This window comes from Paraburkholderia tropica, from assembly GCF_014171495.1.
In the GTDB taxonomy this organism is placed as follows: Bacteria; Pseudomonadota; Gammaproteobacteria; order Burkholderiales; family Burkholderiaceae; genus Paraburkholderia; species Paraburkholderia tropica.
Genome location: NZ_CP049138.1, coordinates 345563 through 403233, shown reverse-complemented (window position 1 = coordinate 403233; position 57671 = coordinate 345563). Strand labels below are relative to the sequence as shown.

Below are 57671 nucleotides of genomic sequence, written 5' to 3'. Positions count from 1 at the left end.
GCTTGCAGATGGAGCTGGAAATCGCAAAAAAAGCGGCGGTAGGTTCAATAGATCGTTGCAACACCTTCCTATTAATATCGAATGAGGGAGGGTTGACGAATGGCACAGATGGGAAGGCCGGGGTTGTCGCCGGAAGGCAAGTCAGAGGTTTGGCGACGGTGGCGGGCAGGTGAATCGTTCCTTGGCATCGGGAAGGCGCTAGGCAAGCCCGCAAGCCCGCAGGCTCGATCTACGGCGTGATCCGACTATGCGGAGGGTACACCCCTGCTGCTCGTAAGCGGTCGTTGCGGGCATTGACTTTGAGTGAACGTGAAGAGATCTCGCGCGGCGTCTCGGCTGGACTTTCAATTCGAGCGATTGCCGGCCAATTGAACCGCGCGCCTTCCATGATTTCCCGTGAGATTGCACGTAACGGCGGAACAGGCCACTATCGAGCTCTGGAAGCGGATGAGCGAGCCTCGCAGGCTGCTCTGCGACCCAAACGCTGCCTTCTGGAACAGAACCGGCGCTTGCGCTATGCGGTCGAGCGTAAGCTTTGCCGCGAATGGTCTCCAGAGCAAGTGAGCGGTTGGCTTAAGAACCGGTATGCCGATGACGAGGCGATGCGCGTGTCTCACGAGACGATCTTTCGCAGCCTGTTTGTGCAAGCGCGCGGCGTTCTGAAGAAGGAGCTGCAGTATCACTTGCGGACTCAACGGAAGATGCGTCACTCACGCTTCTCCAGCACGAAGGGCGCTCGCAATAAGATTGCTGACGCGGTTTCGATTCACGAGCGACCACCTGAAGCAGCCGACCGTGCGGTACCTGGTCACTGGGAAGGAGATCTTGTCAGTGGCGCCAACAATACTCATGTCGCCACTTTGGTCGAGCGGCGCTCGAGGTTCACCATCATCGTCAAGGTAAAGGGAAAGGACATTGTGAGCGTTGTGGCGGGCCTGAAGCGCGAGGTCAAGCGGTTGCCGCAGCATCTACGCAGATCGCTCACGTGGGACCGAGGCATGGAGTTGGCGAACCACAAAGACTTCACGATCGCCACGGATGTGAAGGTCTACTTCTGCGACCCGCGAAGTCCTTGGCAACGTGGTACCAACGAAAACACGAACCGACTCCTGCGTCAGTATTTGCCCCACGGTACGCAACTTGATCAATACTCGCAGGCGCAGCTGAACAAAATCGCAGCACGGCTCAATGAAAGGCCCAGAAAGACGTTGGGCTTCATGTCTCCGGCCGATAAACTACGCGTGGCTGTTGCAGCGACTCATTGAACCTACCGCGGCGTTCTTCGCGAAGGACCTCCTGTGAAGTTCGCCTGGATTGACACACAGTGCCGGCAATTCCCGCTTGCGGCGCTGTGCGAGGTCCTTTGCGTGAGCGTGAACGGCTATCGTGCGTGGAAGCGCGGCGGCACGCCCGAGCGTCAGCGGCTGACCGATGCGCAGTTGCTCACGTTGATTCGGACGATTCACGCCGAGGTCAAAGGCGCCTACGGCTCGCCGCGCATGACCGAAGAGGTTCGCTCTCGAGGCTTGCCAGCCAGCAAGGCACGGGTCGAGCGATTGATGAGCGCCAACGGTATTCGGGCCCGCCACAAGCGCCGTTACCGCGTGACAACCGATTCCCGGCACAAACTGCCGGTCGCGCCGAACGTATTGAACCGTAACGTCACGCCGGTCGAGCCCAATCAGGTGTTCACCTCGGACATCACGTACATCTGGACCGACGAATTGGGTAGCCACGTTTCCTTGCGGAAACGCGGCCCCCGAAGAACCGTACGTGCGAGCTTTCCCCGCATACGGCTCGAGCACAGCATGAAACGTCGCAATGACGCCGGTCTCGCCCACTGCACGAGCCCTTCGCAAGCATCCCATTGTTGATTCGCCTCATCGCTGAGATGAAGGGCGCTGAACCGTAGTGATACCGGTCTCTCACAAGCTTCCCCTCGATGAATCTCAAACGTGGACCTGCGACAACTGCACCACGCGGAAGTCTGCACCTTTTCAGGCCAAGGCAAAGTTTGAACCCCTATCCGGGCGATTACAGCCCGGCATTCGCTTTTTCCGCGTTCTCATACCCGCTTGTCCAACAGCTTCCCTTGCGAGTCACCTGCCATAGCCAGCACATCGACGTAGGCGGACAATCGGGCTTACCACGTTCCCGTTCCTGCCGACCCGCAACACGGGCGCAACCTCACCCCGCGGCGTGCCTGTCCGTTTAGCGCCCGTCTTTTCCCCGGCAGCGTTGCGACGACGTACTCCTACAACCCAAAGGAGCATCCAGCTGCGTGCCTTTTGGCTCGGGCCTGCAAGCCGCTTCGGCCCGTCATACATGACGAGGTTTATCAACGGTTCACATCTGTTGCGCATGCGGAACTTGCCTGGTCTCCACGCCGCAGTGCGGCTTGCAGCGTCATCACCACTGTCGCCACTGGTGACGTCTCTCGACGAGTACGTTGTCCCTGGAGCTTCGCACACGACCGTTACCAGTCACGCACGTCTAGGTAGGCAACTGCTGGTCGTACAGCAGGTCACGGCACGGCGAGCCGCGCGTGACAAGACAGAAACAGACTTTGCCATCCACTACATTGCCGATTTACGTCCGGCGGACGGCGACACGTGTCGCACAGGTTGGCTGTACCTGGCCGTCACGCTGGACCTGTTCAATCGGGAGGTCGTGGGCTGGTCCGTCAAGCCGCGCATGACGACGGAACTCGTGACCGACGCGCTGACGATGGCATGGTTCCGCCGCCGGCCCGCGCCCGGCGCGCTGCATCATTCGGATAGAGGCAGTCAATACGCGAGCCACGACTTCCAGTGCAAACTGAATACGTACGGCATGCGCTGCTCGATGAGCCGCAAAGGCAGTTGCTGGGATAACGCGCCGACGGAAAGCTTCTTCAACAGCCTGAAGAACGAGCGCGTGCATGGCACGAGGTATCGCACGTACCGCGAAGCCGTCGCGGACTTGTTCGAATACATCGAAGTGTTTTATAACCGTAGTCGTCGTCATTCATCGCTCGGCTTCATGTCGCCAACCCAGTTCATGCAAGACTGGCTTGTGGCTCAGCGGACAAGGGATGCGGCTGCATAACCCGGGGCCTCTGGAAGGCGAAAAACCGAGGGAACCTCACTGGGGGAAGGAGTACCCTCTTGGGAATCAGTAAGCGAGGAGACAAGAATTTGCGACGCTTGCTGGTGCAATGTGCAAGAGCGTATATGCGACGACTGGACCGACGCAGCGGGTCAATGGCGGATTGGGTGCGGGGCATGCTCACACGACGGCACTCGAACGTCGTGGCCTGTGCGCTTGCGAACAAGCTGGCGCGTACTGCATGGGCGCTCGCAACGCATCACCATGTTCAACGTGCATGGCGTAATCGTGTTCCCCTGACTCGTGACTCCGTGCCAACAGTGAATTTTGTTCTAGCGACATGCCCACCTGGTTTTGCGACGACTGAAGTTTGATGACGTGAACGGCAATCCGACCCGACGAATAACCTGAAAACAGGATAGGCCCCAAGGCCGATTAATTTCTTAGGATCGTTGGGTGCGACTCTCATCGTGGCGCGAGGAAGTTTCCTCATTAAAGACGCCGAATAGATTCGAGCAGGCCAACCACAAAATCAAGTCAGGGTTGCAAAAACGGAGGGGACCATAGATCCTGTTTGTACGGAGGATTGCATGTCAGAGAAGTCAGTGCCGAAGCGGCAATACACGAACGAGTTCAAGGGTGAGGCTATCCGGCTTGCCGAAACAGTCGGGCAGCATGAAGCTGCGCGCAGGCTCGGGGTGCCAGTGGCGACGTTAGGGAACTGGAGCCGGCGTAGCCGCGGTTCCGAAGGGGGTGTCGAGACGAGTAGTCGTGATGTGAGCGCTGTACGTGTTACGCGTCCGATCAGCGAGCTGGAGGCAGAGAACAGCCGGCTGCGCAAGGAGCTCGCCAGTGCGAAACTCGATATCGGGCCAATTAAGGAGCTCATTGCCGTCAAAATACACTGATCGAAAGGTTCAGGCCAACCAAAGCTACGCTGGCGAAAGATAACGCGGCAATTGCCGAAGCCAAGCGCCATGTCCACGGCAACCGGGAATAAAACCGAAGAAAAATCGCCGCAAAGAGACACGCCAACGTCAGGCTGACGAAAATTGAGCCAGCAAAATTCCTCACTTTACGTCTTTACTTCGAATTTCTTTCGATCTTCGGCGTATCTAATCCAGTTAGGCGGTTTCCCTCGACCTGACCATTCCTTCCCAGAGCGTGGATCCCGATACTTTGCAGGACGTGCCGTGTCCTTTCGCCCTTTCGCGGCGCCTCCAAGTGTGCCGCCAGAAAGGTCGTGCAGATCAACGTGGTAGTCGGCAATTTTCCGTAGTATCTCTGCTATAACCGCAATCCGCTCCTGCGATCTTCTTCGAGCAATTTCTGCGTCCAGTTGCTCACGTTGCGCGAGCAGTTCCTTGTATGTGGCCACCGCTGTTCCAATAGTTAAGCTATTGCAGAAGTTCGACTTCGTCTTGCTGCAATCACCTGTCGGGACGTACTCCACGTTGTGAACTTTACAGCGTGAGCTTGCCACGCCTAACGAATGTTCCAAAAAAAGCCCGGCCGAACGCCGGGCATATAATATGGAACAACTCGGTACAACTAAGGTCCCGTTCATTCTACGACCTCCAACAACGGAAAGCAATGCGGGATGGCATTATTAATTTATGACGATAAAATTGACCGCGTATATTCTGTAAGAAATAGGGGTGATTTTCGTAATTTTTGAGCCGGAAACGGAATCCGGAGATACTCGACATTCATAATAGGGCCGAGTCGAAATTCCGCTAAGGAAACACTGATCAATTCTGCTCGACGAGCATCGCTGACGAGGCCGAGGACGTTGCAGATAGAGGCTCACGGAACGGTCCCACGATCATGAAGTGGCAGATCGGTTTTGCAGAAGCAGAAAGCCTGGGCAAGAAGCGAGTGACCAGGCGTCTGCGCTTGCTGTCGGCGATCGGGGGCGCCCGCCGGCCGGGCTGGAGCCGATGCTGCGGATCTACTTTCTTCAACAGTGGTACGGCTTGTCAGACGAAGGCCTTGAGGAAGCGCTGTACGACAGTATCGCGATGCGCGCGTTCGCGGGCACCGACCTGGCGCGCGAGAACGTACCCGATGCCACCACGCTGCTGAAGTTCCGACGCCTGCTGGTGGAGCGCGAGCTGACGCGAACTTCGAGGCACCGCCGTCGACGAAGAATGTTGAGAAAAGCCGTGATCCGGAGATGCACCAGACGAAGAAGGGCAACGAGTGGCACTTTGGCATGAAGGCCCATGCCGGCGTCGACGCCGACTCGGGTCTGGTGCACAGCGTGGTCACGACGGCGGCCAACGAGTCGGATGTATCGCAGGCCCACGCCCTGCTGCACGGGCACGAGCTCGAAGCGTTCGGCGATGCGGGCTATACCGGTGTGGACAGGCGCGATGAGATGAAGGGCAAGACGGTGAAGTGGCAGGTGGCGCTCAAGCGCGGCAAGATCAAGGCGATGTCCGAGGGCGCGCTGAAAGATCTGGTGATGGCGGCTGAGCGGACCAAAGCGCAGATTCGCGCGCGGGTCGAGCACCCGTTCCATGTCGTCAAGAACTGTTCCGGCATCGTAAAGTGCGCTACAGGGTGCTGGCCAGGAACACGGCGCAGCTGTTCAGCCTGTTCGCGCTGGCGAACCTGGTGGTGGCGCGTCAGCGGCTGTGGCCATGTCATGGGAACAGTCCGTCTGGCGGGTGAAGAATGCAGGAAGTCGGCCGCGCGGGCACCCAGAATCTGCCTTGACGGCCTTCCCATTCTAGAAAACGCGAGCCGCATACGCCAAACCAACGGCGATCGGCTCATTGATCAGCGTTTCCCTAAAAGGCTGGCCGATAGAATGCATGAGCAACCTGTCGACGCGGCCCTGCGCCAGCCAATATCGCTGTATCTGCCACGGGAAGCATGGCCTGCTTTACTGTGGCTATAAACTTGGCGTAGCAAGCGCTGACCCGGTCACTTGGGCGCGATCGGCAAGCTGGCGCAACCGTGCTTCCAACTCGCGCAAGGCGGCGGGGATATGTTCGTCGCCCTGCTGCCCGTTCATACGGTGAATTTCCGCTTCGAGTTGACTCAACAGGGCGTCTATTCGCTCACTACGCACCTCACGCTCGATCTCACTTGGCGACCGTAACCCAGTTCGTACTTCTCGCTGAAAACCCATCACTCCTCCTTGCCATTGAGATTTTGCTTCTCCAGCCCGACGGCGACGCCGAGACGAATCGTCAATTCTCCCGAAATGGAAAACTTTTGGCCTTGAGGTAGTCGACGAACTTTTGATCGACAGACAAGAATCTGACCTCATCAAAGTCCGAGTATGGCCTTATTTCTCCGGGAATATACAACGGCGGTCCTTGGACCAACGTGTTGATCGAACTACCGATTTGCCCGGGGGTACGGACGATGTCCTTGCACCATAAGCGATGCTCCTCAAGGAGAGCAAGTCTGTGTTCCGCCGAGATCTGTATGTTTGGCAAGATTTCTCCTTGTTTGAAGTGCAATCGGAGAGAGCGTTGCAGCGAGTGGTAGTGCACGACGCCGGTGAACGGCAACTATAGAGGCGAAGCGGTCCTTGGAAAGTCCGATCGGATGGCTGGTGGACCGGCCGCTCGTGGCCGCCTACTGCCGGATGCGGTCGCCCTAATGCGCTCCACAAGGGAGACTCGATTGCGAGCGGCCCATCGCCATTGATCTTCGAAGATTTCACGATGTCATGGTGACGAAGGTAAGCACCCGGGGAAGGCATCTTGACGGGGGCAATCGCTCAAACGATCAAGCAGCGGTCGGCGTCCAGCGATGAGGAAGCAGTTGCGCTATGTCGGCGGCACGGTGTGCCGGCAAGCGCGTCAACACGTCCTTCAGGTAGGCCAGCGGGTCGTGTCCGTTCAGTTGTGCAGAGCGGATCAATGTCATGATCGCGGCCGCGCGTTTTCCGGCACGCAGCGATCCTGCGAACAACCAGTTCGACCTCCCTAGGGCCCACGGCCGTATTTGATTCTCGACCCAGTTGTTATCGGCTGGCACATGCCCATCGTCCAGATAGCGCGTGAGCGCTTCCCAACGTTTGAGGCTGTAGTCAAGGGCTGAGGCGATCCCGGATCCGTCCGGCACACGCTGCCGTTGCGTGAGCAGCCATGCATGGAATTCGTCGGCGATGGGGCGAGCACGCTCCTGACGCACAAGACGTCTTCTATCGGGTTCGAGTTGTGCAGCGTCGCGTTCTACTTCGTACAACGCACCGAAGTATCGCAGCGCGGGCTCGGCAAGCTCGCCCTGGTGCTTGACGTGTAAGTCGAAGAATTTACGCCGGGCATGCGCCAGGCATCCGATCTCTGTGATTCCACTTCTGAAGCTGGACTTGTAGCCCCCGTAGTCGTCGCACGTCAGCTTGCCGCGCCACTCGCCCAGGAATGCGCGAGCATGTTCGCCAGCGCGACTCTCGGCGAAGTCATAGATCACCGCCTTCATATCGGAGAACTGCGTGGTGCTGTACGCCGACAGATAGGCTCGATGGGTCTTGCCCTTTCCCGGCGCAAGCATCTGTACCGGCGTCTCGTCGGCATGCAGTACTGCCTGCTGCAACACTTCTTCGCGAAGTGCATCGACCAGGGGATGCAGGCGCACGCCACACGCGCCACCCCAGGCGCCGAGCGTGGATTGCGCGATCGCCAGACCCGCCCGCGCAAAGATGCGCTCCTGTCGATACAACGGCAGGTGATCGCTGTACTTGGCGACCAGCACCTGGGCCAGCAGACCAGTGGTCGGGATGCCCTTGTCGATCACGTGCGACGGCATCGCAGCCTGCACCAGCGTCTCGCATGCCTTGCACGCCCATTTACCCCGGATGTGCCGCTCAACCGTGAACACGCCGGGCGTGTAATCCAGCTTCTCGCTGATGTCCTCGCCGATGCGAACGCGCTCGCAGCCGCACGTACAGATTGTGCTGTCCGGTTCGTGATGAATGTCGGTACGTGGCAGCTCGGGAGGAAGCGGTTCACGCTTTGGCTGTTGCCGCGGTGTCCCTGCGCCTGCCTGCTCGCCGGACTTCAGCCCCTGCAGCTCGAGCCCGATTGCCGCCAGATCCGCGTCGAGCGCTTCCTCGAGCAGGCTCAGTTGCTCCTTGTTGAGTTGCTCACTGCGCCTGCCGAACTGCTGCCGCTTGATGACCGAGAGTTCGTGCGTAAGCTGGTCGATACGCGTTTGCCGGTACTGCAACTCTCTTTCTTTTTCGGCGATCTCGGCCATCAGCTTCGCGTTCAGTTCGCGGATCTGTTGGGTACTGAGGGCGTCGAGATCGGCGGGGATGTCCATGGCGACCAGTCTGCCAGAGCGGGGCGCGATGCAGCAAGGGAAACAGTTTACGTACTTACGGGGCTCAAACCACCGTGATCGCGTGATCTGGCGCGAGAGTGCGCCACGGCAGTCCCATTACCAGAGCCTGAAGCTGTTCAGGGCTCAGCCCCAAGCTCACCGCCTGCTCGCCGTTTGTCCAGACGAAGCGCCCCTTGTTCAGCCGCCGTGCGGCAAGCCATATGCCCAGGCCATCGTAGACCAGCACCTTCATTCGCGTCGAGTGACGGTTGGCAAACAGGTAGGCATGATGGGGCCTTGCCGCGCCAAACACCTTGACCACGCGTGCGAGCAGCGTATCGACACCGGCGCGCATGTCGACCGGCTCCGTCGCAAGCCAGATGGCATCGATGCGAATCAACGCAACCACCCCTGCAGCCACGTTGCGCAGTCGCTTGCGGCCGACAGCGGCCAGCGCACCGTGATCGCCGTCGCGCCCTTGCGCACCTCGATCTCGATGTGCGTCGCTGCAACACCGTTCTGCATCTGCAGCGGCACAAATTCCTGGGGCGAGACGTTCAATTCTTGTCGGGCCGCTTCAGCGGCATCGCGTTCCTCCTGTGCTGCGACCCAACTGCGCAGCAGGTTGGCGTTCAGCCGGTAATGCAGTGCCACGGCCGCAATCGACACGTTCGGCTGCATTGCCGCCCGAATGACCGTCTCCTTGAATTCCTTGCTATGCCGTCGGCGCCGTGTCGGCTGCACCACATCATGGACAACCTCGACTTCGTCCATCATGTACACCTGTCCATTTAAAATTTGAATGGACATGATCGTCGGGCGGCGCGACTTGCCGATCAGGATGACTTCACCGGGTGCTTACTGACGAAGCGCTAGACAACGCCATCGAAGGCAGGCGCATTTCCGCAGTGGCCGATTTCCTGCGTGTTAGACACTGGACTGGAAATGACGGTTAGCGACTGGGCCGCACTTTTTTGGCAATGCAGGCCGAGTGTTTGCCGCCGTGACTGGCCGCTCTCGGACGCCACGGCAGGCGCTAGCCGGCCGAGGCCGTGTAAAAACGCGCAGAACTGCCGATCGATGACGTCCAGTTGAGCGCGCAGTTGCTCGCTGCCGAGATGCAGGCAGATGACGTGAACGTGTTTTATTGGCAAAGCGCCGGCGCGCGCGTTCACGCGCCCGCCATCATTGAGCGGCGATTACTTATCGGGCCGGTACAAGATTCACCTCTGGAGTGCGACAAGTTTCATTTCGTCGGGCGTGTCTGCAACCGGGTGTGGCTCGGCGGAAAAATCTCCAAGAAATGTTTGGATATCTTTCTCGCCTAGCGGGCGAGATATCAGATAGCCTTGAGCATAGTCACATCCCAGTTCCTTCAGTCGCTGTAACTGTTCGTGGGTCTCTACGCCTTCGGCGATCACCTCCAGGCGCATATGCCGGCTTAGCGTCAGGGTGGCATTGACGATTGCCGCAGCTGTCGTGTCGCTGTTCATCCCCTGAATGAACGACCTGTCGATCTTGATCCGGTCGAACGGGAACGTACGCAGGTAACTCAGGCTCGCGTGGCCGGTACCAAAGTCATCGAGCGCCAGTCGAATCCCGATGTCTTTCAGTTCGCGCATTACACCGAGCACGATTTCGTCATTCTCCAGCAGGGCCGATTCCGTGACTTCGATGCAGCATCGTTCTGCGCTGACGCCGGTTGTCCGAAGCTGGTCGCGAATCCGCTGAGGCAGTGAGCTGTCCTTGAATTCGTATGCTGGGCAGTTGATCGAGACGAAGATGTCCTGCGGCCACGCTGCGGCCGCCTGCAACGGCGAGCGTCTGACCATGCGTGCGACGGGCAGGAGAATGCCCGCCGATTCGGCGATCGGGATAAACACGTCGGGAGGCACCACGCCCCGGGAGGCGCTCTTCCACCGCATCAACGCCTCGAATCCTGCAATACGGTTTGTCTCGAGTGCGAGGATGGGCTGATAGTCCATATAAAGCGCATCGGTGCCGATCGCCGCGCGCAGTTCCTGTTCGATCAGCATCGAGTCCTGTATCTGCCGGTCCAGCGCCGGATCGAACCAGCGCAGGTTTCCGAGCCCCGCCGCCCTCGCGCGTACCATTGCTGCGCTCGCCTCCTGCTGGGCTGCCTGCAGATCCTGGACTCCGCCAGATATTCCCACCGATACGCCAAAGAGCAGATCACGCCCGGTTGAACGGTGGGGCTGGGATAGGGTCCACAGTAGCTTGCGCGCCAGGTATTCTGGGTCTTCATCGTACTGGGCGACACAGAACTCCCCTGCGCCGAGATGCGCCGCGAGACAGCGTGGCCCGGCCGACTCACCCAGTCTTGAGGCAACCTCGGAGAGGATCTGGTCTGCCGTCGAATTGCCGAGTGCGTGGGCGATCTCCTGAAACCGGTCGATTCCGATCATGAGCAGGGCGCGCGGGCGGGCAACGCTGTCGCGTTGTACCAACTGCTTCTCGAGTCCGGCGCGATTGTAAAGTTTCGTTGATGGATCCAGACTCAGGTTGCTGATCAGCCGTTCTCTTGCCGCCGCCGCGATCAGGGTTTTTCTGTGCGTGAGGCACTGCTGTCTGACCCACAGCGCAAACAGTGTGACGGTGGCGATCAGAGCGATTGCAGTCGACAAGAAAACGGTGGTTGCAAACTGCCGTCGGCTTTCGAAGACGCTGTCAACGGACTTGATCGATGTGAACACGAGTGGTGAATCCCGGGATGCCACGACGGCGACAAGCCAGCCGCGCCCCTCTGGGTCACTGATTTCGAAGCTGTTCCCGCCTTCAGAGCTTTCCTCATTCCACCGCGGGCGCACCCAGGCGGGAATCTGTGCGGTGTCGGAAGGCAACGCGAACAGGGTTTCCCCGTCAGGGTTGGAGGCAATGACGGTAGCGCCTTCAGCATCAATTGCCTGAAATGAACGCTTGATATCGTCAGTCGAGAGGAAAGCTAGCGCTCCCCCCAGGATGCGACCGTCGGCGGCGCGCGCCGAGCGACCCACCCCGAAGCTTTTCATGTCGATGGCCGAAGGCGCGCCGGGGCCAAAGACAAACGAACGCGATGGTGGTGTGTGAAGTGCCGCATTCCATATCGGACGACGGGGATTGGCCGGTATGACCGGGATGGTCCTGAATCGCGAGGAAATTGTCCAGTGTCCCTGCGAATCAAGGATGCTCAGGCTGATCACGGAGGACAGCGTTGCTGTCTGACGGATAAGGGTCTCGCGAAAATCAACAATTACTGCAGGCGAATGAAGATCCTGCTGCAACAGGTCAAGCGCGACAAGGCGCTGGGCATTAGCGGCCAGAGCGGCTTCGGTTGTCTGGAGAGCACGGTCAATCGATGCTGCGCTGCCCGCCAGCATTGCCACCATGCGATGTCTCTCCCGCTGAAGTGCATTATCGCGGTCATGCAGGACGAGCAGCGTGACAGACGCCACGATGGCCGAGACCATAATGCACATGACTATGCAACTGCACATTGGCCGCCACGTTCGCAGTGTGGGGTGGGCTGATGTCTCCAATTCGTGGGCACGGCGCAGACGAGTCACTGGTTTTGGGGCCACGCGGAGCGCTCTCCATGCTGCCGAAAGTCGGTTCACAAACTGTTGTCCCATTCAACTGACCGAAAGATTTATCGGCGAGGTTTCAGTTGTCATCATCGGATGACGTCCGTGGGCAAAGTGTGCGGCTGCAGGGCGCACACTATGCCGGATGGTTAATGTATACGGCATCTGCCGTAGCCGTCTTTATCCCTGCGCGCAAATTGGGGGGCTTCCGTCTGTATTTCAGTGCAGGTGCGCGTGCAGAAGGGCGGCGCGCTGGCCGATTGGGCGGAGAACAACGGAGTACGGAAAAAACGACCGTACCGATTGAAAGTAAGCGGTAATTTCGCCCGCATTTCGCGGGAGGGCATTGTCAAGTTGGCGGCTGTGGGCAACTGTGCGTCACGCGCGTAGTTATCCTTAACAGATAACGGTCTCGCTTGCGGCGGAAAGAGTCCAAGCGCGCCATGTGCCGAGGCGTTCTTGAAGTATGGCACGATGACGTGCAGCGTTCATCTGATGCCTTGGAAGCGCGAAGTGCTGACGGAGCGGGCCGAAGCATGAAAGAAAAGCCTGCGTGCGACGCGCATCGCGAAAGCCACACATCTGGCGTTCGCGCCTACGGGTTGGCTGGTGGCTGTTCTCGGCGCGGTTATTTACCCGTGCGGCCGCTTTGACGAACACGTGCTTCACCCGAGCAAGCTCAGGGATATCAGCCTTCGCCGCCGGATAGCTGCGCAACTGGTCGGTGACGATCTTGCGCGGCACCGGGTTTGAACGCAGCACCCTCAGGAAGAAGCGCTTTGCCGCAACCTTGTCGCGCCGCTTCTGCACCAGCACGTCCAGTTCAGCACCATGCTCGTCAACCGCTCGCCACAACAGATACGGCTCGCCGCGTAGCGTCACGAACATCTCGTCTAAATGCCAGGTGTTGGCTGGCTTGCGCCGCGCCGCCTTGGCGCACTTAGCGAATCCAGCGCCGAACTTGTCGCACCAGCAACGGATGGTTTCGTATGTGACCACGACGCCACGCTCGAGCAACAACTCTTCGATGTCGCGCAGGCTCAGGCTGAACCGGAAGTACCAGCGAACGGCGCAGCTGATGACGATAGCGGGGAAGCGGTGGCCGTGATAAAGCGATTTCGTCTTCTTCATCGCTTCATTCTACTGCCACACCTCCAGCAACCTGACAGTGCCCTTCGGAACTCTCGCTGGCGGTAACCCATGCGGGCGTGTGTGTCGAATAGACGTCGCCGGGTTCGAGAAACGCCAGTGTCAGTTCGCGCTGGTCGTTCATTAGATGAACGCGGATGCGGCCGCTACGCACGATGAAAATCTGATTGTCGAGCTGCGACGGCATGCTGAGCATCTGACCGCGCCGCAACTTGCGCCGAACGGCTTTCGAGAGCAGCAGCCGTCCTTGCTCGCTGTCGAGCATGCGTGTGAATGGATCGGCGTGAGTGGACATGAGGCATCCTCCGTCGAACTGTCGATACGGCAGCGAGGCGTGGCGAAAGATGGCGTTCGCGCGCACCGGAATCTCGAACAGGCGAGCGTGAGCGTCACGCCTCCCTGCATTGCCCGATATACGCGAATAGCAGGAGCGAACGCCAACACGAGCCATGCAATAATCGGGCCACCCAAAGAGACCCATATGGCGGCATCGACCTACGCTTCTGCGCGAGCGTCAATAGTCGAGTTCGAGCGAGGCCATGAAGATGCGCTGAGTGCCAAGGTAAGCCGTGTTCGCTCCGGGGCTGCCGACGATATTTCCGTCGGGCCCTCACCCCCGGACCGTTGTCGCTCACTTCGAAGCGCAGACGCTCGCCGCCGTCCGATCTAGTGTGTCGTCCTGTGACTTTGACGTAGCCGCCAGGGGGGGCGTGCCGCAGCGCGTTCACGATGAGATTGTCGAGCGCGCGCGCCATCTGGGTCGTGTCGAATACGGGCCGTAGCCCTGCGACCTCGACGTTCAGGTCGATCTGGCGATTTTGCGCATGGGGCTCGTGGGGGACTTTCAAATTGCCCAGCCAGTAGTTCAAATCGACCTCGCGAAGCTGAAGCGTAACGGGTTGCGTCAGGGCGAGCAGACTCGTCACCTGGGATTCGATACTTCCCCCCTGCTCGATGATGGTCTTCAAAGCAGCTTCACGTCGCGCGTCGTCACCCGCGAGCGCATTCTCGGCTTTGAGGCGCATGGCGCCAGCGGGATTTCGAATCTCATGCGCAATCTGCGCGGCCATCTTCCCGAGGGCGCTAAAGCGCTCGGCGGGATCGACATATCGGTTGAGCGCCTCAACGATCTGGTCCAGATCGCGTTCACCGAGCCGCGTGATCCGCTTGCCCTGCTCGAACTCGCCGTCTTCCGCGAGGGCCGTTTCGAGACAAGTCAGATTACGCTTCCAGCGCCTGAGTGCGAGGGCGAGCACGAACGCCAACAAGACGATGAAGATAAGAAAACCGGACAGGATCGTCGCGGCGCGCTCGCCGTACGGCCCGAGTTGCGACCGCGCGCGGGTCAGCGTCCAGGCGAGCAGGTCTCTATGGTGTGGCACGGGACAGGCGACCGCCACCACGGCGTCGGCACCGCTCGACACGTCATCAACCTTTGTTTTACCGGTCGCCGCCGCGGTCTTCAGCATACGCAGAATGAGTGGCGTCTCGGCTTCGGGGATGTCGCGTTTGACGCCGCTGCCCTCGTAGGTCGGAAGCGCGTCACACGCACAGCAAGCAGTTACCCCAATGTGTTCACCGCCATGTTCACCTTGCTGCCTTTTTTACGCTTGTACCCGTAGAGACTGCGCGTGGACCGCTCTCGCACGTCGACTGCAACGTACGGCCATCAAGGATGACCGCACTGGGCTGCCCCCGGCGATTCCGCCCCCCGGATAATCGAACGCAGATCGTTGGCCATGTCACCCGCGCCTGTCCTGCTATTGGGCAGCGGGCCTTCCGTTCTTGTGCTCTTGAAATTTCGTCTTCCTGGACTATGTTAACCATCGCGAACGTATGTTCCTTGAGGACCGAGAGGAGAAAGACGATGAATCCCGATCCGAAGAGGTGGAACCCCTTCAAGTTTTTTCGCCTGTCAGGGCGTAAGCCTGATGCACAGTCACCAGACAACACCAACGCAGGGGATAGCGGCCAGCGCAACTCATTGCCCGATCTTATGAAGCTGCTCTCGCGCGAGCAGTGGCGCGCAGTCGAAGACTTTTTTCTTGATCCGACGTTGGCTCGCGGAGTGCTTGACCGATGGTTCGGAGATTTTAGCTCGGCGCGTTTCCAGCCACGTATCGACGTGGTTGATGAGGGACCAGTCCTGCGCGTCACGGTAGAACTACCCGGTATTGATCGGAGCGACGTAAAAGTGAGCGTTGTGGATGGTGTGATAATAATTCGAGGAGAAAAAAAGCAGGATATACGCGACGAAGAAAACGGGTGCTACCGGCTGGAACGTTCCCACGGACGGTTTGAGCGCACGGTTCCCATGCCGGAATATGCAGATCCAGAACGCGCGCTCGCGAGGTATGACAACGGCATACTCACGTTGACGGTGCCAAAATGCGAACCGCTGAGGTCCTCGGGCCGTCAGGTGGAGATCGAGATCGGTTAGCTCGGCCGTTTCGTAGCCGGTGTGGTCAGCCCGGTGGAAAAGCGCCTCGCATCAAGCCACGCTGCGCGCGACGTAGCAGTCGTCCCTGTCCGCCGTCCGACCCACAGCCTTGTGCCAGGCTCATGCTGCCGAACGGCCTGATTGATTGGGGCAGGACGGTAGGATCGGCCATCCCCAGGCATAAATGGCACACGCCAGTTCGGGCAGGACATGGACGGCAGTCAGCGCGTGTGGCGCGCGCGGGTATCAATGCCGACGCGCATCAGGTCGGGCGTTCCGACGCATGTCGCACAGCGTCGGCCTTCTGGCCCGGTTGAATATCACACCAGAATTCCTGATGGAATGCGTCCAGGCGGCGGGCCGCCTCATGGCGGTGAAAGTGACTGGCGAGCCAGAACTGGCAGCCATCAAAGAAGACCTTCATCGCGGGCTGCTCCGTACGCATTGAGCCTTTGCGTATGGCGGCCATCGCGTCCTGCAGCGCGGCATCGACGAACGATCCCTTGCGACATAGTTCGTCATCAACCGAGAGTTGCAGAAATTTGAGATAGTCTAGGCCAAGCATGCCGACAGGCAATCTGGCGGGCATGCGGGCACGAAAATGAGGGCTGTCGGACATCGCGACGCAAGGTACTTCAGAAAAATTATTTGACTGGGCGTGCGGGACTTTGCCGATCACGGCAGACCGTGTTAGCCATCAGCCATGAGATGGCGAATTACCAGTGCCGGGTCGGCGATATCCAGGATGAGCCTGCGCAGGATGCGCCGGCGCATATGCTCCTCGTCGAGTGTCCATGGGGCGCCTTTCTCGCTGAGATAATGCGCGAGGGCATCGTGATTGTCTGAGCCGGCGGGAAGGCTCAGGCGGGCGGCCAGCAGTCCCGCCACGACGTCGTCGATTTCGATGTCGAGCCGCTTGGAGTCAATGTAAAGTTCGAGTTTCATTTCGGACCCAGGCAAAAAGCGGCGCCGCAGGACGGAGACAATGTGCGGCGCCGAACGGATTGCACCAGCCGCGACCGTTGGCCGGCGCATGCGGAAACGCTCCTCAGTAGTCAAACTCCGGTGCGGGGGCCTGCGCCGGCTTCTCGTCCTTCGCCGCCTCGGCGACCGTCGCATCCGTCGTGAGGATCAGCCCGGCAATTGATGCAGCATTTTGTAGCGCAGTGCGCGTTACCTTGGTGGGGTCGACCACCCCCGTTTCGACGAGGTCGCCGTACTCGCCGGTTCCTGCGTTGTAGCCGAAGTTTCCCTTGCCTTCGAGAACCTTCGCGATGACCACGGAAGGCTCGTCCCCAGCGTTGGCGACGATCACGCGCAACGGCGCTTCGAGCGCACGCAGCACAATCTGGACGCCCGCGTCCTGGTCACTGTTGGCGCCTTTCAGGCCGGTCACGGCCGAGCGCGCGCGCAGAAGCGCAACGCCACCACCGGGCACGATCCCTTCCTCGACTGCCGCGCGTGTGGCGTGCAGCGCGTCGTCTACCCGATCTTTCTTCTCCTTCATCTCGACCTCGGTGGCCGCGCCGACCTTGATGACGGCAACACCACCGGCGAGCTTCGCGACACGCTCCTGGAGCTTCTCGCGATCGTAGTCACTCGTCGTTTCCTCGATCTGCGCACGGATCGACTTCACGCGTGCCTCGATGCGCTGCTCGTCGCCCGCGCCGTCGATGATGATCGTGTCGTCCTTCCGTACCTCGATGCGCTTCGCACGCCCGAGATCCTCCAGCGTTGTCTTCTGCAGTTGCTTGCCAGTTTCCTCGGATATGACGGTCGCGCCCGTGAGGATGGCAATGTCTTCGAGCATAGCCTTGCGTCGGTCACCAAAGCCTGGCGCCTTGACGGCGGCGACTTTGAGGATGCCGCGCATTGCGTTGACCACGAGTGTGGCCAGCGCCTCACCGTCGATATCTTCCGCGACGATCAGCAGCGGCTTGCCGGCCTTGGACGTCGCCTCGAGCACCGGCAGCAGGTCACGGACATTCGAGATTTTCTTGTCGTGCAGCAGGATCAACGCATCATCGAGATAGGCCGCCTGCTTGTCCGGATCGTTGATGAAGTAGGGGCTCACGTAGCCGCGATCAAACTGCATGCCCTCGACCACGTCGAGTTCGTTTTCGAGCGACTTGCCGTCCTCGACCGTGATGACGCCTTCCTTGCCTACCCTTTCCATGGCGTCGGCGATGATCGCGCCGATTGCCTCGTCGGAATTCGCTGAAATCGAACCGACCTGCGCGATCTCCCTGTTAGTGGAAATTGGCTTCGACAGCTTGCGCAACTCGTCGAGCACGGCGGCTACCGCCTTGTCGATGCCGCGCTTAAGATCCATCGGGTTCATGCCCGCGGCGACGTGCTTCATGCCTTCCTGCACGATGGCCTGCGCCAGCACGGTGGCCGTCGTTGTGCCGTCCCCGGCGATATCGGCGGTCTTCGAGGCGACCTGCTTGACGATCTGCGCGCCCATGTTCTCGAAGCGGTCTTTCAGCTCGATTTCCTTCGCCACCGACACGCCATCCTTCGTGATGGTCGGCGCGCCGAAGCTGCGTTCGAGCAGGACATTGCGGCCTTTCGGTCCGAGTGTGACCTTGACCGCGTCGGCGAGGACGTTCACGCCCTTGACGATGCGTGTGCGTGCGCTGTCGTGGAATTTGACGTCTTTTGCAGTCATGTTATTGCTCCGGGTAAAGTCGTTGACTCAACGCGTCGCGAACGACCGTCCCGGTGTTCGCGACCGCGTCGGGATTTCAGGCGGCCTTGCGGGTGGTGCCCGCGTCGGCCTCGAGGACGCCCATGACGTCTTCCTCGCGCATGACGAGCAGTTCCTCGCCATCGACCTTGACGGTCTGGCCTGCGTACTTTCCGAAGAGCACCCGGTCGCCGACTTCGAGCTGGAGCGGGCGCAGCGTGCCATCCTGCAGCAGCCGGCCGCTGCCGACCGCGACAATTTCACCCTGTTCGGGCTTTTCTGCCGCCGAATCGGGAATCACGATGCCCGAGGCCGTCGTCCGCTGCGTCTCGATTCGCTTGACGATAACCCGGTCGTAGAGGGGACGAATCTGCATTCTCATCTCCTGAGCGATTAAAGATTACCAATAAGGGAATCCGGCTGCTGTTACCGAAGCGTGTGGGGACGCCTCGGAGCAGCCGAGCCAGTGTGTCTGGCGGATAGCGAAATAGAGGCGGCGGTCACGTCCTTCAAGGGGTGTCAAAACGGCTATTTGTAACAAATTGTTTCAGCGAGTCAGCAAGATGCGATGGACAGCGCCGAGGCGATAAACCGTGCGGCCACGCCCATCAGGGCGACGCGGCTCAGGCAGCACGGGGCAGGGTGGCTGGCGTCCGCCATCGGCGTCAAGCGTGTCGTCCGGGGCTTCGAGCGTACGCCACAGGCCGCCCTTTACCGGCCGGAACAGCCAGCGCACGTAGCCTTTGCGCGCGGCGAGTTGAATCAGCTCGCCGCGATCGGTTTCGTCATCGAGGAGCTGTGGGTCATGCGCGCTGTCCACCCCGTAGTCGCCAAATGCCAGACGACAGGCGAGCGCCTCCGCAGCGCCGGCACCGATCACGTTGCACCCGCGCCGTTCCGTGCGCTCGACATCCCATGCACCAGATTGCCACGCTGCATCCAGCAGCAAAGCATCCACACTCTCAAAATTGTGCCATGGCGCATGGAGCTGAACGGCTGACGCTGGAACCGGGCGGGGCGGGATCTCTATGCCGGGCAGTACCAACGGTGTCGCACGCTTGAATCCGTGCCAGTGGAGTATTGCGATGAGCGGCGTATTCACCTGTGCTGCCGCCGTGACGGTGACAGCGAACAGCGGCAGACGCACGGTGTCGATCTGCGCCTGAAGCGTGTCGAAAAGGTCCATGATGCCTTCCGGTTGTGTTGTTGCAGGGCCTCTTGAAATTTCCATCATATGCGCTATTTTAGGCATCGCTCAGGCAGTCGCGATCAAGCGCTGCGTGTTTCGATTTGTTTGTCAGCGGGTGTCCCCACGGCAGACGGACTGGAGCGCGTGGACCAGTTCGTTCTTCGTGAGAGGCCCCGGTTTCAAGGAGCCAGTCATGAGCGATCTTTTCTTCACTACCGATCTGCTGGGCGAATTCGACCGCCTGCAACGGCAGATAGCTAGCGCCGTCGCGGGCTTTCCCGCAAGCCTGCGCGCTACGCGCAGCGAAACCTTTCCTCCCGTCAACGTTGGCAGTACCGACGACAGCGTAGAGATCGTCGCGTTCGCGCCAGGACTCGATCCGGCGTCGATCGACGTCTCGATAGACAAGGGGCTGCTCACGATCAGCGGCGAACGCAGGCCTCCCGCGACGGGAAGTGGCGACGAAACGCGCGTGTACGCTCGCGAACGCTTCATGGGAGCGTTCCGGCGCGTGATCGAACTGCCGCCGCACGCGGATCCCGACAAGGTCAGTGCGCGCTATGTGAACGGTTGTCTGACGGTGAGCGTCGGACGGTCCGAAGCGTCGAAGCCGCGAGCCATCGCCGTCCAGTGACGCGATAGAAAGAAGCACGAGAAAGCACGGAGGACATCATGAACGACAGCACTGAACTCACTACCCGGGAGCCTCACACCGACCTTGCTTCGCGCGAAGGTGCACGACATGCGAAGCAGCTTACCCGGGTTGCACCTGCAGTCGATATCTTCGAGGATACCCACGGCATCACGCTCTACGCGGATCTGCCAGGGGTGCCGCGCGAAAAGCTCGACGTGCGCGTGCAGGACGGCAGCCTGAGTATCGAGGCGGAAGCGGTAATTTCGACCCCACCAGGACTGCGCCTGCAACATGGGGAAGTGCGCCATCCGCACTTCTGGCGCGCGTTCACACTCAGCCCCGATTTCGACGTGTCGCGCATCGACGCACAACTGAACGATGGTGTGCTCAAGCTCACCATTCCCCGTCGTGACGCGGCAAAACCGCGCCGCATTGAAGTGAGGGTCGGCTAGACGAACGCGCAGAGGCAGGTCCGGTCATGCGGCGTGGTCTGCTCGGCCCGCGCCGCGTGACCCGCCACGCAGAGGTATCTATGCACAACGAACGCTGCCATAGCTGGAAGGGCTGCATGATCGAGACATGCGTCTTCCCGGTTTGGTACTGCGCTGCCTCCCGCTGGCCGGAACTTGGCCGTAGCCATCGTCCGCATCCGGCGCGCGGAGCAGTCGGTGACAGACTCGAACCTCCTGTCCTATGCCCAGCACTGGGCAAGCGTGGACAAGGCGCACCGGGCGACAGTCGAGATCGCGATACGCACCATCAATGCGGACAGCTTAAGCGACAGGGGTTCGCCCGCACAGTTCCGCGGTTGAACGGACCGCATCACACGGTTGTCCAGCCCGCGTATAGCTTGCACTACTTTTCATTTTTTGCAGGGGCAACTGCACGCGGGCTCCTGTTTCCTCGGAGAAGTAAATGCTCAGTCCACACGAATTCGCGACCCTGATGCTGGTTCGCCAGGCGCCGGACCAACTCGACATGAACCGCGCCGAACTCGACGCGCTTCTCGAGCGCCAACTGGTGATGCTGGAGCATTGCGGCGAAGGTGCACGGCGCGCCTACCTGACCGGAAAAGGCAAAACGTTCCTTGACGCACTTCAACCGTGCGACGCGCCCCGCGGCAGGAATACTACCGGAAACGCCGTTGGCCCGGATCCGGCAATGTCTCTCGCGCCGGGTGGTCGTGCGAAGGAAATTGAGGATCCGGGACGCGCTGGCTGAATGGCTACGCGACCGCACGCCTCGCAGGCGTCCTCGCCGTGAAGTGCGGGGGCGAGGCTGCCAGAGCTTGCCGGACGGCCTCCGGATCGACACGAGCCACAGCGGGAACGCGGGGCGCAGGCACGCGATGCGATAGGGAACATCATGTGCAACAGAATCTGATAGCGAAACTTGGGCACCGCGCTAGTTTGCCACGCCTGTTGGCGGATGAGGGGAAACAGGCGCGGGCATCTCCCGAAGCACAGATCCGGTTATGCTCAGTCGTTCCGGGCCGACATGTTCGACAGATCTGGATTCCGTCAGCGATTTCTGGATGGACGCGAGACGAATACCTGCGGATTCGACGGTCGCCACTTCTGGATCGCTGTTCCTGCGGAACCATCTGACCTCCGCTTCGAGGAAAATAGAATGACAGACACTGCAGTCACCTTTCCCGACAACGATGCGCTTTATGGCCTTCCCCCGCTTTTCCGGACAGGTAAACTAGCCCGTCATGCGTTGCTCGAACTGAACCGGGCTAAGGAAGTTCAGTGTTGAATGTCGGCGATGCGGATTGTAGAAACGCTCGATGTAATCGAACACGTCGGCTCGCGCCGCGTCCCTCGTGCGATAGACGCTTCGGTTCACACGCTCTGTCTTCAGGGTGCTGAAGAAGCTTTCCATCGCGGCATTGTCCCAACAATCACCGCGACGACTCATGCTGCAGGTAATGCCTTGCTGCCTGAGTAGCGACTGGAAGTCCTCGCTGGTGTATTGGCTGCCCTGGTCGCTGTGATGTATCAATTCGGCTGGTCGCCCTCGACGCCAGAGCGCCATCAGCAACGCATCGGCCACCATCTTTGCGTGCATCGTATTGCTCATTGACCAGCCGACGATGCGGCGCGAGTACAGGTCCATCACGGCGGCAACGAACAACCAGCCTTCCGCAGTCCAGATATAGGTAAAGTCGGCGACCCATTTCTGGTTCGGCGAGTCGGCTTCAAACTGGCGTTGCAGGTAATTCGGCGCGATGCCGTGAGCCGCCGCAGCCCCTGAATTGCCCGGCATGCGCCGTCGCCGCTGTCGAGCCTGCAATCCAGCCTGCTGCATCAGTCGGGCAACACGATTCACTCCACAGCGTTCGCCCGCTGCACGCAGATCGTGCCAGATGCGTGGGCTACCGTAGGTCTTGTCGCTTAACTCGAAACTTTCCCGGACCAGCCGCGCGAGTCGAACATTCTCCTGCGAACGCTTGCCCGGTGCTCGACCGAGCCATTCGTAGAAACCGCTATGCGAGACCCCGAGCAACCGGCACATGGCCCGAGTCGGCCAGACGCCGCGCTGCCGTACTATCCAGGCGTACTTCACTGCGGGTCCTTCGCGAAGTAGCCGAGCGCTTTTTTTAGAATGTCGCGTTCCATCGTGACCCGCCTCAACTCGCGCTGCAGGCGCTGTACTTCGGAAAGTGCTTCGGCTCGCAGTGGCTTGCTGGCGTCCATCTCCAGCGCCCCATCTCGCGCCAACCTGACCCAACGGCGCAGCAGATTCTCGCCAATGCCAAGGTCGCGCGCTATCTGGGTTACGACAGCACCCGGCTCGTTGCATAGCCGGACCGCCTCGCGTTTGAATTCGTCGGTGAAGTGCCTTCTTGTTCTGCTCATTCCATCCTCTCAGGATTACGTCAGCTTAGCTGATGTGTCCGGGAGAACAGGGGAAGGCCATTATGAACGCATACGGCTTATGCTCTTTAGCGTTGATCTGCCCGTGAAACGTCTCGAAGCCGACATCGACGGTATCGAACGATTCACCGCGTCTGATGTGCGCTCACCGCATCTGCGCCTGATCAAAACAATGCCGCCGTTTACGCCCGCTGCGGAATCGATCGTACGCGCCATGATCCGTACATACGGAATGGAGTTGTTCGGGCGCGGTAGCGCGAATGCCGCGCTGCGCGCGCTGATAAAGGCCGGACCGGTTCAATTTGGACAAACCGCCTTGTTGCTGGGGCACGACGCACCTGTCCCGGAGCGTACCCGACCACTCGTCGAAGAATTCAACCGGGTCTTTGAGCTCCATCCTGAAAGCGGCTTCGCCGAAGCTAGAAGCATTCTGGCGGCAATTGGTCTGCCCGGTTGCTGGGAGGCATTTCAACAGCCACGTCGCCTGTAAAACCGGGAATAGGGATTCGTTATTGGATCCGCCGAAGATGTCACTTTCGGACGTCGGGCTGCGCATCGCTGAGAGGGTGGGCGATCTGGAAAGCCTGGTTGCGTATGGTGATCCAGAGGTGACGCGGCCTCGTCGCTGCGCAGGCGCGCGCGTCCTGATGGATTGCGACCTCAAGGCATTGCCGTCCGCTTCTACTGTTCCGCCGCAAAGCCGTGTGCCATCGGGTAGCTTCGAACCAGTTCATGTACGGCGCGTCGATTGGCGACGGTAGCCGTGGGCCTTCCCGATGAGTCGCTGGCTGTGGCGTACATCGCCGTAGTGCGCCTGCACCCATCGGTGGCGATGGATAGCATGTTTGGCGCATAATCGTGCGTGGATACAGTTGCGCGTGGATGATTGCCCGTTCTCTGTTGCCCCTGAAACTGTGGCACTTGATGCCCCTTTCTGCCGCCCCCTCGGCAACCACCAACGTCGGAACCTAAACGCGATGCACCATAACCTGACTCGCCTGAAGAGCGATGTGCCCGGACTTGACCCAATTCTGGGCGGCGGGTTGATTGCTGGTTCCGCGTATATCCTTCAGGGGCGACCGGGTGCCGGCAAGACGATCCTGGCAAACCAGATTGCCTTCGCGCAGGCTCGTGCGGGAAGCAAAATTCTCTACATCACGCTCCTCGCAGAGTCCCACGATCGCCTCTTTCAATCACTCGCGATACTTGACTTCTACGATGCTGAGCTCGTTGGTAAGGAAATAACGTATCTGAGTCTGTTCCGAACGCTTCGCGTCGACGGTCTGAGCGCGCTGGTTGAGCTGCTCCGCAAGGAGATGGCGCGCCAAGGGGCCTCGATGCTCATCCTGGATGGGCTGCTCAACGCGCGCGAAAGCACGCATAGCTCACTCGACGTGAAGGCCTTTGTCGCGGAACTGCAGGGGCATGCGTCGTTCAGTGGCTGCACGGTCCTGTTTCTGACCAGCGCGCGCATCGACGAATCAAGCCCGGAGCACACGATGGTCGATGGTGTGGTTCAACTAGAGGAGGAATTGTTCGGCTCGCGTACCGTACGACGGCTGCGGATAACCAAATCGCGTGGAAGTGCCTCGCTTGGAGGTCTCCATCACTATGAGATTTCCAATCAGGGGGTCACGGTCTATCCGCGGCTCGAATCCCTGTATGGTCGACCTGTTGGTCAGGACCGTGCTCCGCAGGACCGGGTCTCCAGTGGTGTCGGCGAGCTTGACCTGCGAGTACACGGCGGCCTGCCCGCAAACTCCGCTACGGCCGTGGTGGGTCCGGGTGGAAGTGGCAAGACCAGTTTTGGTCTCAATTTTCTACGGTTGGCGACGCCTGAAGCACCAGCGCTGCACTTTGGCTTCTACGAGAGCCCCGCGCGTCTTGCCAGTAAGGCAAAGGCTCTGGGGATAGAACTGGAGACGCTTATCGCCTCAGGTGCGGTGGCTGTTTTGTGGAACCCGTTGACCGAGAACGTCATCGACAAACTGGCATACCAGTTGCTTGATGCAGTTCGGGCACGCGGAATGCGCAGGCTCGTCATAGATGGGCTTGCGGGTTTCGAAAGGGCGAGTGTTGAGCGTCCTCGCTTCACCGAATTTCTTGCTGCATTGACGAACCAGTTACGTGTTCTGGACGTTACGACGGTGTGTACATGGGAAACGAGGGAGCTGACCGCGACGGCACTGAATTCGGCGCCGCCAGAAATGCTGAGCCTATTCGACAATGTCATTGGCATGCAGCTTGAGGAAGCGGGTGACGCGCTGTATCCTGGCATGAAAGTTATCAAGATCAGGGACAGTGCATTCGCGCCGACAATCACGAAGCTCATCATCCCGGATGCCATTCACGGAACGCTCGGGGATCGTGGCATCGCTACATCAGGCACCCCCGAAAATTAAAATGTCGCTGGAAGGGCTGCGTGCCGTCTGCTGACGGCAGGTAACGGGAGTGAGCCGCAATGGCGACCATAGTAGTAGTTGACGACGAGACCTTGATCACGGATTTCCTGTCCTTTTTTCTGGAGGACGCGGGATACGTCGTCCATAGCGCCCGCAATGGAGCCGAAGCGCTTGAGCTTATCGTACGTATTGTTCCGGACCTCGTCATCACGGACTACATGATGCCATTGATGACGGGTCTGGAGCTTGCGCGCGCGATCAAGGCAGACCACGCTGTCATGCACGTTCCTGTCATCCTTTCCAGCGCTGCACAAGGAGCGTCCGCGCGGCAACACCCGGAATTGTTCGTTGCTGTGCTGGACAAACCATATCCAGCACAAGAACTGATGCGGATCGTGACTGAGACGCTTGAAAAAAGTGGATTTCAGGGGCGGTAATTACCGCCGGCGACGGCATCTTACGGATTCGTTTAACCCAGGCTCTACCGAAATTCGACGCGATGCTGCAGCTACCGCCTCACATCAGCAGCTGCCTTGCATCAATGTCTCGTAACCCGAACAAGCGCCCAGTCGTATCCGAGTGCTCTTACGCGCGCCTGCAGGCGATCAAGCATGTCAGGCGAGGAGTGCGCTGCGCGCGTGAGCACCCATAGGTACCGCCCCGACGGCTCTCCGACGATCGACCATTCATAGTCGTCGCCGTGATCGAGAATCCAGTAGTCTCCATAGAATAGTCCGAAGAAAGATACTTTCAGTTTCGCATTTGTTGCCCGATCAACGACTTTCGCCTTGCCGACCGATTGTCTGAACGCGCTGGGGTCATCCTCTACTCGGCCGCGATTGACCACCTTCACCGTACCATCCTCGTTGAGTGAGTACTCGGCAGTGACCTCGTCCATATCCTTTTCGAATGACGCTTCATAGCGAAACTGTTCATACCAACGGCCCATATATTTGCTCAGATCTACCGGCTTCGCAGGTGGCGGTACGGCTGGGTTCCCGACGGGGCCCGGCCGAGGAATATATGCGCAGGCGCCCAAAATGAAAGCCGCGCCGGTAAGTGCCGCGACGAGGATTTTTTTGCATGACTGTCAATACCTATGTTTTATTGAAAACGCAGCGGCAATCTATATTTCGCCGTTAATGGGATTCAGGTTACCTCGAAATGTCTAAAAATGTGGCCGTGCCACTGTAATACCGAACACAACGTCACACCAAGGTTGGTGAATCCATAATCCGATTGTGCTTCCCGTCGCACAAGGTATCGCCGGCGTTCCTCTCTTCAGTGGTGCCTCTGTACGTCTGGCTGTATTTGTCATCGCCATCTTCGCAGCTGTCGGCTACTTTGTGTTCCGCCTGCGTCATGACAAATATGAAGTCCTTACGTCGCTCCCGGTCGAAGCTGCCATCACGCGCTCGCAGAAGTTCGTTCTGGGCGTCATCGCGTTGGCGACAGTCATTCTTGTGTGGGCCGCTCCGGAATTCAAGTGGCACAACGGCGAATTGAGCGCGTCTTATATCTTCCTCGCGATCGCGATCGCGATTGCTGTTGCGGGCCGACTCACCGCGAGGGAAGCGGCCGACGCGTTCGTTCAGGGGATGAAGGGCATGATGCTCGCTGCGTTGCTCATCGGACTTGCAGCCACGATTGAACTAATTCTCCAGCGCAGCATGGTCCTGGACACCGTCATCGACAAGCTTGCGTCTTTGGTGACGGGCAAGCCGCCCGCAGTGGTCGCAGTCGGCATCATGGCTATTGAGGCGATTCTTGACCTGCTGGTGCCCTCGACCTCTGGCAAGGCGGCTATCAGCATGCCCATTCTGGCGCCGATTGCTCACATCGCGGGACTCAGCCCGCAAACCTGCGTACTGTCATTCCTCCTTGAGAACGGCATTATGGGAATGACCTAGACTGTTCCCAAGTCGTTCCGGGAGCTCCGGTTTTTCGTGTTTTCCCTTTTAAAAACATGAGGTTATTGTCCGCTCTGATCCGTGGTGATCCGGGCAATGCCAAGCGAGGATGTCGGTACTGTTGACGGTATCGATATTCCCTCCTCGGACGGCCTTGCCCGATACCGTCAAGCTGCTGTGACGGTATCGGTTGACGGTATACGTTCGAGGAGGCTGTATGCTCACCGATATGCAATTACGGGCGCTGAAACCGGGCGAAAAAATCTACAAGGTGGCTGACCAGCAAGGGCTGTACGTCGCGGTAATGCCTTCTGGTGGGATGAGTTTCCGGTACGACTATCGAGTAAATGGCCGCCGAGAAACCTTGGTCATTGGCCGGTATGATCCGCAAGCACCGGCCCGGAAACTGCGCGAATCGGATCAGTTAAGTTTTGGTATGTCGGTCAGCCTCGCGGAAGCTCGCCTTTTGCATGCCCAAGCTCGGAGGGAGATCCAGCAAGGAAACAGTCCCTCGCGCTCGAAAGTCGAAAAGCGGGTGCAAGCCAACGACGCCTTCACGTTTGGAAACTGGGCAGAGAAGTATTTCGCAGAAGCCGCTCTGGCCGATTCAACGCGCTCGATGCGCAAGTCCGTGTACGAGCGCAACCTCGCGTCGGAATTTGGCAAGCTGAAGCTGGAGGAAATCACGCCGGCTCGACTAATGGCGCGATGCGAGAAGATCAAGGCGCGTGGTGCCGCTGCTCAGGCGATCCACGCAAGGGAAATCGTGCTGCAGGTATTTCGCTTCGTGCAGGCGAGGGGAATCAAGGTCGACAACCCGGCTGCGTCTATCAGACCCAGTGCGATCGCCACATTCAAAGCGCGGGACAGGGCGCTGAACCCGGAAGAGATTCATGTCTTCTTCAATGTCCTCGAGCAGGTAGCCACCATGTCGACGTTACGTCTCGCAGTCAAGTTCATGCTGCTGACGCTTGTTCGTAAATCGGAATTTATCGACGCTACTTGGGACGAGGTTGATTTTGAGGCTGCAACCTGGACCATCCCCAAGGAGCGAATGAAGGCTGGGCGGCCTCATCGAGTCTACTTGAGCGAACAGGCGTTGGAGATCCTCGTGGCCTTCAAGACTTGTTTTGGGGCTAGCATGTACCTGCACCCAGGAAGATATGAGACCGCCTCTCCGATTAGCGCAGCGACCCTGAATCGGGTGATCGATAGCACGGTGAAGCTGATCAATGACAGGGGCGACGAGTTTGAATCATTTACCGTGCACGACCTACGTCGCACGGCGAGCACGCTGTTGCATGAAGCGGGATTTAACACAGACTGGATAGAGAAATGCCTTGCGCACGAACAGCGTGGTGTACGCGCGATCTACAACAAAGCGGAATATGCGGATCAGCGAAGAACGATGCTTCAGGCGTGGGCGGATATGGTAGATCGGTGGATCAAAGAAAAGCCTCGCGCAACATTCGATTCGCGTGGAGGCAAAATGTCGTTGCGCTGTCTAGAACCCGCTATACCGATATGCTGAAAGATAGTCTGAATGGCTCGGCGTGATTCGCTGGCGAGTTCGAACCCCACCGTCTCCGCCAGCAATTGCCGTGGAACCCCGCAGAGTCAAGGCTCTGCGGGGTTTTATTTTTTTTACGACCTACAAATCAACCATCAAATGACAGGCGGCTTCCGGCGGATGGCTGAGGTATACGGGGGACCATCGCCCTCTATATTTGGTCCGGTCGTCATTGGGCGGTCAGGGACGGCGACGCCAGCGCCCGGGTCTGAGATGCACGTTCAAGGCCAAGGGGATACGAAAACACAGTCATCTTTTCGTCTCTCACTGCACGAAATCCACCATTCAGTCGCGGATTGACACGTCGTCTAGGCGACGCGGCAGTTGAACCGCCGCGATAAATGCAAAGGCGTGAATACCGCAGAGAACCAGAAACGCCCACGCATACGCGCTTGAAACTGCATGGCCATTGACGGCGGATCTTAGCTTCCACGCTAGAAACGTGGCGCACAGCGTCGTCATCGTCGGTCCACCGAGGCGCTGGACGATGTTGAGCGAAGTTGTCGCCATCGGCAATTGCTCCCGGCGAACTGAAGCATAGGCGGCGCTCAGCGATGGCAGGCCTACGCCGCTCATGCCCAGTCCCCGTAAAAACAGAGCGGGTACGAGAACCAGCAGATTCAGCCCGTGGGCCGCGAGGTACAGCATGGGAAGTGTAGCGACCAGTGTCAGGAGGGCACCTGCCGCAGACACGCGCCGAATGCCGAATCTGTCCGTCAGCGCGCCCATGAAGGGGTTGGTGAGCATCATGCCGATGCCAAGCGGCGCGAGCATCCAGCCCATTTCACCGGGCGCGCGGCCGCACGCCTGGATCAAAAAGGCAGGGATGAGCATCTGGCCAGCGAACATGCCGCCGTTCGATAGAAATTGCGTGATGGCTGCGGTGGAGAAGACGTGACCCTCGAACAGCCGCAAATCGATCAGCGCAGCGTCGCCTTTTCGCCGCGCCGCATGAAGGAAGGCTGCCATCATCGCGATGCCGACTGCCAGAATAACGCGCCCCGCCGTGTGGTCGAGGCGCCCGGAGCCATATAGAAACATTGCCAACCCGGGTGAGAGCAACGCGAGACCGGACCAGTCCAACGTTCGCCGCGTCGTCTCACTTTGGTCGTTCGGGAGGAACAGGAGCACAAGCAGAAGTGCAATGCCGCCAACCGGCAGATTGACCAGAAACAGCCAGCGCCAGGACGCATATTGCAGGATGGCGCCAGCGATGATGGGACCCAGGACCGGGGCCAGCAGCACAGGAAGCGCCATATAGCCTGCTACGCGGGCCATGTGCTTGCCCGCAGCCCGAGCGATCATCATCTGCGTCATAGGCGCGAGGAGCCCGCCGCTGACGCCCTGCAGGACGCGGAACCCGATTAGCGAGGGCGCCGACCAGGCAACGCCACACAGCGCCGAGCACAGCGCAAACGCGGAGAAGCACCACAGGTAGAGCGCCTTGGCGCCGATGCGGTCGACCAGCCATCCGTTCAGCGGCAGAACCAGAGTGAGTGCCAGCAAATAACCGCTCGTGACCCACTGGATCGTCGAAAGGCTGCTGTTGAGTTTCACCGCGAGGTTCGACAGTGAGACGTTGACGATCGTCGCGTCGAGCTGGGCGAGCAACGCCCCGAACAGAGCGACGCCGGCAATTTTCCAGACTGCGGGATCAAGCCGGTCCGTTGCAGGCGCGTCCGCGGTATCAACGGCTTTTCTAGGAGAGGTTTGTGACATGGCCGCCATTGAAACGGCCGAAATGCCGTGCCGAGAACAATGAGATCAGGAATGCGCCGGCACCCAAAGCGAGAATGTCTGCCGTATCCCTCAACTGGAAATCGCCGACGCGACAGACCAGCAGGTAACCGATAACAATATTGAAGAAACCCCAGAGCACGTTGATGCTCGATGACGACAAGCCTTCTCCGGGCGGCTTGGCGAACGGGCTCTGAAATGGCCGTCCCATCATGCCGCTCACGACGTGCGGCACAGCGTTTGCCAGGAAGAAACCGCCGAAGAAATAAGCAAGCAGGAAAAGCGAGGACATTTCAGGTACTCCTTTTTGAAAGGAGATTGGCAATCTCCCTGCATGTGCCCGTCTCGCCGAGTTGCGGAAAAATCCACTCAAGGCTATTGGCGTGCGCTTCCGCACTAATATCCGTCACGGCGTCCACTGCGAGAGTGACGTTGAAGCCGAGTTCATGTGCTTGCCGCGCGGTTGACTCCACACCCACGCTTGTCGCAACGCCGCAGACCACTACCTGGGTGACCCCGGCGGATTTGAGGTGCGTCTCAAGGCCGGTGCTGGTGAACGCCCCCCAGGTTCTCTTGGATACGAGATGATCCTGCGGTTGCCTATCCAGCTCCGGCAGCAGCTCGGACCAGTCCGGCGGGAGCGCGCCGCCCGCGTGATGCTGCTCAGTCCGGCCCGGCGCCATTCCGACGACGTTTACCAGCACGACGGGAAGACCGTGCTGGCGGAAAGTTGCCGCCAGATTACTGGCGTTTTCCAGTACGTTCGTGAAGGGATGGGCAGTGGGAATCGATGCAACGATCTTCTGCAGGTCGATGACGATCAGCGCAGTTTTGAGGTCCAGTTGAGTTGCAGCCATATAGGTATCCTAATAAATTGAAATCGATCTGGCTCTGCACCGCCAACGGCGGTAGTACGAGCGAAGGTCAGGAATCGCCAATCTGCCGGATGATCGCGGTTGCCGCGACAAGCGCCTGCAGGTCCGCGGGATCGAGTTGGCCGAGGGCACTGACCAACCAGTTACGCTTCATGGCGCGGTGGCTGGTTCTCACCGCCATGCCAGTCTCGGTCAACGCAAAAAGGATCTGGCGACGATTCGTCGGGTGAGATCGACGCTCGATCAGTCCTTCCTGCTCAAGACTCGCCAGAATGACGCCCATCGACTGCGGCTTCATCAGTTCTGCACGAGCGAGATCCGCAGTGGTCATGGGGCCGCCTTGTTCCAGACGAGCCAGGACGCCCATCTGGGAAAGGGCCAACTCGGTCGGGTTGGATTCAGCGCGTAGTCGCCGCAGCAATCGACTGATCGCTGCCGTGAGATCCTTCGCAACAATGTCCAGGGAGGAATCGACTGTCATAGCCGCACTATATTAGATGAAAGATAAACTTGCAAGTTTATCTTTCATCGCCGCGCCGCTCTGTTCTGCAGTAGTACTGGATGCCGACCGCGACATCGAAGGCCTCGAGGCCCGGTTTGGAGATGGTAACGCGGTGCACATACGATTAAGCGGCACGGCCGGTGTGCCGTGGTCGACCAAATGGATCTGTTAGCGCCGCAGGTCCTCGACAGCAGATTGGCGTTTGCTGGCAAGGTAGTCATGAATCTGATGCCGGGGTTTATGGCGAAGGTGGGTGACTTTCCTGACGAGACTCTCAAGCCAGGAACCGTCATCGTGACCAACACATTCCTGTTTCGGGAGCGCAGGGCGTGGCCCGTTTGCCTGCGAGCATTACGCGGGACTGTCGCGCTCTACGTTTGGCTCGGTCGTCATTGGACGGTCAAGGACAGCGACATCAGCGCTCGAGTCCGAGATGCATGTCAAGGTAGAGGGATAGTGAAGACACCATTATCTTCGCCCCTCTAACTGCGCGACATCCACTTTTCAGGCACGGATCGACGCGTCGTCCAGGCGACGCCGCTTGCACGAAACGCCACGCTCACCGCCGATCGCGAGGCCGGGAACCTCCCGGTGGATGGCCGCGCGTAGAAGATGCTATGCGTAATCGACGAGTGTCGAGCGATCGAGGTCGGTGCCCGCCTGTATTCGCAGATGTGATCCTGACGCTGTCGATCATGCAGCTGTACAGCAAACTCTCGCATTCATACGGCCGGACAACGGCGCCGAATTCACCGCCGCCAAGGTCGTGCGCTGGTTGCGAGACGCCGCAATCGGCCAGACCTTCATTGCGTCTGACAGTCCATGGCAAAGCGGGTTATTGAAGGCTTAAACGGCAGGCTGCGCGACGGATTGCCAAACCGCGAATGGTTCCGCAGTCGCGCCGGGGCCAGGATGCTCATCGAATGCTGCCGGTAGTTCTACAACGAGCGGCGACTCGACAGCGCGCATTGCTACCAACCTCCGGCCACGATCCGTCGAGCCTGGCCGGAGCCCGATAATATCGATGCGAGACTCGCTGCCTGACCGGTCACTCTGGGGCAGGTCTTGATGCCAGCATAGGCACGCTTCGCGACGCGGAAGCTCGCCGGATTGCTTTCGTAGGCCCGATGCGAGGCGTCCTGGGAGCCTACGCCGCGTACCTCAACAAGTTCCCCCGTACAGGGGCAACACTCCGTCGCCGTTGTCCCGTACGGACAACTATATGTCTCAGATCGTCAATTGCGAAATCATCGACGCGTTTAGATTGAACGCCATTGTGAAGATGGCATGCCTGGTAACGCTTGCACCGGTACCGCCACTTCGTCATCGCGGACCTCGCATAACTTACATCACACTTCACTTATGACATCGACGCAGCCCCTTTGTGTTCTCGACGACACGCTCGATCTGCATGACGAGCTGAGTAGTATTCGCCGCCGCCTGCATCGGCATCCGGAACTGGCATACGAGGAAACCGGTACGTCGGAGCTCGTGGCAGAGCGTCTGGAGCACTGGGGTTACAGGCTGACCCGCGGCATTGGCGGAACGGGCATGGTGGCTACACTCAAGGCGGGGAACAGTCCACGTGCCGTCGCGTTGCGCGCCGACATGGATGCGCTCCCGATCGTCGAGGAAACCGGTCTGCCCTACGCTAGTGCCGAACCCGGAAAGATGCATGCATGCGGACACGACGGCCACACGGCCATACTGCTCGGTGCCGCGCGCCATCTTGCTCGCACTCGTCGTTTCGACGGAACGGTGCATCTGGTTTTCCAGCCGGCGGAGGAGATTCTGTCGGACAGCGGAGCAAAGCGGATGATCGAGGACGGCCTGTTCGAGCGTTTTCCCTGCGAGGCGATCTTTGGACTACATAACCAGCCGGGTTATCCGGCCGGTAACTTCATGTTTTGTGGCGGCCCGTTCATGGCGGCGTGCGACACGGTGGACATCGTGATCGATGGTTACGGTGGCCACGCTGCGCGCCCGCATCTCGCGGTGGATCCGATCGTGATTGGCTCGCAACTGGTAATGGCGCTGCAGACCGTAGTGTCGCGCAGCGTAGACCCGATGCAGGCTGCAGTGGTGACGGTCGGTTCGTTCAACGCGGGAGCGGTGGCCAATGTGATTCCCGGTAGTGCTCATCTGCAGATCAGCGTTCGCTCTTTCGATGCGCAAACCCGCAAGCTGATAGAGGCACGCATACGGACGCTTGCACAAGTTCATGCAGATGCCCACAGCGCGCGCGTTGAAATCGACTACGTCCCAGGTTATCCAGTGCTTGTGAATAGCAGGAAGGAAACCGACCTGGCGCTCGCGGTTGCACGCGAACTGGTCGGGGAACACCGTGTTATTAGCGACTTCGCCCCGTTTGCCGGCAGCGAAGACTTCGCCTACTACCTTCAGGAAAAGCCGGGCTGCTTTCTGCGATTGGGTAACGGCGAACACTCGCGCACTCTGCACAACGCATCCTACGATTTCAACGACGACAATCTCACCGTGGGCGCGGCCTACTGGACGCGGCTCGTCGAGCAGTTTCTTCCGTTACAGCAGTAGCACTCGTCATTCCGGCTGAAGCGCTCGCCCAACGGGTTTGCGCTTCGGCCGCGATCCGGCATCGCCCGAATACCCTGGTTTCACTGAATTTCTGTCGACGGCATCCACGAAACAACGCCGGGACAGAGCTTGCGTGTTTTCGTGCGACCCACTCGGTACTTCGGTACTTCCCCTGCCTGTCCCAAAATGCAAACAGATTGTCCTTTGAAGTGAACTGACGGCTATTTTGGTCTTTTAACTTAGCTTCCAATACGCGCGCCGCGCTTCTGCCAATGGCCTGCATGACGAACGCGGATCAGGCGAATCGTGAACCGAACGGAAACATGCGCATCGACCACCCTCCGTCGAGGCGACAACCATTTAACTCAAACGTATCAAAAATATAGACGCAGGAGGTAATCAATGGAATCAGTAAAGCGAGGTGAAACGCGTCCCACGCCGAAGCGGGGCGTCGCACTGACGACGATCTTGCTCGCATTGGCTTTTTCCCTCTCTTACATGGATCGGCAGATCTTGCCGTTGCTTCTCGAACCGATCAAACACGCATTCTCATTAACAGATTCAGAAATCGGCATGCTGCAGGGGCTGGCATTCGGCGCGTTTTACGCATGCTCCGGTATCGTCCTGGGCGTGCTGGTAGACAGGTTTCACCGAGTCGGGATTGCTGCCGTGTGCGTCGCTTTCTGGGGCCTCGCGACGGCGGCGTGCGGGCTGGCAGGAAACTTTATTCAGCTTTTCGTTGCACGCACAAGCACAGCGATTGGCGAAGCGGGCTGCTCGCCAGCGTCGTACTCGATTCTCTCAGACATGCTGTCCGGGCGAGCGCTATTGAGAGCAACCTCGGTGTACAACGTCGGCCCTTATGTGGGAGGAGGGATGGCCCTTATTCTCGGCAGTATGGCACTGCGCCATTTCACCACTGCTGGCGGGATGGATGTGCCGTTGATCGGACATCTCGAGCCATGGCAGTCGGTTTTTCTCGTTCTGGGACTCCCCGGTATCCTGCTGGCGGCACTCATCCTTGCGCTGCAGGAGCCGAAACGTCACGAGTCCGGGCAGGAGATCGATACGTCAACCCGGGCGACTTTGCAGTTCATCTTCAGTAGCCCAATGCTGTTGTTTTACTTCGCTGCATTTGTTTTCAGCACGTCCGGACTGTTCGTGCTTCTGACCTGGTTTCCAAGTCTGATGATCCGCGAGGGCTTTGGGACCGCGGCGACGATTGGGCGCCCGTTGGGCGCCATCTTTCTGGCGGTCGGTTTGTGCGGCTGTGTTGCGTCACAGCTTCTCTTGCGAAAGCTCGAAAATCGCGATCTCTTGAGTTCGCTGCTCAAGCGAATGTCGGCGATGTGGGCAGTCCAGATTCCGCTGGCCGTAGCGTTCATTTTCGTCGACACGGCTAGCCTTGCCTATTTGTTTTACGCGTCGCAGGTCATCATTTTTTCCGTCGTCACGACCTTTATGGTCGCTCCCATTCAACTCGCGGTTCCCAATCGTATGCGAGGTCGCGCGACCGGTGTGTTCATGACTTTCAACTACATGTTGGGCGCGAGTATCGGACCGTGGTCGGTGGGCGTGTTGAGCGATCGGATGAAGGAAAACCCACACGGCCTGCTCACGGCATTCGTAATGGTATTGGGTGTGTCGGCGGCCGGCGCTGCGGTCTCTATCTACCTTTCTTCGACCAGGAAGACGCGGATGAATCCGGTCGATTCTCTGCCGCAGCAGTCCGTCTCGGGAAACATATAGATCACGCGAACGGAAGTCCAGATTTAGGGCGATAGACATGCTTAGTCTGTATATTTCGTATAACTACTCATATGCGATGTGCAATGAAAAGTCAAAAAAATGGCTGGCTAACCTGTGCCTGTCGATCTTTTTGGTAGTTCCGGCTGTTTCGGACGCCCAGAGCAGCGTCACCTTGTTCGGAACGCTGGACGAAGGTATCGAGTATCTGACGAACGCGAACAAGACATCGCATTCGGCGGTGCAGTCAGGGCCTGCGGAGATTTACTCCAATTCGTTCGGTTTGATGGGTTCTGAAGGACTGGGTGGCGACGTCAAGGCTGTTTTCAGGCTCGAAGGCGGCTTCAATCCCTACAACGGTACATCGATACAAGGCGGGCGTCTTTTCGGGAGACAGGCGTGGGTAGGGATTCAGAACAGCAATAACAGGATCATTCTCGGCCGGGTCTATACGCCTCTTTACGACGTGATCGGCTATCTCGATCCGCTGCAAGGTTCCAACGTAAGCCTGTGGACCATGGATGGCGGAATGGTGTCGCGCATGGACAATGCGGTCAGATACACGCGCTCGGATGGGCCGTTCCACGAAAATGTCCAATACAGCTTTGGCAGCGCCAGCGTGGAAAGCACGATCAACGGAACGGCCGGATCAGGCTCTCGCTCCAAGGAATTCGCCGCGTCTGCTGACTACACCGCCCGGCAATTGATGGCCGGGATCGTGTACGACAACATCCATGGCCCCATGACTTCAGCGCAATACGGTTTGGGGTTGTTTGTGCCTTCGGCGGTCCCGGCAGCGTCTTCCGGTACACCGCAACGGGCTGAGCGCATCGCCGCGGCCCTCAGATATAAGTGGGACGGCACGTCGCTGTTCGCAGGCTACCGCCATCTAAGGACGGTCGCGCAGGCCGGCAACGAAAACTCGAATCTGTACTGGGGAGGCGTTACCGAGCAGTTTACGCCTGCGTGGACGGGGACTGTCGGCGCGTATCACCAGCGGGTTGCTGGTGAGGATGCCCGGCCCACGATGGTCGCGCTTCAGACGCAGTACCGGCTATCAAAATCGACGGGCGTGTACGGCAACGTCGGCAAAGTCTGGAATACCCGTCTTAGCAACATGGGGCTGGACCTTCAGACCCAGACTTTGCAGGGAGCGGGTCAGTTCGGTGCCAGCATCGGCATCTTTCACTTCTTTTAAAGCAGTCCGATGTCTTGTTTGCACACGACAGTCGAGAGACATACGTTTCAGGAAATCAGCAAGGAGAGACTTATGAAGGTTCTGGTCGCCGGTTATAAACATGAAACCAATACGTTTGCGCTCGATAAGGCCGACTGGACGGCTTTCGAAAAAGGCGAAGCGTTCCCCGCACCCGTTCGAGGCCAACAGATGCTCGAAACGATGGACGCGGTCGCGATGCCGGCTACGGGATTTTTGCGCTACGCGCGATCGAAGGGATGGTCGATCATACCGAGTTTGTGGTGCGGCGCTGTCCCGTCTTCGTATGTGACCGAGGACGCCTTTGAGCGCATTTGCAATGAGATATGCAATGACGTGAAAGCCGGCGGGTTCGACGCCGTATACCTGGATCTCCACGGCGCTGGCGTTGCCGAGAACGAAGACGATACCGAAGGGGAACTGATCGGCCGTGTTCGGCAACTGGTGGGCGAAAACATGCCGATTGTGGTGAGTCTGGATCTGCATGCAAATGTCACCGAGAGGATGCTCCGAAGTGCGGATGGCATGGTTTCGTTCCGCACCTATCCGCACGTCGATTACGTAGAGACAGGCGAACTGGCCGGTGAGCTCCTGTCGCGCCGTATGGCGCATGGACGTCGGGAACCGGTTGTCTGGAAGCGGCTCCCATTCCTTATTCCGCTGAATTCTCAGAATACGACAACGGGACCGGCGAAGCGGATCTATGAACGGCTGCGTGCACTGGATACAGAGCATGGAACGATGTCGAGCTTTTGCATGGCCTTTCCGGCGGCCGACTTTGCCGAATGCGCGCCCATGATCTGGAGCGTGGGAGAGAGCGCTTCGACTGTCGTCGAGGAGCTCGCATCGCTTGCGGGCGAGCCCGCTCAATGGCGGCTTGAAATACTTTGCGCGGACGATGCGGTGCAGGAAGCGATGGCGCGCGCCGTCGAAAGCAACGCTCCGGTTGTGATAGCAGACACTCAGGACAACCCCGGCGCCGGAGGTACGGCATCGACCACCGGCATGCTGCACGCACTGCTGAATGCCCGAGCCGGCGAACGTTTCCCCCATCGGGTGACGCTAGGTGTGATGTACGACGCTCGATTTGCGGCTGCGGCGGTTCAGGCCGGCGTCGGTGCAACGTTTCGCGCCAGTCTGGGCCATGCCACGGAGCTTTGGGATGGTCCAACCGATCCGCCGGTGACCTCCGAATTCACCGTGAGAGCAGTCAGCGATGGGCGGGTCACTTTCAAGGGCCCAAAGATGACGGGGTTCGTTGCCGGATTGGGGCCAAGCGCATGCGTCGAGACTGGCGGCGTGCTGGTAGTGGTCGCAAGTGGAAAGATCGGAGCGCAGGACCGTGAACTGTTTCGTTTCGTTGGCGTGCATCCGGAGCAGATGAAAATCATCGTCGTCAAAAGCAGTAACCATTTCAGAGCTGACTTCGTACCGCTTGTCGAAAATGAACAGACCGACGTCGTGATCGCGAAGGCGCGGGGCGCAGCCGCGGCTGACCCAGGCGATCTGCCGTGGCGGAAGTTGCCGGATTCCATCCGGCGCCGTCCTTGAGCAGACGTACGCTTTCGGCCCGGACTTGCAGGGACGCTGCCGGATGGGCGAAATGACCATCCGGCAAGCCCTCGCGTAACGCCTCATTCAATGCGCGAGCGGGACGCCGGAGGTCTCCTCGCAGAACCGCGCCATTTCGGTGTGGTCTTTACCTCGCCCCAGCGCTTGCGCCGCATTCGCCCACAGTTCGCTGCACAGCGCGGCAAACGGAACTGTAACGCCTTCGTCCTGTGCGACTTCAAGGGCGATGCCCAGGTCTTTGACCATCAGGTCGAGACCGAAATTGCTGTCGAAAGTCCGGGACAGGACAAATTGACGAAACTTCTTCTGCGTACTGTTATTGGTGCCGGTGGAAGCATTGAGTACGTCGACCATTTTTCCGGCGTCGAGTCCAAATTTCCGGCCGATAATCAGCGCTTCTACACCAATCAGAAACCCGCCGGCTGACACGAGGTTGTTTAGCGCTTTCATCGCCTGGCCCGCCCCGATCTTGCCTACTTCGGTAACCGTAGTTCCGATGGCAAGCAGCAAGGGCTTGGCCTGTTCGACAGCCGTCGCGGGGCCCCCAACCATAATGGCGAGTTCGCCGGTTCGAGCCCGCGAAACGCCGCCTGAGACAGGCGCGTCGATCATCAGAATACCGCCCGATTCGAGGCTGGCCGCGATCTCCTGCGTGATTCTGGGAATTCCCGATGTCATGTCGATGACCAGCGCACCAGCCCTGAGCATGGGCCGAACGGCCGTAATGACCTGTGCCACATGTTGGCTTTTCGGGAGCATGGTGATGACCGCATCTGCCGACTCTACGGTCGCCTCGATCGTATCCGGCGATTCCCCGCCGATCCCGCTCGAGAACGCTGCCGCGCGTTCGCGGTCCAGATCGAAAACCGCGACGTGGAAGCCGGCATTGACGAGTCGGGCGGCCATAGGCCACCCCATGTGACCGATGCCGATAAACGCGACTTTCCTGAACGTTCTGCTGCTCATTACAGCGCCCCATTCCGGACAAGGACTTCATGAGCTGCTTTGAACGCGCTGAGGCCAGAAGGAATTCCTGAGTATGCAGTGGCATGCAGCAGCGTGGCCTTGATTTCCTCCACCGTGAGGCCGTTGTTCAGGGCGCCCTTGACATGCAGCTTCAGTTCGTCCGTGTGGCCTGCGATCGTCAGCATGGCGAGATTCAGCAGACTTCTGGTCCTGCGGTCGAGCGTTTCGTCTCCCCACGCCCATCCCCATGCCCACGCGGTGGTGGCCCGTTGAAAAGACATCATGAAGGAGTCGGCTTTCTGCATCGAAGCATCTACGTACTCTGCCCCAAGTACGGCGCGACGGATAGGCATGCCCTTTTCGAAAAGAGCGTTGTCGTCTGACATGACTGGAGTTCCTCGTTGGTAAAGAAAGGTCGTATTGGCTGGCACGAATCGGCATCCCATTTCAGATTCCGAATCGATGACACAGCTCGGCCTACTTTAGCCCAGCGACGTCGTTATATTTGACTTGACGGGACAGGTGTTTGACAACACGGGACGCGCGACCGTCTACGCAGCAAGTCGAACCGCGAATTTACGGAGGCCTTAACCGGATGCTTCCAGGTTGCGTTTCCATCTCGAGGCGCTGCAGCCGAAGCTGGTCTGGAACCATCTGGAGAACGCGCTCAGACTACCAAACCCCAGTGCTTCGGCTGCCTCTGTCAATGACACGGTTTGCATGCTGAGCAACCGCCTGGCCGTATCGCACCGCACTTGCTGCAAAAGCGCGGAGTAGGACAGTCCCTTGTCCGCGAGTCGTCTATGGAGGGTGCGTCGATTCATTCCCAGACTGGACGCGAGAGTCTCGACGCTGCATCGCGAGTCGCGCAACTGCTGATGCATGAGCCACTCCACGCGTGCTTCGAAGTCTTCCGGCGAATGATTGAAGGTTTTCCCGAGCAGGGTTTTAGCGTGACGCCGGAGTACGGCGGATGAAGCGATCACCTTCAGGGACAACGCATCGCGTGAGAGCAGGATCCCGCTGACCATCTGGTCATAACGGAGCTCGCATCGCATGAAGTTGCTTTGCACCAGCGTATGGGCGGGACGCGAATGTTCCTGACAGACCGCATCGGGTTGCCAGTCGGCTCCGACGAGCCAGCGAATCATCTGGACGATGCCGCAGGCGCAGTATTCCATGACGTGTATCGAAGGAATCTCGGACTCGATTTTGAACGTCAGCAGCGGTTTGTCGAAGCGTTCGTCGAGATCAATGAAGATGCCGTCGCAGTGGTGATGCAGTTGCGTCGAATACGTGTGCAGCGCATCTCGTAGCGTTTCCTCTTCTCTCAACATAAGACTTACGAGTCCGTAGTCGGGAACGCCACGGGCGATCGCGACGCGCGCGCCGAAATCGGTGCGGGCCGACGCGGCAACGGACAAATCCAGGAGCCTGATCCACGCATCTAACGGAATCAGGCTATCCGGACTTTCAGCGATGTCGCCGCTCAATCCGACCCGAGCCATGAGCGCTTTGCCGTCAATGCCGACGTCGCAGGCAGCCCGCAAATAGCCATGCAAGGTGGCGCTTCTGACAACTCGCTTGCGCATAACCGTTGTTCCTCGGAAGGGGAGGTGTGTCTCATATTGAAAAGTGTGAGGCACGGAATGTCAACTAAACAAAATCCCCAGGTTCCACAATAGTGACGGCTGACGGCGTTTCAAAGCTTTGCGCGAATTGCCGCCTCGCGTCGAGAAACGTCCGACATTGATGGGATTTTTTAACAACAAACTGCGCGACGCGCAGATAGAGAGTCCGTGATGAGCGATCAAAATGGGATGCAACCTTGGCAATGGCCCGAGCAGGAGTGGCGACGAATCGTGACCCACGTTCGTGCAGGGCGCCGTCTGCGTCCGGACAAATGGAAAGGTGGCGCACGGGTTGCTGTCGCCCTTTCATTCGATTCGGATCACGAAACCAATGAGCTGCGTGATGGAGGCAGTTCGATTAACCGTCTTTCGTGGGGACAATATGGAAATCGGGTCGGTGTACCGCGCATCCTGTCGCTCCTCGAAAAATACAGCGTTCCTGTCAGCTTCTATGTGCCTGCCGTCTCGGCGCTGCTGTACCCCGACGAGCAGCGCCGCATTGTGGACGCGGGACATGAGATCGGGGTGCACGGCTGGATCCACGAGCTCAACTCGAAGCTGGAGTTTGCCGACGAACGGGATCTGCTCGGGCGCTCGATGGACACCCTTGAAAAGATTACTGGCAAACGTCCGACGGGCTTTCGCTCGCCGTCGGGTGATTTTTCAAAAAATACGCTGCAGATTCTTCAGGAGCTCGGGTTTTCCTACGACTCATCCTTGGGCGCCGACGATGACTGCTATGAACTGGAGATGGATGGCGAGCCTACCGGGCTGGTCGAAATTCCGTTCGACTGGGTGCGCGACGATGCCGTTTATTTTCTAATGCATCGATTTCAGGGGTTGCGTCCCTATACGCCCCCTTCGGACGTATTCGACATCTTCAGGCGGGAACTGGACGCCGCGTATGCGGAGGGGGGACTGTTCGAGCTCACCATGCATCCGCACGTGATCACGAATCGCTCGCGCATCTGGATTGTCGAGGAACTGATCAGGTACGCGAAGAGTTTGCCTGACGGAGTATGGTTTGCCCGTCACGATGAAGTAGTGAACTACGCGCTGCAGAATGCGAAGCTTCGTTGAAGACCGGAGGTGAGCTCCGGTAGCGTTGTACGTGCCGCGGCCGGGCGGCCTGCGGCACGAAGACTGAAGCGGACGGCCGATGCGACTGAGGATGCCAGTCGCTGCATCAGGGCAGTCTCCCCGGCCGGGCGACTCAGACGAACAGATCGCGCAACCGGTTGGGCTGAGAGCGGAGATACTGTTTCGGTGCCTTGATTTGAACCCCGAAGTGAGCGGCGGCATGCCAGGGCCATCGCGGGTCGTACAGCACGGCTCTCGCGAGCGCAATCAGATCGGCGTCCCCGGTGCTGAGGATAGCTTCGGCGTGCTCGAAGTCGGTGATCAGGCCAACGGCGATAACCGGCAGTGTGGTCGCCTGTTTTACCGCGCGTGCAAGAGGAACCTGATAGCCGGGTCCGATCGGGATTCGCTGTGCGGGGCTCGATCCGCCGCTCGAGACATTGATAGCGGCACAGCCTCTCGCCTGTAATGCGTCGACGAAGGCGATCGTATCCTCGACGGACCAACCGCCTTCCACCCAATCGGTTGCGGACACCCGCATCGTCACGGGGCGGTCATGCGCAAACACATCCCGCACCGCCTCGAAGACTTCCAGCGGAAACCGCATTCTGTTTTCCAGTGAGCCGCCGTACTCGTCCGTTCTCTGATTCGAGAGAGGCGAGAGAAACTCATGGAGCAGATAGCCGTGTGCGCCAAGAATCTGGATGAAATCGAGGCCAAGCCGGGATGCGCGTCGCGCTGCGCTAGCGAACGCGTTGCGGATTGCCGCGAGACCGTCGCGGTCCAGAGCAGTCGGCGGCATCTCGCCGGACGCAAACGCGAGCGGTGACGGCCCATAGGTCGTCCAGCCGTCCGGCTGCCCAGGCGGAACCTGTGCACCGCCTTCCCACGACTTTTGCCGCGACGCTTTTCGCCCGGCATGATTGAGCTGAATGCCGATCGGCATGTCTGACCAGCGTCGGACGCCGCGCAGCACTCGCGCCATGGCAGCCTCGCAGTCGTCGGAATAGAGTCCTACGTCGCCACGGGTGTTGCGCCCGTCGGGCGTGACCGCTGTCGCCTCGATCGTCAGTAGTCCCGCACCCGAGCTCGCCAGTTGCCCAAGATGAATCAGGTGCCATTCGTTCATCTGCCCGTTTTCGGCCGAATATTGGGCCATTGGGGCGATCACGATGCGGTTGTCTAGTTTCAGGTTATCGATTTGGGCCGGTGTAAACAGGAGGGGGCGACTCATAAGAGCTCCGTGTGGCGCCCGCTGGGCGCCGTCCATATCCGTGGGGTGGGGTTGATTTCGAGGAAGCGCTTCAGGACGGACGACGGTGAGACAAATCCCGTTTAACCGGAGCTCCTTGCAAGAGCGGTCGCCGCTCGACAGCCTCACGCATGCTTCAGCAATATCTCCGCAACCTCGCTTGCCTTGTCGATCATCAGATCGTGCCCGCCGTCCAATGAATAGACGTGAGTTTCAGGAAGATCGCGCTGCGCCTCGTACCAACCCGGGATAGGGCTTGGGATGCCGATGTCTTTCGAGTTGTAGATGAATACCTTCTTCGGTACTTGCTTGAATTTGCCCGTGAGAGACAGTTGCTGCGTGAAGCAAGCCAATGGGTGCGACGTCAGTTTCGAGTCGGCCCACGCCTGATGTTCCTCGCCGACACCGAATACTTTCGAAGGCCAGTTGGCAACCTGCGTACCGCCGAGCGACGCGCTGAGTTCGGTGAACGGCAATAGCAGATTGGGCAACAATGAAAAGAGCGAGTCGCCGCTTTTTTCCGGGAGCGGGCCGTCGAGATAAACGAGCGAGGCAATCCGGTCGTGCAACTGGTCGGCCACCCCGGTAATGACGAGACAACCGTACGAGTGGCCGCAGAGCACGACATTGTCTAGGTCTCGCCACGTGATGAGGTTGGCGATATCGAGGATGTGGGTGTCCAGATTGATCGGTCCCAACGCCGAAAGATGAGAGCGTTCCCCGACTCCCGTGAGCGTGGGTGTCAGCAAACGGTGACCGGCAGCCTCCAGAGAAGGGCGGAGTTTATCGAAGCACCAACCCCCGTGGAAAGCGCCGTGAACGAAGACGAAATTTGTCATGCTGGATAGACCTCTAGCGTTAACCGTTCGGAACGCGCCGGCGTGCAGGCAATACATTGCGCCATGCTTCTCGGACATCCGATCCGCGTGCCACGCGGATCTGCGCCGATACAGACTCGCGAATATGACCAACCGGCATCGCACGCCTTCACTACGCGAAGTCCGGTGTGCCGCCAACGACGCACCTGCCCCTGGCTGTTCCGGTTCTATAGCTGTCCCGGCTGATGGGACGCGGGTCAGTCTACCGTCCCCGGTTTCTTTCGATTGATATTTTGGGACATAGATTTTGCATTCCGGGTCAATTTGACACGATGCAATCACCGATGTCACCCCCGTGACGGCGAGTACGTGACCAAGCCGTTCGCGATGAGCGAACTGGGTCGCCCGGGTGCGCACGCTGATGCGCCGGCCGCCCATGCTGGCGGAACTGGTTGTGTCGTTCGCCGACATCACCGTGGACCCGCAGCAGCGCGCGATGCGCCGCGGCGCCGAGACGGTCACGCTCGCGCAGGCCGAACTGTAGATCATGCTGTGCCGTGTCAAGGCCGGTGGCCGGACCGTGCGGCACGCGGCACTCGAGCATGCAGCCTGGGGCCTAGGCGAGGCGGTCACACCGAACGCGCTGGAAGTGACCTGCACCCGCTGCGCAAGAACCTGACGGCGCTTGGTGCCGCAACGAGGCTCGCGAACATCCGTGGCGTGGGTTTTGCGCTGCACGCCGCTAACGAAAACGGACTGGATGGTGTGCCCGACCAACCCTCTAACGCGAAAGAGGGGCGTATGAAACAACTGATTCGGGTAGTCGAGCGCGATGCCGCGTGTCGCGACGCGCTGCGTATCTCATCGTATTCAAAGAGACGCTCGGCAGACTTGAAAACGGCTTCACGGTGCATGAAAAGTATCTTGCCTCAGTTGCGTACGAACTGCAAACACCGATCACCTTGATCCGAGGTCAGATCGAGTTGCAACCGGGGAGCGAGGGCAGGAACTGCTGTTTCGCGAGATCGATCTGATGGCGCGCAGGTTCGGCAGTTGAGCACATCAACGCCGCGCAAGTCTCGCGATGCCCGACTTGCTGCACATCCGCCTCGAGATTAGCCTGTCAGCGGACGATGCCATCATCAAGACCCGGCCTGTGTTTACCAGCCCGCATTGGCCGCACCGATGATCGTCATCGACGTGCTCGCGCGCAGAGTTCGCATCCGAGCACCCGGGATCTCCGGGCAGCACAGTTTTCTGTCGAAGAGAATTGTGTGAGATCCCTTAGAGGAGTGATCGCGCGCCGGTGTTTGAATCGGTGGTTCGCGAGACATGCGAACCAGCGTAAATCACATGGTGTGGCATCTCACTGGGTGGGTTGAGTAGCTAACCGAAGGCTTTCGCGAACGGACCTCACACCGTCGACGTTCCTCGCCGCCTGCACCGCGAGAGGAATCTGACTGGCTTCCTGAACCACTCCAGACACGATGATATTCCCGTCGGAAGCCTTAACAAATATTCCGGCAGCGTCTAGTCCCTTGACGTGCGAGAGCGCCTTCAAAACGCGTTTTGACAAGGCCCGGTTTGCTGAGCGCACGGCCTTCGGTGATGATGGTGCTGACACCACTTCGCCATTCGGATCGCCGCTTGCGGGCTGTCCCGGTTGCGCGCCCGCATTCAATGTAAAAAGCAAGCACACCAATGTAATGCCCCTCACTGTAGTCCGATTCATATTTGCTCCGACGAGTTTACGTTAGATTGCTCGCAAAATTGGCGGTAACTTGACGCAGCCGCCTATACCCCATCTTTAGAATCTTGTTTGTAACCCGACCGATATGCCGGTGATACCGGAACTCCCGGGGCTGCGGTTGAGAACAGCAATATTTGTCGGATCCTTCTTGTACGCGCCCGAAAAATGATTTCGGTCGGCTTCCACGTAGACCTCGGCTCGCTTGGAAAGAAAATATTCGCCTATCACATACGCAGTCTGCTTGTGACCACCGGCGCCTTTAACGTTGCCCAGGTTACTGGCGATGTCATCGTAGTAGGCTGCAGTCACCGCAAATGCCGGCGTAACTTGCCAGACGACGCCGCCCTGCGGCACATCATCACGTCGCTGAGAAGGAGCTTTTGACGATCCACCCACGGTTAATACCAAATAGCTCAGATAGGCGCGAACGGGGCCAATCTGCCACACGCCGCCGGCGTAATAGTTCTGCGCCACCTGGCTTGCATCCGCATTGTAAGTGCGTTGATATGCAATACCGCCTCTTAGCGGTCCCGTATCGTAGCTAGCGGCCGCCGAATAGTTGGATCCCGCGCGCTGGTTTCCTGCGAGACCGCCGAATGAATAGCTTGCACTAAGCTTTGCTCCGGCGAAGCCGTTTGTGTACTTCACGGAATTGTTGAAGCGGCTATCCAAAGTGAAAAAATTCACACCGAGAAGACCGCCCGGAGTGATCGCCGGATCTGCGCCGCCAATCTGTGACGGATCCAGAGAAATGCCCAAATCCTCGAAGGAACTGAACTGGCGCCCCATCGTCAGACGACCATAAGTCCCATCGAATCCAACATATGCCTGACGGGACCAAAGGACGTTATTTGTCGCCAAGGTGCCGTTTGAGGAGTTGAAGCCGTTCTCCAGATGGAAAATGACTTTCATTCCGCCGCCAATGTCCTCGGAGCCGGTCAGGCCGAACCGGTTCGGTGCGATGATGTTGGAATATTCGACTGTCGAGCCTCCCTTCGTTCCATTAATCCATCTGACGCCTCCGCCAACAATACCGTAGATGCTCACACTTGACTGTGCGTGCGCAACATTGAATGCCGAGGAAAGCAGGATTGCAGCAAGCGGACCCTTGTTCATTCGTAGACCTATATAAATAATCGGATTGTAATGGCCTAAACGTCGCCGACAATCGCGTGTGCCCGGCTTGGGGCCAGTAGTGCGAGTTGACGGAAACGGTCTCCAGAGGCGTCTGTCTCCTCGACGCCAAAACATCTCTGCCGGACTGCCGCTTCAAGGAAGTCAGCTTCGCGACAAACGGCAGATAAGACTGGCACTCTGACCGCGGCCTGTCGGTGCGGTCGAGAGCCGAATATCATGGCTTCGTGCGGCGGGGTGAGTCCGTCATACCGTGGGGGTCAAGAGATGACCCTGCAGTAGGAGTGGCTATCGTGGCGCATCTGTCGATCGAATGTATGACTGCCACCGCGATGATCTCGCTCCCCGGTGCCGTCCAGCGGGGCTATCTGGGACTGAGATTCTCATGATTTGTAGCTCGGGTACTAATCGCTTCACCATGGGGGCGTGGGGATCAGGTCATCGTCTCGGTCTGATTCGATCATGGTTGCCCCGTTATTTCCTCAAAGGTCCTATTACGTGTTCTCGGGCCGGCCAGTCCGATGGTGAGCACCGCGACGAGCATGCAACCGCTGATCATAAGGAACACTGTCGCGACGCCGCCACGCGTCAAAGCAAAGGCAACGATGTACCCGCTGATGGCTGCCGAAAGTCTAGTAAACGAGTACACGAAGCCAACGGCGCGGGCTCTTATGGACGTAGGGAAGATTTCGCTTTGGTAAGCATGACCGTGAAAGCTCAAGGCCGCATTCGCGAATGTCAATCCGATGCCCATGCTGATCCAGCCAATGGGAGAGGCGGAGTGTGCGAAGATGACAGCTAATACAATGGCGACCAGGCCAATTACGATGATCTGGTGCTTGCGCTCGAATCGATCTGCCAGCAAAGCGACCAATATTGGCCCCAACGGCGCTGCAAGACTGACGCCGAAGGTATAGAACAGACTGTGCTTTAGCGGCACGCCCTGCGCCTCCAGCAGGGTGGGGATCCAGTTGCCGAATCCGTAGTAGGCAATGTTCTGAAAGACGAAGTAGACGATCATCATCAACATCGCATTCCGCACGTAGCGAGGTGAAGCGCGGTGTGCCGTGCGGGGCTCTGTCGGCGTTGGCGAGACCGGCGCAGACTGCACACCAGGCGGCTCTCCAGCGTCAAAGACATCGAGCACGGCGTGCGCCTCCTCCCGACGCCCCTGCGACGCAAGCCAACGCGGGGACTCCGGCAAGTTCCGGCGAAATATCCAGAATGCCGCCGCCCCCGCTGCTGGAAGGAAGGTCAACCACCTCCACCCCGTAACGCCCAATATCGAGCGCGGGATCAAGACGGCTGCCAGCAGGGCTGCGATGGGGATTGCAGAATATTCGATGGATTTACCCATGCCGAACGCCTTGCCCCGGAGGTGCCTGGGCATGATTTCCACGATGAAGCAGTCGATTGCGACAGACTCGGCGCCCAGTCCGACACCTGCCAGGAATCGCCAGAAGCAGACCCAGATCGAGTCGTTCTGCAACCCCATGACAAGCGTCGCAAGAGCGTAGGAGGCCAGCGCGTAGCCGAACACAGCCTTGCGACCGAACCGGTCTCCTAATCCTGCGAATCCGATCACACCGACATACAGGCCGAGGAAGGTAGCTGCTATGAAGGTTGCCTGGTCGGAAAATCCGAACAGGCCAGCATTCCCTGTTTTGAAAATCCCCGCTGCCACGAGCCCTGGGGAAAGGGGAGCCGTCAAAGCGAGGTCGTAAATTTCGAAGAAGCCGCCCACCGCGATCAGGGCGACCCATCCCCAAAGGCGCATCGACCCGTTCAGCGCGTCAATGCGCGCACCGATCTGAGCCACCGCTGCGGCATTCTCGGGATCGTTGCGAGCGGGCGCGCGACTTCCCCTGGCTCTTGCAGCCATCAATATCTTGTTCAATGTTGTCTCCTCCTGGGTCGACCGGTCAGTCGATCCGGACGCTCAATAGCGGAATGAACTGCTGCCCGCCGTGCAGATCCGATGCCCCCAGTGCACCTTGCGTCGACGGATGCGGGATACTGAACTTGAATGCGCGAGCGCTGTCGCATTCGAAAAAACGGACCTTGTCGGGTGTGGTGTGATACAGACGCGAAAACATCTCGACGTTGAGTGCCCCCGAGCGCTTGACCAGTTCATAGCTCTCGTCGTCACTGAACAGGATGTCAAAGGTCAAGACAAAAGGGCCTGCGTTCTTGCTGCGGATCATCGCCGCGATGTCAGAGAGTTGCATGCCTGGCTTCCTCGATATGCGTGATGGCGGTCCGAAACATGGATACTGGCGTATCCGGCAGCACGACGTGATTCATGTTGAAGGCATACACCGGCCCGCGTTCAATGTGCGCCGGGTTGTGCAGGCAAGCGAAGCCCGTGATCGATCCTTTCCACTTGGTCGTGGGCTGGTGCAGCAACGGTTGCCGTGTCAATTGCACCAGGGCGCTGGCGGTCTGCTGGTCCGCAGCGGTTGCTTCGACAACGAGCCCGATCTCGTGCGGGATTCGTGCGCGATCTGGCTCAAGCGCCCCCATTACGCCGTCGCGGCCGTATGCGTGATAGTCGATCCTCGCGCCCATCGCTTCCAATGATTTGCCGAATACCTTTTCCACCGACAGCTCGACACGCTGAATCACTTTGGCGAGCCAGTCGTCAAATTCCCTCAGGATGAAGGGATCGCGGACGCCGCCCACCATGATGCTTTGATACCCCACAAGTTCGGCGCCTTCGAGCTTGATGGTGGTCCGCTCGGCTGGTCTGAACTTGCTTCCCCGTATCCGCACGCTTGTCTCGTCGATCTGTTCGTAAACGGTCTCGCTGATGTCCAGTACGCCGGAGGCCTCAGTGAAGCAAAACGGATCGGCGTTCTCGTAGAGACTATGCGCGGCGACGGATTGTGTCGTGCAACGCAAACCTGGGCCGATCGGCTGGATCACCACTTCGTCGGGCCGCACATAGCCGACGATCATGCCATGTGCGGGCCTTTCGCAAACCGAGGGGCCGCATTCGACGACCTTGCCCGCGTGCCAGGCGAGCCCATGAGGAAGGCCCATCTGGATCGGCATAGCCGCATAGAGCGCCGGGTCGCTGCACCGCCCAGCCACAACGAGATCAACGCCGGCGGCGAGCGCCGCCTGCAACGGCTCGACGCCCATCATGCCGACTATGCGCTCGCTGTGCCGGATCGTAGTTTCATCGAGATGGGGAGCCGGGTTGAGTGCGCGGATGCGCCCCTGCCCAAGTTGGTCCAGCAGGAAGTCCTTTGACTGCTCCGAGCGAATCTCGGCGACCTTGAGCTCCAGTCCCTCAGAAGCTGCGACCTCGCGCACGACATCCATGAACCAGTCAACGTGCACGTCTGCGCCGCCCGTGCCCACCGAGCCAATCAGTAGTGGAACCTTGGCGGGCACGGTGTTTCGCAGCAGGGTGGTGAGGTCTCGCAAGATCGCTTCACGTGGAAACGCGCACACGCCCATTCCCAATGCAAACGGACCCGCGTCCGTGGTGCCGGCGTCGGCAGCAACGAAATGTGGCTCGCACGCCATCGCCTTGCGCAAGCTGTCTTCGGGGACGCCGATGCCGAGCATCCCGCTCGCGGCAATAAACCTGCATTCCTTCATGTTGTCTCCATCCGGATGATCAATGGCCCGGCTGGGAACAAGTGTCGATGTATGTCGCATCATCAGTCAATCTCGATGATAATTGTCGATATATTGACTTCACCTCCGCACCCCATGACAAACACAGCTCCCGTACCGCTGGGCTCCAGCGATAGCCTTTACATGACGGCGGAGGAAGCCGCGAGCGCGTTGAATGTCAGCGTGCCCACGCTCTATACCTATGTCAGCCGCAAGAACATCCGTGCGCACAAGACTCGCGGCAGCCGGGTCAGCCGGTACCTGCGCTCGGATATTGAACAGATCAAGTCGGGGATTGCGCCTGCCTCGGCGCGCGACACCGCGCCCGGTCTGACGGGCTCGTCGGCTATCACCTTGATGACGGAGGCGGGCTCCTTCTATCGCGGTGTGAGTGCCATCGATCTGGCAGAGAAGGCCACTCTGGAGGACGTTGCCCGGCTGCTGTGGGATGCCGTTGACTTCGATCCCTTTGAATGCCCTGCGACCGCGCTTCCGCCGCAGAGTGATGCGCTGCTCAAGGCCTGTGGCAACTTTAGTGCGCTGGACCGAGCCATCATGCTGCTTCCCGCCATCGAGGCGGCGAATCCTCGTGCGCACGATCTCGGCAAGCATGGCTTTCTTCGCTCCGGGGCAGACGTGTTGCGCTGGTTCGCGGCCTGGATGCTCGGACAGTCATCTCCGGCCAGGCTGCCGCTGCATCGCTACATTGGTGCGACGACAAAATGCGGACCTAAACTTGAGGATGCCGTACGCAGGGTGCTCGTTCTTTCGGCCGATCAGGCATTGCATCCCGCAACCTACGTCGCTCGCGCGGCGGCCAGTACCGGCGCAACGCCCTATCGGTGCGTGATTGCTGGCCTGTCGGCTGCCACGGGCAAACGCTTGCCGGCTGTTCGCGTTGGTGCGTTTTCCCGCTTTCTGGCCGAAATCGACAACGCCCAGGATTCGACCGAGCCGATCAGGATTCGCATGCGGGAGAGCGAAGACATTCCCGGGTTTGGCTATTCGCCATTCAATGCGCCAGATCCACGTTCGGCAGCATTGTGGGCCTCGTTGCGCGTTCTGCTGGCTACCGACCGGAACTTTGCACGCTTCGAGCGCGCTATCGACCTCGCCATTGATCTTACGGGCCAGCAACCGGATTTTGCGCTGCTGGCTGCCTATGTGAACCGCCGCATCGGCGCCGAGCCGGACGCGAATCTCGTGCGGCTGGGGCGCATTGCCGGTTGGGTGGCACACGCGTGGGAGCAGCAAAACGAGATGCCCCTGGTACGCTGGAAGGTCAATTACAACGGTGTTCTACCCGGTTGATTCTTATATCGATACAAACAATCGATATTGACACATTCCTTTCCCGAACTGTATGTTCAGCGAAAACTTGGGGTTCAAGGAGACAGCGTGAACAAGCGGTGGGTACGTCGGCCGGAGGGGTCGAACTGGGGTGATTTCGGTAACGAGGATCAGATCGGCAGGCTGAATCTCCTGACACCAGAAAAGGTCAGGCAAGGTCTCGCAGAGGCACGGGAAGGCATCACGTTTTGCTTGAGCCTGCCGCTTGACTATCCCGGGGGCGATGTCGCCAATCCTCGGCGACACCCGCCCCGGCTGTTCGGTGCGATGCTTGGCGGCCAGTGCTTTCACAATCACGCGCGACCTGTGCCGGGCACTGGGCGGCGGTCGGTTGTCTGCGACGACGCCGTGCTCCTCTCTACTCAATACTCGACGCAATGGGACAGCCTTGCACACGTCGGCGCCGAGTTTGATGCGGACGGTGACGGCATCGCCGAGGTCGTCTACTACAACGGATGGCGCGGTGGCGAACATATTGTGACGCCACCGCCGCGAGAGGATGTCGAGGAATGGGCGAGTCATGAAGGCGTCAGCGCCGGACCACTAGGCATCGACACGATGGCTGCGACTTGCGTGCAAGGGCGCGGCGTAATGGTTGACCTGTTCGAGCGTTTTGGCCGCGAACACCATCGCGTCGGCTACGACGAACTCATGCGAATCTTCGATGACGACGGAGTGGAGGTCGAATCCGGAGACATGCTGTGTTTATGCACGGGCTTTGACGAATTGCTGCTCGAGATGAACAGGGCGCCTGACCCCTGGCGGTTGCACAACAGCTGCGCAGGGCTCGATGGATCCGACTCCCGACTGCTGCAATGGATCACTGACTCCGGTGTCGCAGCCCTCATTTCGGACAATCGTGCTGTTGAGATTCTGCCGCCACCGCCGGGCGCAGCGAGCACCATCCATGAACATTGCCTTTTCAAGTTGGGAGTGCCGCTCGGCGAGCAATGGTTACTCTCGCCCCTGAATCGGTGGCTGCGCGTGCGTGGTCGCAACAGGTTCCTGCTTACGGCGCCGCCGCTGCGGCTGCCCGGAGCAGCTGGCTCACCGGTCACGCCGGTCGCAACAGTGTAGAAGCCTATGAGTGCTCCTGTAGTCGTTCTCTGCAGTAGCGCGTGAGGGTGCGGGTGAATTCCGGTTGCCGCGCCTTCTTTCGTCCGACGCTTGACGCGAGGCTGGATCAGATGATCTCGAGCCGCGGGAGAGGGGCGAGGCCATCTGCTGGGTCGGAGAAAACCAGCTTGAATGTCTGGTCCAACCTACGGATTCAACCAATGAGGACTCGGCAGCGCGACCGGCCAAAGGAGCTAGAGCCCAGCCGAATACGGCACACTGAGTGCACCCGGACGTAAGTGCTCAGTCAATGAGCTCCCGGCAACGAAGTCGTAGTGACAGAACGATCTGCCTCAGTGACCAATCCGATCATGCTTCGCCCGGTCCGACAGACTGGAGTTCGACGGCATCCGGACATTGGTAGTGCCTCAAGCATTGCCTGCGCACGTTCCAAATGGGACGATCGCCATGTACTTGTAGTACTTCGGCGGAAGGTGAAAATCAACGGCAGCACAAGAGATCCTTAGTTATTCGGACGGAAAATTGCGAAGTGTCGCGATGCCTGACGATGTGGTGTTCGTCGAAGATTCCCCTCATTGCGAATGGCAAACGGCAGAGGTGCGCTCGCCTTTGATAACGACCCGGTCCCTGTTGCAGTCAGACTGGAATGCCTTGTCGACGGTGAGGCGCAGCGCAGGGAATCATTCGCCTCGGATTGCTACCGGACTACAAAACTGCATGTGCCCCCCGCGGATCCATTGCGCGTTGCAGCGGTGGAGTATGGATCTGCTCGACCGAAGAGCTACAGCACGGTTGCGTAGAGCCGCGTTGTTTATAGTCGATTCTCAGGTCGGTAAGTAACTGGTAAGTCGAACTCCCATAAAGTCAGTTCCATCCTGTTCACTGACTTTCCGGAAGCGACTGTGAGAAAAAAATCTTTGCCTGTTCGCCGTATATTTTTGTCCACGATCTTGCTTGGGCTCTCTTCGGAGATTGCGTGGGCACAGGGAGCGGACACGGACCAAACCGGGACCGCGAATTCTGGTTTTACGATCCTGAACAATGCGACCGATGTGACCCATTGGGGGCTTGGCGGGGGTGTCAGCATCGGAGAGTCGCCGTACAAGGGTTACGGCTCAAAGGTCGAGCCGTTTCCGCTGGTGTATTTCGACGACAAATGGGTGCATTTGCTGGGTACAACGATCGACCTGAAGATCGGGAACTGGGACGGCGTAAGTGTCGCGTTGCGTGGGAGATTTAATTTTGGTGACGGTTACAAGCAGTCCGACGCTCCGATCCTGAATGGCATGGAGGACAGAAACGGTGCATTCTGGTACGGCCCGGCGCTCGCGTGGCGTAGCGCATTTGGGACGTTCTCCGGGGACTACCTGCTAGGCGGGAACAAGGGTGAGCGGGCCGGCGTCGATTACAGCAAGACCTTCGAAATGGGGACCTTTTCGATCACACCGCACGTTGGCGTCGAATGGTTGAGCGGCAAATACGTTGATTACTATTATGGCGTACGCCCCTCGGAGGCTCGCCCCGGGCGCGCGGCGTACACGGGACGGGCAAGCTGGAATACGTCGCTGGGAACCCGTGTCGACTACAACCTCACACGGCACCAACGCCTCCTGCTGGACGTTGGTGTGTCGCATTTTGGCGGCGGCATCACGGACAGTCCGCTTGTCGGGAAGAGATACGTCCCGGATATAAGGATCGGTTACACCTATCAGTTCAAGTGAGCATAGTGTCATGTCACGGGTTGCAATTGTCGAAGATCACGAACGCCTTGCCGACATGGTGGGCCAGGCCCTCGCCGGGGTGGGAGTCGAGGCGGACGTTTTCCGCAATATCTCGGAGGCGACCTATGGCGTGAGCCGGGCCGACTACGCGGTGTTGATTGTCGATCGTGGTCTTCCTGATGGCGATGGGCTGACTTTCCTGCGTGAGTTGCGTGCGGCGGGCCGGATGACGCCATGCTTGATGCTCACGGCCCGCGATGCCTTGCACGATCGAGTCGACGGCTTGGAAAGCGGCGCGGACGACTACGTGACCAAGCCGTTTGCAATGAGCGAGCTGGTCGCGCGGGTGCGCACCCTGATGCGCCGCCCGGTGACGCTGACAACGTTGGTTGCGTCATACGCGGATGTGGTCGTAGATCCCCGCCAACGCGAGATGCGCTGCGGCGTGCTATCGGTTCTGCTTGCCCCGGCCGAACTACAGATCATGCTTTGCCTTGTCGAGGCGGGTGGCCGAACTGTTCGGCATTTGGCACTCGAGCATGCCGCGTGGGGGCTTGGCGAAGCAGTAACACCGAATGCGCTGGACGTGACCGTGCACCGGTTGCGGAAGAAACTTCTCGCGATCAACGCAAGGGCGCGACTGACGAATCTTCGCGGCGCAGGATTTGCCCTGGAGGACGCTACGGCGCAACGGCAGCAGCCTTCGCGACCCGAAGGCACATGAGGGACCCGTTCTGCGGCCATCGGACCGCAAGAGCGACCGATTCGTGTCGCCCGCGGATCCACCCGATATGAGTATTCCGACGCCCAGCAATTCCGCTCCCGTTTTAACCTGAGAGCCGCCATGTTCAATCACTGGATTCGAAGTCTGTCGGCCCGGTTATGGGTGACGACCGTCGTCGCGCTCGCAGCCAGCCTGACCGTGCTTGCCGGGATGGTTATCCATGTTCTCGATCACTACCCGGAGCAGACTCTGGGTCGACGTGAAGAGATGGAGAGTCTCGCCAGGGTAATTGATTCAATCAGGTTCGACGACTCCGGCTTTCCCCGCGATGTGGAGCTTCCCGATCGGCAGGCTTGGCTGTTTCAGGTTGCGCCCACCGAGCTCAAATATCGTGTGCTGGACGCGCAGGGTCACGTCCTGCTTGCATCCGCGGGAGCAGAAAAAGACGGTCCGTGGCTGACGGGCGACCTTTCTGCCGACGTTGGCAAGATAGCCCACGCGGATGTCGACGGCCGGCGGTTTTCGATCGCGACGCGCAGGGTATTGCGGGGACAATCCGAGTTCTATGTGCAGACCGCGACGAGCGCCAGGTTCATAGACATACTGGTCAGTTCAAAGGTCAAGCCCATTCCGTCGACGGTCAGGGTCATTTTCTTTGTTGCAATCGCTATATTCGGCGTTGTGCTGTTGTTTACGATCCGCCGCATGCTCAAGCCGTTGCGGGACGCGTCCGACGCGGCGGCGCAGATAACTCCGCGTCATCTGAAAACGCGCCTTTCGACCCATGGTGTTCCAAGTGAGCTCAAGCCGTTGATCAATGCCTTCAACGACGCGCTCGGACGGCTCGAGAACGGCTTTCTGGTTCAGCAGCAATTTCTTGCGGCCGCTGCGCATGAGTTTCAAACGCCGCTGACGTTGATCCGCGGGCAGATCGAGTTGCAGCCGGAGATCAAGGAAAGAGATCTTTTGTTCCGCGAAATCGACCTGATGTCGAGGCAGGTGCGACAGCTGCTACATCTGGCCGAAGTCAGCGAAGCACAGAATTTCGACTTCGGCGAAGTCAACATTGTCGACGTGGCGCAGGATGTCGTTGCCTATCTGGCTCGCAAGGCCGATGCAAAGCAGGTGAAGTTACGTGTGGATGAGCGCGACGCGGCACCGTCGATCTGGGCGGACAAAAGCGCGTTGTTCATCCTCCTCAAGAATATCGTCGAAAACGCGATCAACGCGTCCCCTGCTTACGGCATCGTGTTGTTGACGATTGACGGGATATCGATCGAGATTTCTGACGAAGGGCCTGGTATCCGGAAGGATCATCTTCCGTTTCTGTTCAAGCGATTCTGGCGCGCGCCCGATGCAAGGCACGATGGCGCGGGCCTGGGATTGGCAATATGCAAGGAAATTGCAGCGGTGCACGATTGGCGCCTGACAGTGAGCTCACTTTCGATTGGAACGCGCTTCACTGTCTGGCTATGACCTTCCTCTTTGTCGAACCGCTGACTCGTCGCGCGATTCTCGTCATAT

Annotated in this window: 48 protein-coding genes and 10 pseudogenes (1 of these 58 cut by a window edge); 27 read left to right on the top strand and 31 right to left on the bottom strand. The window is 59.1% G+C overall.

Annotation, left to right across the window (positions count from 1 at the left end; translation table 11 throughout):
- The 6 pseudogenes from G5S35_RS38990 to G5S35_RS38965 form a co-directional block, all read left to right on the top strand.
- Window positions 1–35: pseudogene (locus tag G5S35_RS38990) on the top strand (IS3 family transposase) (its annotated part extends 97 nt beyond the left edge of the window); the annotation flags it as partial.
- 64 nt (window positions 36–99) lie between these two features.
- A pseudogene (locus tag G5S35_RS38985) lies at window positions 100–1265 on the top strand (IS30 family transposase).
- A gap of 9 nt (window positions 1266–1274) precedes the next feature.
- Window positions 1275–1724, top strand: a pseudogene (locus tag G5S35_RS38980) (IS3 family transposase); the annotation flags it as partial.
- An 898-nt stretch (window positions 1725–2622) separates the two neighbouring features.
- Window positions 2623–3087 (top strand): annotated as a pseudogene (locus G5S35_RS38975) (IS3 family transposase); the annotation flags it as partial.
- A 38-nt stretch (window positions 3088–3125) separates the two neighbouring features.
- A pseudogene (locus G5S35_RS38970) lies at window positions 3126–3350 on the top strand (transposase); the annotation flags it as partial.
- 327 nt (window positions 3351–3677) lie between these two features.
- Window positions 3678–3986: pseudogene (locus tag G5S35_RS38965) on the top strand (transposase); the annotation flags it as partial.
- Window positions 3987–4162: 176 nt separating this feature from the next.
- Here the strand turns inward: G5S35_RS38965 and G5S35_RS39950 are convergent.
- Entirely contained in the window at window positions 4163–4654 is a 492-nt protein-coding gene (locus tag G5S35_RS39950; protein ID WP_237182020.1) for an H-NS histone family protein, read from the bottom strand.
- 260 nt (window positions 4655–4914) lie between these two features.
- On the opposite strand from G5S35_RS39950, the pseudogene G5S35_RS38955 reads away from it, so the two are divergent.
- A pseudogene (locus tag G5S35_RS38955) lies at window positions 4915–5763 on the top strand (IS5 family transposase).
- Window positions 5764–6834: 1071 nt separating this feature from the next.
- On the opposite strand, the gene tnpC reads toward G5S35_RS38955, so the two are convergent.
- The 9 genes and pseudogenes from tnpC to G5S35_RS38910 form a co-directional block, all read right to left on the bottom strand.
- The gene (gene tnpC, locus G5S35_RS38950; RefSeq protein ID WP_183040768.1) at window positions 6835–8373 is read right to left on the bottom strand and encodes an IS66 family transposase; all 1539 of its coding nucleotides are present in this window, start codon (window positions 8371–8373) and stop codon (window positions 6835–6837) included.
- Window positions 8374–8437: 64 nt separating this feature from the next.
- The gene (tnpB, locus tag G5S35_RS38945; RefSeq protein WP_183040767.1) at window positions 8438–8773 is read right to left on the bottom strand and encodes an IS66 family insertion sequence element accessory protein TnpB; all 336 of its coding nucleotides are present in this window, start codon (window positions 8771–8773) and stop codon (window positions 8438–8440) included.
- Window positions 8770–9183, bottom strand: a complete 414-nt coding sequence (locus tag G5S35_RS38940; protein ID WP_183040766.1) for a transposase — start codon at window positions 9181–9183, stop codon at window positions 8770–8772. The genes tnpB and G5S35_RS38940 overlap by 4 nt, the downstream gene beginning before the upstream one ends.
- A 62-nt stretch (window positions 9184–9245) precedes the next feature.
- Window positions 9246–9548, bottom strand: a complete 303-nt coding sequence (locus tag G5S35_RS38935) for a hypothetical protein (RefSeq protein WP_183040765.1) — start codon at window positions 9546–9548, stop codon at window positions 9246–9248.
- A gap of 48 nt (window positions 9549–9596) precedes the next feature.
- Complete coding sequence (locus G5S35_RS38930) at window positions 9597–11759, bottom strand: putative bifunctional diguanylate cyclase/phosphodiesterase (RefSeq protein WP_183040764.1); 2163 nt, start codon at window positions 11757–11759, stop codon at window positions 9597–9599.
- 591 nt (window positions 11760–12350) lie between these two features.
- Window positions 12351–13085, bottom strand: coding sequence for an IS6 family transposase (locus G5S35_RS38925; protein ID WP_183040763.1), 735 nt, complete (start codon window positions 13083–13085; stop codon window positions 12351–12353).
- Between the two features lie 4 nt (window positions 13086–13089).
- Window positions 13090–13398, bottom strand: a complete 309-nt coding sequence (locus G5S35_RS38920; RefSeq protein ID WP_183040762.1) for a cyclic nucleotide-binding domain-containing protein — start codon at window positions 13396–13398, stop codon at window positions 13090–13092.
- A 295-nt stretch (window positions 13399–13693) separates the two neighbouring features.
- Window positions 13694–14644: pseudogene (locus G5S35_RS38915) on the bottom strand (ATP-binding protein); the annotation flags it as partial.
- Between the two features lie 23 nt (window positions 14645–14667).
- A pseudogene (locus G5S35_RS38910) lies at window positions 14668–14844 on the bottom strand (IS5/IS1182 family transposase); the annotation flags it as partial.
- Between the two features lie 126 nt (window positions 14845–14970).
- Here G5S35_RS38910 and G5S35_RS38905 point away from each other — a divergent pair.
- Window positions 14971–15543 (top strand): Hsp20/alpha crystallin family protein, encoded by a 573-nt coding sequence (locus tag G5S35_RS38905; protein WP_110329291.1) that lies wholly within the window; start codon window positions 14971–14973, stop codon window positions 15541–15543.
- Between the two features lie 262 nt (window positions 15544–15805).
- Here the strand turns inward: G5S35_RS38905 and G5S35_RS38900 are convergent, their stop codons facing one another.
- The 5 genes from G5S35_RS38900 to G5S35_RS38880 all read right to left on the bottom strand — a co-directional run bounded on the left by G5S35_RS38900 (window position 15806) and on the right by G5S35_RS38880 (window position 19418).
- Entirely contained in the window at window positions 15806–16222 is a 417-nt protein-coding gene (locus tag G5S35_RS38900; protein ID WP_146230089.1) for a hypothetical protein, read from the bottom strand.
- An 11-nt stretch (window positions 16223–16233) separates the two neighbouring features.
- Complete coding sequence (locus G5S35_RS38895; RefSeq protein ID WP_074987600.1) at window positions 16234–16488, bottom strand: hypothetical protein; 255 nt, start codon at window positions 16486–16488, stop codon at window positions 16234–16236.
- Window positions 16489–16591: 103 nt separating this feature from the next.
- Window positions 16592–18214, bottom strand: coding sequence for a chaperonin GroEL (gene groL / locus G5S35_RS38890; protein ID WP_110329276.1), 1623 nt, complete (start codon window positions 18212–18214; stop codon window positions 16592–16594).
- A 76-nt stretch (window positions 18215–18290) separates the two neighbouring features.
- Window positions 18291–18608, bottom strand: coding sequence for a co-chaperone GroES (locus G5S35_RS38885; protein ID WP_074987544.1), 318 nt, complete (start codon window positions 18606–18608; stop codon window positions 18291–18293).
- A gap of 171 nt (window positions 18609–18779) precedes the next feature.
- Window positions 18780–19418, bottom strand: a complete 639-nt coding sequence (locus G5S35_RS38880) for a diguanylate cyclase (RefSeq protein ID WP_183040291.1) — start codon at window positions 19416–19418, stop codon at window positions 18780–18782.
- A gap of 196 nt (window positions 19419–19614) precedes the next feature.
- Here G5S35_RS38880 and G5S35_RS38875 point away from each other — a divergent pair, with 196 nt between their 5' ends.
- The 3 genes from G5S35_RS38875 to G5S35_RS39945 all read left to right on the top strand — a co-directional run bounded on the left by G5S35_RS38875 (window position 19615) and on the right by G5S35_RS39945 (window position 21276).
- The gene (locus G5S35_RS38875; RefSeq protein WP_110329279.1) at window positions 19615–20055 is read left to right on the top strand and encodes an Hsp20/alpha crystallin family protein; all 441 of its coding nucleotides are present in this window, start codon (window positions 19615–19617) and stop codon (window positions 20053–20055) included.
- A gap of 38 nt (window positions 20056–20093) precedes the next feature.
- Window positions 20094–20507, top strand: coding sequence for an Hsp20/alpha crystallin family protein (locus G5S35_RS38870; RefSeq protein ID WP_074987541.1), 414 nt, complete (start codon window positions 20094–20096; stop codon window positions 20505–20507).
- A gap of 463 nt (window positions 20508–20970) precedes the next feature.
- Complete coding sequence (locus G5S35_RS39945; protein WP_237182019.1) at window positions 20971–21276, top strand: hypothetical protein; 306 nt, start codon at window positions 20971–20973, stop codon at window positions 21274–21276.
- A gap of 483 nt (window positions 21277–21759) precedes the next feature.
- On the opposite strand, the gene G5S35_RS38860 is transcribed toward G5S35_RS39945, so the two are convergent.
- Window positions 21760–22916 (bottom strand): IS3 family transposase gene (locus G5S35_RS38860; RefSeq protein WP_183040102.1). Its coding sequence is split into 2 segments (ribosomal slippage): window positions 21760–22649 and window positions 22649–22916, totalling 1158 coding nucleotides; the frame shifts between segments, so codons are not numbered across the junction.
- A gap of 103 nt (window positions 22917–23019) precedes the next feature.
- Here G5S35_RS38860 and G5S35_RS38855 point away from each other — a divergent pair.
- The 3 genes from G5S35_RS38855 to G5S35_RS38845 all read left to right on the top strand — a co-directional run bounded on the left by G5S35_RS38855 (window position 23020) and on the right by G5S35_RS38845 (window position 25773).
- Window positions 23020–23424 carry a hypothetical protein gene (locus G5S35_RS38855; protein ID WP_237182018.1) on the top strand — a complete coding sequence of 135 codons (405 nt, stop codon included), beginning with the start codon at window positions 23020–23022 and terminating at the stop codon, window positions 23422–23424.
- A gap of 487 nt (window positions 23425–23911) precedes the next feature.
- Window positions 23912–25336 carry an RAD55 family ATPase gene (locus G5S35_RS38850; RefSeq protein ID WP_183040760.1) on the top strand — a complete coding sequence of 475 codons (1425 nt, stop codon included), beginning with the start codon at window positions 23912–23914 and terminating at the stop codon, window positions 25334–25336.
- Between the two features lie 59 nt (window positions 25337–25395).
- Complete coding sequence (locus tag G5S35_RS38845) at window positions 25396–25773, top strand: response regulator (protein WP_074987538.1); 378 nt, start codon at window positions 25396–25398, stop codon at window positions 25771–25773.
- A 101-nt stretch (window positions 25774–25874) separates the two neighbouring features.
- Here G5S35_RS38845 and G5S35_RS38840 read toward each other — a convergent pair whose 3' ends face one another.
- The gene (locus tag G5S35_RS38840; RefSeq protein ID WP_420874563.1) at window positions 25875–26375 is read right to left on the bottom strand and encodes a lipocalin family protein; all 501 of its coding nucleotides are present in this window, start codon (window positions 26373–26375) and stop codon (window positions 25875–25877) included.
- 202 nt (window positions 26376–26577) lie between these two features.
- Between G5S35_RS38840 and G5S35_RS38835 the strand changes: the two genes are divergently transcribed.
- Window positions 26578–27246, top strand: a complete 669-nt coding sequence (locus tag G5S35_RS38835; RefSeq protein WP_183040759.1) for a Na+/H+ antiporter NhaC family protein — start codon at window positions 26578–26580, stop codon at window positions 27244–27246.
- Window positions 27247–27463: 217 nt separating this feature from the next.
- Window positions 27464–28777, top strand: coding sequence for a tyrosine-type recombinase/integrase (locus G5S35_RS38830; RefSeq protein WP_183040758.1), 1314 nt, complete (start codon window positions 27464–27466; stop codon window positions 28775–28777).
- A gap of 324 nt (window positions 28778–29101) precedes the next feature.
- Here G5S35_RS38830 and G5S35_RS38825 read toward each other — a convergent pair whose 3' ends face one another.
- From G5S35_RS38825 to G5S35_RS38810, 4 genes are all read right to left on the bottom strand, one after another.
- Window positions 29102–30544: a DHA2 family efflux MFS transporter permease subunit gene (locus tag G5S35_RS38825; RefSeq protein ID WP_420874562.1), complete on the bottom strand. Its 1443-nt coding sequence runs from the start codon at window positions 30542–30544 to the stop codon at window positions 29102–29104.
- On the bottom strand, window positions 30516–30845 hold the full coding sequence (locus tag G5S35_RS38820; RefSeq protein ID WP_110328453.1) for a hypothetical protein: 330 nt from the start codon (window positions 30843–30845) through the stop codon (window positions 30516–30518). The genes G5S35_RS38825 and G5S35_RS38820 overlap by 29 nt, the downstream gene beginning before the upstream one ends.
- A gap of 1 nt (window position 30846) precedes the next feature.
- Complete coding sequence (locus G5S35_RS38815) at window positions 30847–31410, bottom strand: isochorismatase family protein (protein WP_011488839.1); 564 nt, start codon at window positions 31408–31410, stop codon at window positions 30847–30849.
- A 67-nt stretch (window positions 31411–31477) separates the two neighbouring features.
- Entirely contained in the window at window positions 31478–31909 is a 432-nt protein-coding gene (locus G5S35_RS38810; RefSeq protein WP_183040757.1) for a MarR family winged helix-turn-helix transcriptional regulator, read from the bottom strand.
- Window positions 31910–32521: 612 nt separating this feature from the next.
- On the opposite strand from G5S35_RS38810, the pseudogene G5S35_RS38805 reads away from it, so the two are divergent.
- The 5 genes and pseudogenes from G5S35_RS38805 to G5S35_RS38785 all read left to right on the top strand — a co-directional run.
- Window positions 32522–32974, top strand: a pseudogene (locus G5S35_RS38805) (integrase core domain-containing protein); the annotation flags it as partial.
- Between the two features lie 318 nt (window positions 32975–33292).
- Entirely contained in the window at window positions 33293–34483 is a 1191-nt protein-coding gene (locus G5S35_RS38800; RefSeq protein ID WP_183040756.1) for a M20 aminoacylase family protein, read from the top strand.
- 402 nt (window positions 34484–34885) lie between these two features.
- Window positions 34886–36232: an MFS transporter gene (locus tag G5S35_RS38795; RefSeq protein ID WP_183040755.1), complete on the top strand. Its 1347-nt coding sequence runs from the start codon at window positions 34886–34888 to the stop codon at window positions 36230–36232.
- 37 nt (window positions 36233–36269) lie between these two features.
- Window positions 36270–37427: a porin gene (locus G5S35_RS38790; protein ID WP_116611366.1), complete on the top strand. Its 1158-nt coding sequence runs from the start codon at window positions 36270–36272 to the stop codon at window positions 37425–37427.
- Between the two features lie 72 nt (window positions 37428–37499).
- Entirely contained in the window at window positions 37500–38996 is a 1497-nt protein-coding gene (locus tag G5S35_RS38785; RefSeq protein WP_183040754.1) for a M81 family metallopeptidase, read from the top strand.
- Window positions 38997–39083: 87 nt separating this feature from the next.
- Here G5S35_RS38785 and G5S35_RS38780 read toward each other — a convergent pair whose 3' ends face one another.
- From G5S35_RS38780 to G5S35_RS38770, 3 genes are all read right to left on the bottom strand, one after another.
- Window positions 39084–39983, bottom strand: coding sequence for an NAD(P)-dependent oxidoreductase (locus tag G5S35_RS38780; RefSeq protein ID WP_110329444.1), 900 nt, complete (start codon window positions 39981–39983; stop codon window positions 39084–39086).
- Entirely contained in the window at window positions 39983–40369 is a 387-nt protein-coding gene (locus tag G5S35_RS38775; protein WP_055139657.1) for a carboxymuconolactone decarboxylase family protein, read from the bottom strand. Before G5S35_RS38775 ends, G5S35_RS38780 begins: the two co-directional genes overlap by 1 nt.
- A gap of 201 nt (window positions 40370–40570) precedes the next feature.
- Complete coding sequence (locus tag G5S35_RS38770) at window positions 40571–41545, bottom strand: AraC family transcriptional regulator (RefSeq protein ID WP_183040753.1); 975 nt, start codon at window positions 41543–41545, stop codon at window positions 40571–40573.
- Between the two features lie 240 nt (window positions 41546–41785).
- Here G5S35_RS38770 and G5S35_RS38765 point away from each other — a divergent pair, with 240 nt between their 5' ends.
- Window positions 41786–42694 (top strand): polysaccharide deacetylase family protein, encoded by a 909-nt coding sequence (locus G5S35_RS38765; RefSeq protein ID WP_110329451.1) that lies wholly within the window; start codon window positions 41786–41788, stop codon window positions 42692–42694.
- Between the two features lie 133 nt (window positions 42695–42827).
- Here the strand turns inward: G5S35_RS38765 and G5S35_RS38760 are convergent, their stop codons facing one another.
- From G5S35_RS38760 to G5S35_RS38725, 7 genes are all read right to left on the bottom strand, one after another.
- Window positions 42828–43928 (bottom strand): NADH:flavin oxidoreductase/NADH oxidase, encoded by a 1101-nt coding sequence (locus G5S35_RS38760; protein WP_116611364.1) that lies wholly within the window; start codon window positions 43926–43928, stop codon window positions 42828–42830.
- A 143-nt stretch (window positions 43929–44071) separates the two neighbouring features.
- Complete coding sequence (locus G5S35_RS38755) at window positions 44072–44863, bottom strand: alpha/beta fold hydrolase (protein WP_116611363.1); 792 nt, start codon at window positions 44861–44863, stop codon at window positions 44072–44074.
- Window positions 44864–46130: 1267 nt separating this feature from the next.
- A complete protein-coding gene (locus tag G5S35_RS40415) occupies window positions 46131–46496 on the bottom strand; it encodes a BON domain-containing protein (RefSeq protein ID WP_116611362.1) in 366 nt (121 codons plus the stop codon).
- A 75-nt stretch (window positions 46497–46571) separates the two neighbouring features.
- Window positions 46572–47630, bottom strand: coding sequence for a porin (locus tag G5S35_RS38740; protein WP_183040751.1), 1059 nt, complete (start codon window positions 47628–47630; stop codon window positions 46572–46574).
- A gap of 478 nt (window positions 47631–48108) precedes the next feature.
- Window positions 48109–49545, bottom strand: a complete 1437-nt coding sequence (locus G5S35_RS38735) for an MFS transporter (RefSeq protein ID WP_237182017.1) — start codon at window positions 49543–49545, stop codon at window positions 48109–48111.
- A 25-nt stretch (window positions 49546–49570) separates the two neighbouring features.
- Window positions 49571–49876, bottom strand: a complete 306-nt coding sequence (locus G5S35_RS38730; protein ID WP_116611360.1) for a DUF4387 domain-containing protein — start codon at window positions 49874–49876, stop codon at window positions 49571–49573.
- Window positions 49863–51257: an acyclic terpene utilization AtuA family protein gene (locus G5S35_RS38725; RefSeq protein WP_116611359.1), complete on the bottom strand. Its 1395-nt coding sequence runs from the start codon at window positions 51255–51257 to the stop codon at window positions 49863–49865. The genes G5S35_RS38730 and G5S35_RS38725 overlap by 14 nt, the downstream gene beginning before the upstream one ends.
- Window positions 51258–51419: 162 nt before the next feature.
- Here G5S35_RS38725 and G5S35_RS38720 point away from each other — a divergent pair, with 162 nt between their 5' ends.
- The 5 genes from G5S35_RS38720 (at window position 51420) to G5S35_RS38700 (ending at window position 57623) form a co-directional block, all read left to right on the top strand.
- Window positions 51420–52586, top strand: a complete 1167-nt coding sequence (locus G5S35_RS38720; RefSeq protein ID WP_183040750.1) for a citrate synthase family protein — start codon at window positions 51420–51422, stop codon at window positions 52584–52586.
- A gap of 87 nt (window positions 52587–52673) precedes the next feature.
- Complete coding sequence (locus G5S35_RS38715) at window positions 52674–53702, top strand: cyclase family protein (protein ID WP_116611358.1); 1029 nt, start codon at window positions 52674–52676, stop codon at window positions 53700–53702.
- 902 nt (window positions 53703–54604) lie between these two features.
- Window positions 54605–55423 carry a MipA/OmpV family protein gene (locus G5S35_RS38710; RefSeq protein WP_049782187.1) on the top strand — a complete coding sequence of 273 codons (819 nt, stop codon included), beginning with the start codon at window positions 54605–54607 and terminating at the stop codon, window positions 55421–55423.
- Between the two features lie 10 nt (window positions 55424–55433).
- Window positions 55434–56147: a response regulator transcription factor gene (locus G5S35_RS38705; RefSeq protein WP_011488827.1), complete on the top strand. Its 714-nt coding sequence runs from the start codon at window positions 55434–55436 to the stop codon at window positions 56145–56147.
- A 120-nt stretch (window positions 56148–56267) separates the two neighbouring features.
- Window positions 56268–57623 (top strand): sensor histidine kinase, encoded by a 1356-nt coding sequence (locus tag G5S35_RS38700; RefSeq protein ID WP_116611356.1) that lies wholly within the window; start codon window positions 56268–56270, stop codon window positions 57621–57623.
- Window positions 57624–57671 lie beyond the last annotated feature (48 nt).

What these genes read in the sequence shown, in the direction of transcription:
- G5S35_RS39950 (WP_237182020.1), bottom strand. Translation starts at nt 4,654, where the DNA reads ATGAACGGGACCTTAGTTGTACCGAGTTGTTCCATATTATATGCCCGG.
- G5S35_RS38800 (WP_183040756.1), top strand. Translation starts at nt 33,293, where the DNA reads ATGACATCGACGCAGCCCCTTTGTGTTCTCGACGACACGCTCGATCTG.
- G5S35_RS38925 (WP_183040763.1), bottom strand. Translation starts at nt 13,085, where the DNA reads ATGAAGAAGACGAAATCGCTTTATCACGGCCACCGCTTCCCCGCTATC.
- G5S35_RS38705 (WP_011488827.1), top strand. Translation starts at nt 55,434, where the DNA reads ATGTCACGGGTTGCAATTGTCGAAGATCACGAACGCCTTGCCGACATG.
- G5S35_RS38940 (WP_183040766.1), bottom strand. Translation starts at nt 9,183, where the DNA reads ATGTCCATTCAAATTTTAAATGGACAGGTGTACATGATGGACGAAGTC.
- G5S35_RS38895 (WP_074987600.1), bottom strand. Translation starts at nt 16,488, where the DNA reads ATGAAACTCGAACTTTACATTGACTCCAAGCGGCTCGACATCGAAATC.
- G5S35_RS38885 (WP_074987544.1), bottom strand. Translation starts at nt 18,608, where the DNA reads ATGCAGATTCGTCCCCTCTACGACCGGGTTATCGTCAAGCGAATCGAG.
- G5S35_RS38700 (WP_116611356.1), top strand. Translation starts at nt 56,268, where the DNA reads ATGTTCAATCACTGGATTCGAAGTCTGTCGGCCCGGTTATGGGTGACG.
- G5S35_RS38720 (WP_183040750.1), top strand. Translation starts at nt 51,420, where the DNA reads ATGACGGCGGAGGAAGCCGCGAGCGCGTTGAATGTCAGCGTGCCCACG.
- G5S35_RS38870 (WP_074987541.1), top strand. Translation starts at nt 20,094, where the DNA reads ATGAACGACAGCACTGAACTCACTACCCGGGAGCCTCACACCGACCTT.
- groL (WP_110329276.1), bottom strand. Translation starts at nt 18,214, where the DNA reads ATGACTGCAAAAGACGTCAAATTCCACGACAGCGCACGCACACGCATC.
- G5S35_RS38880 (WP_183040291.1), bottom strand. Translation starts at nt 19,418, where the DNA reads ATGGACCTTTTCGACACGCTTCAGGCGCAGATCGACACCGTGCGTCTG.
- G5S35_RS38785 (WP_183040754.1), top strand. Translation starts at nt 37,500, where the DNA reads ATGAAGGTTCTGGTCGCCGGTTATAAACATGAAACCAATACGTTTGCG.
- G5S35_RS38920 (WP_183040762.1), bottom strand. Translation starts at nt 13,398, where the DNA reads ATGTCCACTCACGCCGATCCATTCACACGCATGCTCGACAGCGAGCAA.
- G5S35_RS38820 (WP_110328453.1), bottom strand. Translation starts at nt 30,845, where the DNA reads ATGTCCTCGCTTTTCCTGCTTGCTTATTTCTTCGGCGGTTTCTTCCTG.
- G5S35_RS38790 (WP_116611366.1), top strand. Translation starts at nt 36,270, where the DNA reads ATGCTTAGTCTGTATATTTCGTATAACTACTCATATGCGATGTGCAAT.
- G5S35_RS38725 (WP_116611359.1), bottom strand. Translation starts at nt 51,257, where the DNA reads ATGAAGGAATGCAGGTTTATTGCCGCGAGCGGGATGCTCGGCATCGGC.
- G5S35_RS40415 (WP_116611362.1), bottom strand. Translation starts at nt 46,496, where the DNA reads ATGAATCGGACTACAGTGAGGGGCATTACATTGGTGTGCTTGCTTTTT.
- G5S35_RS38810 (WP_183040757.1), bottom strand. Translation starts at nt 31,909, where the DNA reads ATGACAGTCGATTCCTCCCTGGACATTGTTGCGAAGGATCTCACGGCA.
- G5S35_RS38760 (WP_116611364.1), bottom strand. Translation starts at nt 43,928, where the DNA reads ATGAGTCGCCCCCTCCTGTTTACACCGGCCCAAATCGATAACCTGAAA.
- G5S35_RS38850 (WP_183040760.1), top strand. Translation starts at nt 23,912, where the DNA reads ATGCACCATAACCTGACTCGCCTGAAGAGCGATGTGCCCGGACTTGAC.
- G5S35_RS39945 (WP_237182019.1), top strand. Translation starts at nt 20,971, where the DNA reads ATGCTCAGTCCACACGAATTCGCGACCCTGATGCTGGTTCGCCAGGCG.
- G5S35_RS38905 (WP_110329291.1), top strand. Translation starts at nt 14,971, where the DNA reads ATGAATCCCGATCCGAAGAGGTGGAACCCCTTCAAGTTTTTTCGCCTG.
- G5S35_RS38755 (WP_116611363.1), bottom strand. Translation starts at nt 44,863, where the DNA reads ATGTCCGAGAAGCATGGCGCAATGTATTGCCTGCACGCCGGCGCGTTC.
- G5S35_RS38730 (WP_116611360.1), bottom strand. Translation starts at nt 49,876, where the DNA reads ATGCAACTCTCTGACATCGCGGCGATGATCCGCAGCAAGAACGCAGGC.
- G5S35_RS38875 (WP_110329279.1), top strand. Translation starts at nt 19,615, where the DNA reads ATGAGCGATCTTTTCTTCACTACCGATCTGCTGGGCGAATTCGACCGC.
- G5S35_RS38830 (WP_183040758.1), top strand. Translation starts at nt 27,464, where the DNA reads ATGCTCACCGATATGCAATTACGGGCGCTGAAACCGGGCGAAAAAATC.
- G5S35_RS38780 (WP_110329444.1), bottom strand. Translation starts at nt 39,983, where the DNA reads ATGAGCAGCAGAACGTTCAGGAAAGTCGCGTTTATCGGCATCGGTCAC.
- G5S35_RS38815 (WP_011488839.1), bottom strand. Translation starts at nt 31,410, where the DNA reads ATGGCTGCAACTCAACTGGACCTCAAAACTGCGCTGATCGTCATCGAC.
- G5S35_RS38740 (WP_183040751.1), bottom strand. Translation starts at nt 47,630, where the DNA reads ATGAACAAGGGTCCGCTTGCTGCAATCCTGCTTTCCTCGGCATTCAAT.
- G5S35_RS38765 (WP_110329451.1), top strand. Translation starts at nt 41,786, where the DNA reads ATGAGCGATCAAAATGGGATGCAACCTTGGCAATGGCCCGAGCAGGAG.
- G5S35_RS38775 (WP_055139657.1), bottom strand. Translation starts at nt 40,369, where the DNA reads ATGTCAGACGACAACGCTCTTTTCGAAAAGGGCATGCCTATCCGTCGC.
- G5S35_RS38825 (WP_420874562.1), bottom strand. Translation starts at nt 30,544, where the DNA reads ATGGCGGCCATGTCACAAACCTCTCCTAGAAAAGCCGTTGATACCGCG.
- tnpC (WP_183040768.1), bottom strand. Translation starts at nt 8,373, where the DNA reads ATGGACATCCCCGCCGATCTCGACGCCCTCAGTACCCAACAGATCCGC.
- G5S35_RS38795 (WP_183040755.1), top strand. Translation starts at nt 34,886, where the DNA reads ATGGAATCAGTAAAGCGAGGTGAAACGCGTCCCACGCCGAAGCGGGGC.
- G5S35_RS38845 (WP_074987538.1), top strand. Translation starts at nt 25,396, where the DNA reads ATGGCGACCATAGTAGTAGTTGACGACGAGACCTTGATCACGGATTTC.
- G5S35_RS38930 (WP_183040764.1), bottom strand. Translation starts at nt 11,759, where the DNA reads ATGGTGGCAATGCTGGCGGGCAGCGCAGCATCGATTGACCGTGCTCTC.